Annotated in this window: 19 protein-coding genes (2 of these 19 only partly in view); 12 read left to right on the plus strand and 7 right to left on the minus strand. The window is 63.9% G+C overall.

The annotated features are described in order from the left end of the window. Positions 1-242, minus strand: the 5' end (the start) of a protein-coding gene (locus M1D99_RS17795) for a TauD/TfdA family dioxygenase (RefSeq protein WP_434570769.1). Its footprint begins 820 nt before the window's first position; 242 of the gene's 1,062 nt are visible here — the first part of the coding sequence; its start codon is at positions 240-242; the stop codon falls past the left edge of the window. Between the two features lie 1,108 nt (positions 243-1,350). On the opposite strand from M1D99_RS17795, the gene syrB1 reads away from it, so the two are divergent. The 3 genes from syrB1 to syrC are packed head-to-tail and all read left to right on the plus strand — an operon-like array spanning position 1,351 to position 5,426. Beyond that, positions 1,351-3,198 carry a syringomycin E biosynthesis L-threonine--[L-threonyl-carrier protein] ligase SyrB1 gene (gene syrB1, locus M1D99_RS17800; RefSeq protein ID WP_434570771.1) on the plus strand — a complete coding sequence of 616 codons (1,848 nt, stop codon included), beginning with the start codon at positions 1,351-1,353 and terminating at the stop codon, positions 3,196-3,198. A 17-nt stretch (positions 3,199-3,215) separates the two neighbouring features. Next, positions 3,216-4,151 (plus strand): syringomycin E biosynthesis L-threonyl-[L-threonyl-carrier protein] 4-chlorinase SyrB2, encoded by a 936-nt coding sequence (gene syrB2 / locus M1D99_RS17805; RefSeq protein ID WP_186710746.1) that lies wholly within the window; start codon positions 3,216-3,218, stop codon positions 4,149-4,151. 60 nt (positions 4,152-4,211) lie between these two features. Beyond that, entirely contained in the window at positions 4,212-5,426 is a 1,215-nt protein-coding gene (gene syrC, locus M1D99_RS17810) for a syringomycin E biosynthesis aminoacyltransferase SyrC (RefSeq protein WP_434570773.1), read from the plus strand. A 1,306-nt stretch (positions 5,427-6,732) separates the two neighbouring features. Here syrC and M1D99_RS17815 read toward each other — a convergent pair. The 3 genes from M1D99_RS17815 to M1D99_RS17825 all read right to left on the minus strand — a co-directional run bounded on the left by M1D99_RS17815 (position 6,733) and on the right by M1D99_RS17825 (position 9,872). Beyond that, the gene (locus M1D99_RS17815) at positions 6,733-7,344 is read right to left on the minus strand and encodes an aspartyl/asparaginyl beta-hydroxylase domain-containing protein (protein WP_072412270.1); all 612 of its coding nucleotides are present in this window, start codon (positions 7,342-7,344) and stop codon (positions 6,733-6,735) included. A 156-nt stretch (positions 7,345-7,500) separates the two neighbouring features. Further along, positions 7,501-8,871 carry an MFS transporter gene (locus tag M1D99_RS17820; RefSeq protein WP_458130530.1) on the minus strand — a complete coding sequence of 457 codons (1,371 nt, stop codon included), beginning with the start codon at positions 8,869-8,871 and terminating at the stop codon, positions 7,501-7,503. After that, positions 8,868-9,872, minus strand: coding sequence for a cupin-like domain-containing protein (locus M1D99_RS17825; protein WP_434570777.1), 1,005 nt, complete (start codon positions 9,870-9,872; stop codon positions 8,868-8,870). The genes M1D99_RS17820 and M1D99_RS17825 overlap by 4 nt, the downstream gene beginning before the upstream one ends. Positions 9,873-10,236: 364 nt before the next feature. Here M1D99_RS17825 and M1D99_RS17830 point away from each other — a divergent pair, with 364 nt between their 5' ends. The 8 genes from M1D99_RS17830 (at position 10,237) to M1D99_RS17865 (ending at position 53,600) form a co-directional block, all read left to right on the plus strand. After that, entirely contained in the window at positions 10,237-26,349 is a 16,113-nt protein-coding gene (locus M1D99_RS17830; protein WP_458130531.1) for an amino acid adenylation domain-containing protein, read from the plus strand. Between the two features lie 4 nt (positions 26,350-26,353). Further along, complete coding sequence (locus tag M1D99_RS17835; protein ID WP_458130532.1) at positions 26,354-39,937, plus strand: amino acid adenylation domain-containing protein; 13,584 nt, start codon at positions 26,354-26,356, stop codon at positions 39,935-39,937. Positions 39,938-40,384: 447 nt separating this feature from the next. Then, positions 40,385-41,650: a glycosyltransferase gene (locus M1D99_RS17840; protein WP_434570783.1), complete on the plus strand. Its 1,266-nt coding sequence runs from the start codon at positions 40,385-40,387 to the stop codon at positions 41,648-41,650. A gap of 280 nt (positions 41,651-41,930) precedes the next feature. Beyond that, positions 41,931-49,220 carry an amino acid adenylation domain-containing protein gene (locus M1D99_RS17845; RefSeq protein WP_458130533.1) on the plus strand — a complete coding sequence of 2,430 codons (7,290 nt, stop codon included), beginning with the start codon at positions 41,931-41,933 and terminating at the stop codon, positions 49,218-49,220. Positions 49,221-49,306: 86 nt separating this feature from the next. Then, on the plus strand, positions 49,307-50,467 hold the full coding sequence (locus M1D99_RS17850; RefSeq protein ID WP_458130534.1) for an FAD-dependent monooxygenase: 1,161 nt from the start codon (positions 49,307-49,309) through the stop codon (positions 50,465-50,467). A 587-nt stretch (positions 50,468-51,054) separates the two neighbouring features. Then, positions 51,055-51,879 carry a helix-turn-helix transcriptional regulator gene (locus tag M1D99_RS17855; protein WP_458130535.1) on the plus strand — a complete coding sequence of 275 codons (825 nt, stop codon included), beginning with the start codon at positions 51,055-51,057 and terminating at the stop codon, positions 51,877-51,879. 83 nt (positions 51,880-51,962) lie between these two features. Then, a complete protein-coding gene (adeC, locus tag M1D99_RS17860) occupies positions 51,963-53,387 on the plus strand; it encodes an AdeC/AdeK/OprM family multidrug efflux complex outer membrane factor (protein WP_458130536.1) in 1,425 nt (474 codons plus the stop codon). A gap of 6 nt (positions 53,388-53,393) precedes the next feature. Continuing rightward, a complete protein-coding gene (locus M1D99_RS17865) occupies positions 53,394-53,600 on the plus strand; it encodes a YodC family protein (protein ID WP_186710299.1) in 207 nt (68 codons plus the stop codon). 204 nt (positions 53,601-53,804) lie between these two features. On the opposite strand, the gene hemN is transcribed toward M1D99_RS17865, so the two are convergent. The 3 genes from hemN to M1D99_RS17880 all read right to left on the minus strand — a co-directional run bounded on the left by hemN (position 53,805) and on the right by M1D99_RS17880 (position 57,103). Beyond that, positions 53,805-55,193 carry an oxygen-independent coproporphyrinogen III oxidase gene (gene hemN / locus M1D99_RS17870; RefSeq protein WP_186710297.1) on the minus strand — a complete coding sequence of 463 codons (1,389 nt, stop codon included), beginning with the start codon at positions 55,191-55,193 and terminating at the stop codon, positions 53,805-53,807. After that, positions 55,190-56,563 carry a coproporphyrinogen III oxidase gene (locus tag M1D99_RS17875; RefSeq protein ID WP_458130537.1) on the minus strand — a complete coding sequence of 458 codons (1,374 nt, stop codon included), beginning with the start codon at positions 56,561-56,563 and terminating at the stop codon, positions 55,190-55,192. The genes hemN and M1D99_RS17875 overlap by 4 nt, the downstream gene beginning before the upstream one ends. A gap of 96 nt (positions 56,564-56,659) precedes the next feature. After that, positions 56,660-57,103, minus strand: a complete 444-nt coding sequence (locus tag M1D99_RS17880) for a CopD family copper resistance protein (protein ID WP_186710294.1) — start codon at positions 57,101-57,103, stop codon at positions 56,660-56,662. A gap of 417 nt (positions 57,104-57,520) precedes the next feature. Between M1D99_RS17880 and M1D99_RS17885 the strand changes: the two genes are divergently transcribed. Continuing rightward, positions 57,521-57,671, plus strand: the 5' portion of a protein-coding gene (locus M1D99_RS17885; protein ID WP_458130538.1) for a putative Ig domain-containing protein. It continues 5,462 nt past the right edge of the window; the window shows 151 of its 5,613 coding nt (coding positions 1-151); its start codon is at positions 57,521-57,523; its stop codon lies beyond the right edge, outside the window.

Below are 57,671 nucleotides of genomic sequence, written 5' to 3' on the forward strand. Positions count from 1 at the left end.
AAACCGCGAAACAGCACCGCACCATGGCGACACAGCAACGCCTCGATGGCTTCGCGATGGGTGCTGGCCCACAGCGAAGGATTCAACGCCGGTTCAACCGGCTCGATCACCACCGGCAAACTCAAACCGTCGGCGAGCAATGACAGCCTGATCGATTCGCCAGTTCCAGGACCTGGCCAGGCAAGCGAATCCGCGATCCCGTCAGCGGGCATGACGGGCGAAGCGTCAGTTTGAAGACTCATCAATAACTCCTGAACCACGGATCGTCGGATCCACGTCGCAGGGCCGGACCAATGCGACCCACCATCGGGCAAGGATAAAAACATTGATCGGGGGGGATGTCTGGCACCGCAAACCGGGACAGAGGTTGCAACAGCTTCGTTCAGCCAGCGTGGTTAACGGGGCGTCACCAGATCAAGATCAAAAGCCAAAGCGAGGCGGCCTGATAGCCGACCTGGCTCTCCCGGTCGTACATCCATCAGATCTGTGGGAGCAAAGCTTGCTCGCGATAGCGGTGGTTCAGTCAATGTTGGTGTCGGATGTGCCGGCCTCTTCGCGAGCAGGCTCGCTCCCACAGGTGATCTTGGGGGTTCATGGGTCTTGTGTTCACCGCAGACCCATTGTGGGAGCGAGCCTGCTCGCGAAAGCGGCGGGTCAGTTTGCAGTGATGCTGGATGGGCCGACCTCATCGCGAGCAGGCTCGCTCCCACAGGAGATCTTGGGGGTTCATGGGTCTTGTGTTCACCGCAGATCCATTGTGGGAGCGGGCTTGCTCGCGAAGGCGGTGGGTCAGTTTGCAGTGATGTTGGATGGGCCGGCCTCTTCGCGAGCAAGCCCGCTCCCACAGGTGATCTTGGGGGTTCATGGGTCTTGTGTTCACCGCAGACCCATTGTGGGAGCGAGCCTGCTCGCGAAAGCGGCGGGCCAGTTTGCAGTGATGCTGGATGGGCCGGCCTCTTCGCGAGCAGGCTCGCTCCCACAGGTGACCTTGGGTGCTCATGAGTCTTGTGTTCACCGCAGACCCATTGTGGGAGCGAGCCTGCTCGCGATAGCGGTAGCACAGCTACTTGGATGCTGAGTGCATATCCTGCTGTTGCTCTGCCTTTGACTTTGATCTGTGGCGCCCCGTACCCACCACCGGCCATTGCACCGACACACGTCGACCCAAACCAGCCTCGCTTGTCCCCATTTCCCGCGACAGACGCCGACACAAAGTCGGTGCTGAAATGCGCGGGCTGCGAAATGCACAGGTACCGCAAACGATGCCGTGGGTCGCAGTGACGTCTCGAGCACCTCGGTTTGCGCAACACGCAAACACGTTGTGCCTGGCATTTAACAGGAGCGTTAGTCATGCCGATTAAGAACACTGGCGGATCGGTCAACCCCGCGCCAGCCCCCCTCACGCACGGTGCATTCCTGCATGAAACATTCGTCGCCCGGGCCCGTGAATTCCCTGAGCGAACCGCGGTGTCCGACGCCTCTCGCTCATTGAGCTACGCGCAACTCGACACTGTCTCGTCGCAACTGGCGGCCCGGCTTCGCCAGGAAGGCGTCCGGGACGGCATGCTGGTGGGGATGTGCCTGCCACGTGGCGTCGACCTGGTCATCAGCCTGCTGGGCATTCTCAAGGCCGGCGGCGCCTACGTCCCGGTCGACCCGCAATACCCGGGCAAGCGGGTCGAACACATCGTGCGCGACAGCGGCCTGGGCCTGATGATCGGGGAACTCGCCGACCTGCCGCAAAGCGCGTCCGTGCGCGTCCTGTCCCTGGCCGAGCTGCTGGCCGGCCCGGCCCTGCAACCGCTGCCCGCCGACGACCAGCGCAACCCCGACGAGGCCGCGGCCTACGTCATCTACACCTCCGGCTCCACCGGTGAGCCCAAGGGCGTATTGGTGGCGCACGGTAACGTCAGTCGCCTGCTGGAAAGCACCCAACGCTCGTTCGCCTTCACCGAAAACGACGTCTGGTCAATGTTCCACTCCATCGGTTTCGACTTTTCGGTATGGGAAATCTGGGGCGCCCTCGCCCACGGTGGCCACGTTGCCGTGGTGCCCTACGATGTGTCGCGCTCGCCAAGTGGCACGCGTCAATGGCTGGCCGACCAGGGCGTCACCGTGCTGAGCCAGACGCCATCGGCGTTCCGTGGCCTGGATGAAGCGGACCGTTCTGCCAGTGCGCCATTGGCCCTGCGTTATGTGGTGTTCGGCGGCGAGGCGCTGCCCGCCACGGTGCTGCGACCGTGGGTCGAACGCCATGGCGACCAGACGCCAGCCTTGATCAACATGTACGGCATCACCGAAGCCACCGTCCACACCACCTTCAAACGGGTGCTCGGCCAGGACCTGGAAAGCGCCGCGATGGTGTCCATCGGTGCACCGTTGGATGGCTGGCGCCTGCACCTGCTCGACGCCGATCAACAACCGGTGCCTCACGGCAATGCCGGTGAGCTGTACATTGAAGGTGCCGGTGTAGCGCTGGGCTACCTGAATCGTCCCGCCCTGAATGCAGCGCGCTTCGTCCGGTTGCCGGGTACCTCAAGCCCTGCCTATCGCACGGGCGACCTGCTGGTGCTGGGCGACGATGGCGAATACCGCTACGCCGGTCGTTGCGACGAACAACTTAAAATCCGCGGATTCCGCATCGAGCCGGGCGAAGTCGAAGCGTGCCTGCAAGCCAGCGCCGCCGTAGCCGCTGCCCATGTGGCCGGTCACGATTACGGCGATGGCGACTGGCGCCTGGTGACCTATGTGGTACCGACCCATGGCGTGACGGCCTGGACCGAACAGGTCCGCAGCGAAGTGGCCGCACAGGTGGCCGCGAGCCTGCCGGACTACATGCGCCCTTCGGCCTACATCCCACTGGCGGCATTGCCGGTCACCGACCACGGCAAGATCGACAAGAGCCGCCTGCCCTCGCCCGACTCGATCCCATCGACCGAGCTCCACGCCAGCGAGCCGAACCTCACTGAACAAGAGCAGTTCGTGCTCAAGGTCTGGTCGGACGACATCGGCCTGAAGAACATCGGCCTGAACGATGACTTCTTCGATTTCGGCGGCACCTCCCTGGCCCTGATCCGCTCGTTGAGCACGCTCAAGGCCCATTACCGGGTCAACCTCGACCCAGGTGTGCTGGCCGATGGCGCCACCGCCAAAGTGTTGGCCGGCTGTATCCAGCGTTCCCTTGTTCAAGCCCATTGATCGAAAAGGAAAAGCCCATGAGCAAAAAATTCGCCTTGACCCCGGAAGAACGAGCGGCGTTTGAAAAGAACGGTTTCATCGGACCATTCGACGCCTATTCGCCAGAAGAAATGAAAGAGACCTGGAAGCGCACCCGCCTGCGTTTGCTCGACCGCAGTGCCGCGGCCTACCAGGATCTGGATGCGATCTCCGGCGGCACCAATATTGCCAATTACGATCGCCACCTGGACGACGAATTCCTCGCCAGCCACATCTGCCGTCCGCAAATCTGCGACCGCGTCGAGAGCATCCTCGGCCCGGACGTACTGTGCTGGCGCACCGAGTTTTTCCCGAAATACCCTGGCGACGAAGGCACCGACTGGCACCAGGCCGACACTTTCGCCAACGCCTCGGGCAAGCCGCAAATCCTTTGGCCGGAAAACGAAGACTTCGGCGGCACCATCACCGTCTGGACCGCCTTCACCGACGCCAACATCGCCAATGGTTGCCTGCAATTCATCCCCGGCACCCAGAACAGCATGAACTACGACGAAACCAAGCGCATGGCCTACGACCCCGATGCCAACAACAGCTCGGTGGTCAAGGACGGCGTGCGGCGCGGTTTCTTCGGCTATGACTATCGCCAGCTGCAGATCGACGAGAACTGGAAGCCCGACGAAGCCTCCGCCGTGCCCATGCAGATGAAGGCCGGCCAATTCATCATTTTCTGGTCGACGCTGATGCACGCCTCCTACCCCCACAGCGGTGAATCCCAGGACATGCGCATGGGCTTCGCCTCGCGTTATGTGCCGTCGTTCGTGAAGATCTACCCCGACTCCGACCACATCGAGGAATACGGTGGACGGATCAGCCTTGAAAAATACGGCGCGGTGCAAGTCATCGGCGACACGACACCTGAATACAATCGCCTTGTCACCCACACTACCCGAGGCAAGAAATTCGAAGCCGTCTGACCTTTTCACTGCCACATGACAGTTGGCATGCGCAACGTGCCTGACAGGAGTCCCCAATCCATGACTATTTCCACCGACGCAGCGACGCGCCTGTGTGAGACCGTGAGGATGCTTAGGCACCTTGCCATCCATTTGCCCGATCCGATCTGCCTGAGCTTTCTGGCCCAGGGCAGTGACGTGGCGCCCGACCAGGCTTGCTCCAGCGTGAGAGCCACGGAACGGGCGGTTAGCACCGCGTTCGCCAGGATCGGCGTCAAAGCCGTGCAGTACGTGCATGACGGCGAGGCGCAACTGTCGTCTTTCGAGATGTTCATCAGCAAGAAAATCTGCCAGGCCCTCGAGTTTGCCTATGATCACTTCGACGACGTCGACAGTGCCAAGGACTTCGGGCGCCTGGTCAGACACTTCGATTTCAGCGGTGCCGTGCCCGAGGTCGAGACACTGCACCTGATTACTCGCGACAACGTGGCGCTGTCGGTGCATGCCAGCACCGAGCGAGACCGCCCGGCCATCGTCCTGGCCCTGCCCTGCGGCATGCCATTCGATCTGTGCCGCGACTGGTTCAATGCACTGAGCGAAAGATTTTTCGTGGTCACCTGGGAAACCCGCGGGCTGTTCGGTTCATGCACTTCGTTCGACCAGTTGTCCGTGGACACTGACGCCCAGGTGGGCGATCTGATCAATGTGATGAACCACTATGGCCTGGACAGCGCGCACCTGATGGGCGTTTGCGGTGGCGCGGTGATCGCCCTCAGCGCGGCGGCCACCCACACCGATCGGGTCAATTCCCTGAGCCTGTGGCACGGCGATTACAACCTGGGGGACGACAGCCTGCGCACCGCCCACCAGCAGAACTTCGAATGGCTGATGGAATCGGCCGCCGTGGACCGCAACGAAGCCAGTGACTTGCAGGCGTTATTCCTGGACCAGGCCACCCTGGCGACCATTCCGGACTCCATTGCCCACGCGGCGCTTTATCCCTACGTGAACGAAGAGCTGTTCTACCGCTATGCGCGACTCAACGATGCGTTGAACAAGACTGAGTTGAAGTCGCGACTGGAACAGATCACGGTGCCTACCCTGGTCGTCGCTGGCGACTGCGATGAAACCACTCACCTGGGTGGCTCCAAGCACATTGCCGAGTCCATCAGCGACGCCTTGCTGCATGTGGAGCGCAATGGCAGTCATCTGGCGTTCTTCGAGTCGACCCAGGTTTCGAAGCAGACGGCTTTTCGTTTTCTGGAGTCGACGGTGGGCTCGGCTCATCTGGCGTGAGGCGAGTCCTGTGGGATTGGTGGCTTCTCGCATTTCGGTCTGTGTGTAATCCATTGCTGCGGTATTGGTAGGCCTGTGGGAGTGAGCTTGCTCGCGATGGCGGAATGTCAGTCAATGAAGAGGTTGGATGTGCCGGCCCCTTCGCGAGCAAGCCCGCTCCCACAGGGGGACTGGGTGCGCATGAGTTATGTGGCTGCTGCTGAAGATCCAGTGTGGGAGCGGGCTTGCTCGCGAAGGCGGAATGTCAGTCAATGAAGAGGTTGGATATGCCGGCCCCTTCGCGAGCAAGCCCGCTCCCACAGGGGGCTGGATGCGCATGAGTTATGTGGCTGCTGCTGAAGATCCAGTGTGGGAGCGGGCTTGCTCGCGAAGGCGGAATGTCAGTCAATGAAGAGGTTGGATATGCCGGCCCCTTCGCGAGCAAGCCCGCTCCCACAGGGGGGCTGGATGCGCATGAGTTATGTGGCTGCTGCTGAAGATCCAGTGTGGGAGCGGGCTTGCTCGCGAAGGCGGAATGTCAGTCAATGAAGAGGTTGGATGTGCAGGCCCCTTCGCGAGCAGGCTCGCTCCCACAGGGGGCTGGATGCGCATGAGTTATGTGGCTGCTGCTGAAGATCCAGTGTGGGAGCGGGCTTGCTCGCGAAGGCGAATGTCAGTCAATGAAGGGGTTGGATATGCCGGCCCCTTCGCGAGCAAGCCCGCTCCCACAGGGGGCTGGATGCGCATGAGTTATGTGGCTGCTGCTGAAGATCCAGTGTGGGAGCGGGCTTGCTCGCGAAGGCGGAATGTCAGTCAATGAAGAGGTTGGATATGCCGGCCCCTTCGCGAGCAAGCCCGCTCCCACAGGGGGGCTGGATGCGCATGAGTTATGTGGCTGCTGCTGAAGATCCAGTGTGGGAGCGGGCTTGCTCGCGAAGGCGGAATGTCAGTCAATGAAGAGGTTGGATATGCCGGCCCCTTCGCGAGCAAGCCCGCTCCCACAGGGGACTGGATGCGCATGAGTTATGTGGCTGCTGCTGAAGATCCAGTGTGGGAGCGGGCTTGCTCGCGAAGGCGGAGTGTCAGTCAATGAAGAGGTTGGATGTGCCGGCCCCTTCGCGAGCAAGCCCGCTCCCACAGGGGACTGGGTGTACATGAATTTTTGTGCCTACCGAAAATCCAGCGTGGGAGCAAAGCTTGCTCGCGATAGCCGTGGCTCGGTCAATGAAGATGTTGGATATGCCGGCCTCTTCGCGAGCAGGCTCGCTCCCACAGGCCTATGGATAACCATCAATCCCGTGGGCACCGCAAGCGAGCTCGGTCCGTATCAAGCCACCATATGTTTCTCACGATGAAACTCAAGATACAACACCGTCCGGTGAGCCCTGGACGCATTCACCGCAAAGTGGTCCAGCGACCCATCAAAGATCACCAGGTTGCCATTGGTGCTTTGGTTAAAGCTCCCGTTGACGTTGAGGTAGGCATAGTTCTGCGTAGTAGGCGCATCGATGGTCAATTGCATATGCAGCAGCCCCTCCTCCCAAGTGCCGGTATGAGAGTGAGTACCGAGGAACACGTTGGGCTCCATGCGCAACAAGGCGCAGAGCTTGATGCCAGGAATCTTGCTCAGCAGCTCGATAGTCCCGGGCATGGCGTCGCGGGCGTAGGGGATCGGGGTGTCGTAGGCCACCAGGCCGTACTGGGTCCACTCCGGCATGATATCCATGTCGTCACCCCACCCCCAGAGCCAGCCGTACTCTCCTCCCGCCGCCATGTGTGCATCGATCTCCTCGACGATTTCGGCGATCTGCTTGCCCACGCGGTTGATCGTCAGGGTCGGCGCATTGAGGGCCAGAAATTCCTCGCGGATCACTTCCCAGTTGTCGGCCAGGTTCTTCAGTTGCGGAAAACGGCTGGGATCATAAAACGACGGGCGCATAGGTACTCCTTTTATTGAGGTTGTCGATTCCGCTGGCAATGCCAGATTGTCCTGTCCGCCGGATGCCTTGGGGCGTAGCAGGAGAGCCTGCCAAGGGTGACCCACCGGGCGCGGCCTGTCTGTCACGGGAATCAGGTACACCGGGGCCGACTGGCATTACAGGGGCTCGGCCTGGGGGTTCTCGATCATTCGCGCGACAGTCGTCGGCACTGGCGGTTCGTCCAGTCGACGCATCGGTCCGTAGAGCAAGACGCTCAACGGCAGCAGCGCGAACAACACGCCGGCCACCACGAACAGCAGCCCCACGCCCCGCCCCGGGCCCACGCCCAGCCAGCGTCCGATCGAGTCGGCGTAAAGACCACCGGGTACCAACGCCGGCTGAAACCAGTGGTCCACCAGGAAACCGCCGACGATCACCGCCAGGCTGGTGGTGGCGATGGTCAACATGCTGATCAAGGCAAACACACTGGCACGGCTGTCGGCGGGAATCCTGCGCATCCACAGCGAGTTCACGCTGGCGTCGGCGATGCTCGCCATGGTGATCGCGACAAAGGCCAGCGCGCAGTAGGCGAAAACCTGCGAGACCAGCCCCAAGGCGACGACACAGGCCGCCAGCAACAGATCGGCCACCGCCACCAACGCCATCAACCGGCGTGGGTTGCCCATGGAGATCAGCAGCCCCGCGCCAGCCAGTCCACCCAGGGCCGCCCAGGTGTAGGCCATCCCCAAGGCCTGGCTGCCCAGGGTCGACAGCAGCAACGGCGTCATCATCAGCGTGGCCAGTGACAACAGCGCCGTGCGCATCATGGTGTAGACCAGCAACCCGGCCATCAGCCGCTCGGCGACAAAGAACTTCAGCGCGGCGGCGACATTCCCCAGCGCCCCGCCGAACACCGTGCCTTTGGGCGCGCTGTCCTGGCGCCCCGGCGCGCCTCGCACATGGGAGAACGCCTTGATCACCAGCAAGGTGCCGGAGCAGAAGGTCATCAGGTCCACCGCCAGGATCGTCACCAGCCCGGCACTGGCCATGATCGCCCCCGCCAGCAGCGGTGCCACCAGGGCCGAAGCGTTCTTGCTGATGCTGATCAACCCCGAGGCCCGGGTGAACTTGTCAGGGGCGACAATCGTACTGACAGCCGCTTGATAGGCGGGCTTGCGAAAGGCGCCAACAATCGACGCCAGGCAATTGAAAACGTACAAGTGCAGCGGCTCCAGCCGTTCGAACCAGAGCAGCGCCATGACCCCCAGGAGCAGCACCGCCAGGGTCACGTCGCAACAGACAATGATCACCCGATGGCTGATCCGGTCGGCCAGCCCACCTGCCAAGGGCAAGAACAACACGGCCGGCAGTGTTGCCGCCAGTACCACGTTGGCGAACGCCACCGCCGAGCCGGTATGGTTGTACACCCAGACGCCCAGGGCGAATTCCATCAGCGCCGTGCCCACCACCGCCAGCGACTCGCCGCACCAGAGGAAATAGAAACCGCGCCCCAAATCGAAACCCCGGCGGCCGCTCCCTACGCTCATGGGCGCACATCGCGAGGCGTGACGGCACCGATGAATTTGTCCAACAGCCGATAGGCCAGGGAATAGAGCACCGCGCCAAATACCAACGGCGCAAAACGGGAGAATAGATAAGTGCGCAACACCCGCCTGGCGATGGGCGAGCTGATGTTGCCGCTGACATGCAAAGGCGTCGGGAACGTCGCCGCGACGGTCGCGCCGAATTCATCATCCAGCGATTGCACCGCGTGCCACCAGTAGACCGGGATGTACAACGCATCCCCCGGCTCCACCACCGTGCGCAGCGCCCGCAAGGCTAGCGTCCCCGGGAAGCGCCCGGTGTCGATGTCGTACAGGTAGCCCGCTTGCTCGATCACCGGGCGCAAGGCTCGCCAACTGGCTTCGTCTGGCGGTAACAGCAACACTTCCTTGGCGCCGACGACCTGGGCCATGAAGGTTTCGTCGACGACATGGAAGTGCCAATCGGTATAGGAATTGCGGTACAGGAAGCTGCGATGGGGCGGATAGTGCCGGGACTTGCCCAACTGCGGCATGAACGGCAATCCACCAACATCTTCCTTCATCTGTTCGATGGCCGAGCCTTCGGAGAACCGGCAACTGTCGGCCACCAACGGCGAATCACCCACGCTCAGGTCGTCGAGAAACTGGTGGAACGGCACCTCCCGGTAGACCGTCTTGGCGTATTCGGTCAACTCGGCCTTGACCTGTGGATTGGACCAGCCGATGACCTCGGAAACAATCTGCGAGCGCACCACCACCGCACTGTTGCGCGAATGCGCCTTGAGGTAGTCCAGGCGCTGCCATTTATGGAAAGCCGGCCAATGCCGTACCGCATTCTTGACCAGGCAGGGACGGTTGCGATTGACGTAGCGGCGAGTGAATTCCTCTTTGGAAATCGCCAGCGCATCGATCACTTCGACGGCGCCCGCCTGCGGGTGATTGGGGAAGCGGGACAAGCTCCAGAACTTCGTCGCTGGGTGATCCGATTCGGCGGTTAATGGCATTTTCGACCCTCGCAAGCACACACTCAGGGCCGTTGGTATAACAGACTCGCACGACCACGCCCAAGCACCGCAAAGCCCCACTCCGCGCTGTTGTCCCTGCTTCCCATGACAGACATCCCAAGGCGGATGCTCTAGTTTTTTCTCACTTTGTGAAGGGATATCAGGCGCAGCCGAACGGCAGGACGGGGACTCTCGAAGGCTCGCAACGCAGCCCTCGCCACGCCGTCACCTCCAACGCTTTGCGCCGCCTGCGATGTCCTTCTCCACGGCTATTGATTCCGCCGACTGGCAGTCGTCCAGGTCTCCACCACTGCCATTCGAACGGAGAAAAACCTCAATCGATTCTGCAAGCAGGTGCTCCGAAATGGATTCGTCGACCGATATGTTGCCTACCCAAGACTCCGCGTCCCACGAGCTGGCCTCCGTCCAGCAGGGTATCTGGCTGGATCAGCTCGCACACCCGGACCTGCCCTACTACAACATCGGCATGTCCCTGGAGATCAAGGGCGAGATCGACATTGCACTGTTCGAGAAAGCCATCGAGCTGGTCGCCAACCGTCACGACACCCTGCGCCTGAGCTTCAGCCATGAAGGCGGCACCGGCCGCCAACGCGTCCTGCCCGAGGTCAAGGTGAACCTGGAGGTGGTGGAGTTCTCCGAGGCCGACGCCGACGCCGGCCTGGCCATGGACTATCTGCGCAACGCCTTTCGCCAACCCTTTGAATCGTTGACGGGCCAGCTCTGGGACGCGCGTATGGTCCGTTGCGGTCCGAACCGCCATTACTGGCTCGCCCGCTATCATCACCTGGTCACTGACGGCATTGGCGTGGCCCTGATCGGCCATGCCGTGGGTTCAGCCTACAACGCGCTGCTGGCCGGCAACGATGAAGTCGCCCAAGGACATTCCTACCTGTCGTTCCTGGAAGACGACCGGGCTTACCTCGCCTCGTCCCGCTATGAGCGCGACCGCCAGTTCTGGCAGGACACCTACGCCCAGATGCCGCCATCGCTGCTGCAGCGCCGGGCCGATTTCAAGACAGGCCAGGCCAATGAATTGGCGCCCAGCGCCCAGGTCCAGGCGATGTTGCCGCGGGCGCTGTACAACGCCTTGACCCAATTTGCCAGCGAACGCAGCCTCTCGGTCGCTCATGTGCTGATCAGCGTGGTCGCCACTTATTTCTGCCGCACGGTCGGCGTCGATGAAATCGTCATCGGCATGCCCGTGCATAACCGGACCACGGCCCGGGCGAAAGAAACCGCAGGCATGTTTTCCTCGGTCAGCCCCATCCGCCTGCCCGTCGACTTCGACGCCTCGCTGCTGGACCTGATGCACGCCGCTGGCGGGCAATTGCGCCGCTGCTACCGTCACCAGCGTTTCCCCATCGCCGAACTCAATCGCACCTTGCGCCTGGCCCAGACCGGGCGTCGACAACTGTTCGACGTGTCACTGTCGTTCGAAAGCCTGGACGGCGACGATCAGTTCGGCGGCACCTCGTCCACGGTCATCACCATGGACAACGGCTACGAACAGACGCCCATGGCGATCTTCGTGCGCGACTACCATCCGTTCGAAGACGTCCATCTGGATTTCAACTTCAACACCGCCTACTTCAACCTGGAAGAGGCCCGGTACCTGCAACAACGCATCGTCTCGATGCTCGAGGCGGTGCTGGAGCAACATGACACCCCCGTGGGGCATTACCCGCTCATGAGCGAGGCTGAGCGGCAACGCCTACAGGTCGAATTCAACGCCACGGCCCGGGAATATCCACGGGACGTGTTGATCCACCAGTTGTTCGAACAGCAAGCCCAGCAGCGTCCCCACGCCTGCGCCGTACGCGGCGATGCCGGGCCGTTGCTCAGCTATGAACAACTCAACCGCCAGGCCAATCGGCTGGCCCATCGCCTGATCGCCCTGGGCGTGAAACCGGACGACCGAGTCGCCGTGAGCCTGCGGCGTGGACCGGAAATGGTCATTGCCCTGCTGGGGACGCTCAAGGCCGGGGCCGCCTACGTGCCCATCGATCCGGACCTTCCGCGCGCCCGTCAGGCGTTCATGCTCGACGACAGCAGCCCCCGGGCCGTGCTGACCAGCCAGGCGCTGCAAGACCAGTTGCCAGCGTTGGATGCGCCGCTGCTGGTCCTCGATAACCCCGCACAATTGGCCGCTCAACCCGAACACAACCCGGACCCGCAGGCCCTCGGCCTGGCCCCCACTCACCTGGCCTACGTGCTCTACACCTCCGGCTCCACCGGTACCCCCAAAGGGGTGATGAATGAACACCTCGGCGTGGTCAACCGCCTGTTATGGGCTCGGGACGAATACCGTGTCGATGCCAACGACCGGGTGCTGCAAAAGACCCCGTTCGGTTTCGACGTGTCGGTCTGGGAGTTTTTCCTGCCGCTGCTGGCCGGCGCCGAGCTGGTCATGGCGCGCCCAGGCGGCCATCAGGAGCCGGACTACCTGGCCCGGCTGATGCGCCAGGCCGGCATCACGCTGCTGCACTTTGTGCCGTCGATGCTCGACCTGTTCCTTGAACACCACGACGGACAGGCCTTCCCTGAACTGCGGCGCGTGCTGTGCAGCGGCGAAGCCCTGCCCCGCAGCCTGCAACGGCGTTTCGAACAGCAGTTACAAGCGGTCGAACTGCATAACCTCTACGGCCCGACCGAGGCGGCCATCGACGTGACGGCCTGGCAGTGCCGCGCCAGTGACCCCGGCGAAAGCGTGCCCATCGGCCGGCCGATCGCCAACATTCAAATGCACGTGCTCGATGGCCGTGGCGCACCACAACCCTTGGGTGTCTCGGGAGAAATCCACATCGGTGGCATCGGCGTGGCCAGGGGTTACCTGAACCAACCGCAATTGAGCGCCGAACGCTTTATCGCCGACCCGTTCAGCACTGAGCCGAACGCACGCCTGTACAAGACCGGCGACCTTGGCCGCTGGCTCGCCAACGGTGCCCTGGAGTATCTGGGCCGCAATGACTTCCAGGTGAAGATCCGTGGCTTGCGCATCGAGATCGGCGAAGTCGAAGCGGCCCTGGCGTTGTGCCCGGGTGTTCGCGAGGTGGTGGTCATTGCCCGGGAAGACTTTCCAGGGCAACCGGACAGCAAGCGTCTGGTCGCCTATGTCTGCGGCGAACCGATCCCGGCCGAACAACTGCGTAGCACCCTGCTCAAGCACCTGCCCGAATACATGGTGCCCAACGCCTTCGTCCACCTTGATGCCCTGCCCCTGACCGCCAATGGCAAACTGGACCGCCGCGCCCTGCCGGCCCCCGGCCTGGAGTCCCTGGCCAGCAAAACCTACGAAACGCCCCTGGGCGACACCGAAATCGCCCTCGCCGAGATCTGGAAAGACCTGCTGCAATTGGATCAGGTCGGTCGTCATGACGGCTTCCTCGAACTCGGCGGCCACTCTCTGCTGACCGTGCAGTTGCAGGCCCGTCTGCATCAGGACCTCGGTGTCGAGATCGACCTGCGTACCCTCTTCGCCCAGGCCTCGTTGAGCGAACTGGCCCAGCGCGTCGATCAGGCCGGCCAGTCCCAGGTCCAGCCCATCGAAGTTGTGTCCCGCGACCAGGCGTTGCCGCTGTCCCTGGCCCAGCAACGCCTGTGGTTTCTCGATCAACTGGACCACGCCGCCAGCGTCGCCTATCACATGCCCGCCGCGCTGCACCTGCGCGGCAACCTGGATCGCAAGGCCCTGCAACGGGCCCTGGATCGCATCGTCGCCCGTCACGAAAGCCTGCGCACCACCTTCGAACGCCGTGACGGCGAAGTCCGCCAGCGCTTCGCCGCCGCCGACATCGGCTTTGCCTTGCAGGAGCACAACCTGCAAACCCTGGACGCCGATGCCCGCCAAGCGGCCGTGACGCAACTGACCCAGGCCGAAGCCCGGGACGCCTTCGACCTCAGCCAAGGCCCGCTGATTCGCGGCCGCCTGCTGTGCCTGGCCGAAGACGAACACATCCTGCTGGTGACCCAGCACCACATCGTCTCCGACGGTTGGTCGGTGGCGGTATTGATCGGTGAGTTCAACGCCCTCTACGCCGCGTTCAGCCAGCAGCTCGACGACCCGCTGCCACCCCTGGCCTTGCAATACGCCGACTACGCCAACTGGCAACAGCAGCACTTGCAAGGTGAACGCTTGCACGCCCAGGTCGATTTCTGGAAAGCACACCTGGACGGCGCCCCGGCGCTGCTGGAACTGCCCAGCGACCACCCACGGCCGCAAGTGCAAAGCTACCAAGGCGCCGCGTTGGCCCTGCAACTGCCCGCGCCGCTCAGCGCCCGCTTGCGCCGCTTCAGCCAGCAACAAGGCCTGACCCCGTTCATGACCTTGCTCGGTGCCTGGTCGATCCTGCTCTCACGCCTGAGCAACCAGCCGCAGGTGGTGGTCGGCACGCCGGTGGCCAACCGTCCACGGCGGGAAACCGAGGCCTTGATCGGCTTCTTCGTCAACACCCTGGCCCTGCGCATCGACGTCCAGGCCCACAGCCGCGTCGAGCAGTTGCTGGCGCACATCAAGGCCTCCACCCTCGACGCCTACAGCCATCAGGACCTGCCGTTCGAGCAAGTGGTCGAAGCCCTGCAACCGGAACGCAGCCTCGGCCACAGCCCGTTGTTCCAAGCCATGCTGGTGCTGGGTAACACGCCACGGGACCAGGCCCTGGAACTGCCGGGCCTGAGTTTGACACCGCTGCCCCAGCCCACCGGCACCACCCAGTTTGACGTGAGCCTGTCCCTCAACGACGACGGCGAGCACATCAGCGGCCAGTTCGAATACGCCACCGACTTGTTCGATGAAAGCACCATCGCCCGTTGGGGCCAGCATTTGCTGCACCTGCTCGATGCCATGCTCGACGATGCCACGCAGCCGCTGGCGACCTTGCCGTTGCTGGACAACCTGCAACGTCGCCAATTGCTCGGCGTTTTCAACCAGACCCACGCCCCCTTCCCCGAAGGCCGGCTGGTGCATGAATGGTTCGAGGAGCATGCACAAGCCCAGCCTCAGGCCCTCGCGGTCCAGGCGCAGGGCTCCTCGCTCAGCTATGCCGAACTCAATGCCCGGGCCAACCGCATCGCTCACCGCTTGATCGCCGCCGGCCTGCGCCCGGATGAACGCGTGGCGCTGCTGGTGGAACGCAGCCCCGAGATGATCATCGGCATCCTGGCCATCCTCAAGGCCGGTGGTGCCTACGTGCCGCTGGACCCGAACTATCCGCAGGATCGCTTGCAGCACATGCTCAGTGACAGCTCGCCTCGGGTACTGCTCAGCCAAGGCCGGCTGGCGGAACAATTGCCACCGCTGGGAATCGCGCAACTGTCGCTGGACGACTCGGCCGAAGGCGACGACCACAACCCAAGGGTCGAAGGCTTGACCTCCCGGCACCTGGCCTACGTCATGTACACCTCCGGCTCCACGGGCAAACCGAAAGGGGTGATGCTCGAGCACCGTTCGGTGTGCAACCAGATCGGTGCCCTGCAAGAACGCTATGGCCTCAACCCTCGCGATCGCGTCCTGCAATTCGCCACCATGACGTTCGACATGTCGGTGGAAGAAATTTTTGGTGCACTGCTGTCCGGCGCTACCCTGGTGCTGCGCAGCGATGCCTGGATCGCCGGCACCGCAGCCTTCGCCACATTGTGCGAACAGCATGGGATCACCGTCGCGAACCTGCCGACAGTGTTCTGGCAACAGCTCAGCCGTGATCGACATGTGCCGCTGCCGACCTCGTTGCGCCAGTTCATGATCGGTGGCGAAGCGGTGGGCAAGCAGGCCGTGAGCCAATGGTTCGCCCGTGCCGGCCATCGCCCGGCGCTGTTCAATGCCTACGGCCCGACCGAGGCCACCGTGAACGCCTCGATCCGCCTGATGGAAAGCGACCACGACGATTTCCGCTCCATCGGCAAACCAGTGCGCAACACCCAGTTGCATGTGCTCGATGCCAGCGGCAACCTCGTCCCGCTCGGCGTTGCTGGCGAGATTCACATAGGTGGCGTCGGTGTCGCTCGCGGTTACCTCAATCGCCAGGCATTGACGGCCGAGCGTTTCATCGCCGACCCGTTCAGCACCGACCCGGACGCCCGCCTGTACAAGACCGGCGACCTCGGCCGCTGGCTACCTGACGGTACCCTGCAGTACCTGGGCCGCAATGACGACCAGGTGAAGATCCGCGGTTTCCGCGTGGAACTGGGTGAGATCGAAGCGCTCCTCGCCGGCTGCGCCGGTGTGCGTGAAGCGGTGGTGGTGGCCCAGGAGAGCCAACCGGGTCAATCGGACAGCAAGCGCTTGATCGCGTACCTGTGCGGTGAACCGGTGCCGGTGGAGCAGTTGCGCAGCGCATTGCTGGCGGCCCTGCCCGACTACATGGTGCCCAGCGCCTTCGTCCAACTCGAAGCCCTGCCGTTGACGCCCAACGGCAAGCTCGACCGCCGCGCCCTGCCCGCACCGGGCCAGGAAGCGTTCGCCAGCCGAGCCTACGAGGCCCCACGGGGCGAGGTCGAACAAATCGTCGCGACAGTCTGGCAAGACCTGCTGGGCATCGAGAAAGTCGGTCGGCATGACCGTTTCTTCGAACTCGGCGGACATTCGCTGCTGGCCGTGAGCTTGATCGATCGCTTGCGCCAACAGGGCCTGAGCGCCACGGTGCGCACCGTGTTCACCGCCCCCAGCCTGCGGGAGATGGCCCAGGCCTTGAATCGCAGCGATGAGCCCTTGTTCCTGGCCCCGGCCAACCGCATCCCGGCCGATTGCACGGCGCTGACACCGGACATGCTGCCCCTGGTGGAACTGACCCCGGCGCAACTGGAACGGATCGTCAGCGCCGTACCTGGCGGCGCCGCCAACGTACAGGACATCTACCCCCTGGCCCCGTTGCAACAGGGCATCCTGTTCCATCATTTGCTCGGGCACGAAGGCGACGCCTACCTGGTGCGCTCGATGATCGAGTTCGACAACCGCCAGCGCCTCGATGCCTTCACCGCAGCCTTGCAACAGGTGATCGACCGCCACGACATCCTGCGCAGTGCCGTCCATTGGGTCGGCCAGCCACAAGCGGTCCAGGTGGTGCAGCGCCAGGCCGCGCTGCCGATCCAACCCCTCACCCTGGCGGCCGATGAGGACCCGCGCGCGCAACTGGAGCGCTTGAGCGATCCACGCCACCTGCGCCTGGATCTGCAACAGGCCCCGTTGATGCGCGCCTGCATCGCCCAGGATCCGCATTCCGAACGCTGGTGGCTGGCCCTGCTGGACCACCACATGATCAGCGACCACGTGTCCCTGGGCATCGTCCTCGAAGAAATCCAGCAACTGATGCAGGGCCAGGGCGCCCAGCTGCCGGCGCCGATGCCTTATCGGGAGTTTGTCGCCCAGGTGCTCGCCACGCCGCCCCAGGCCCATGAGGCCTATTTCACCCGGCGCCTGGCCAGTGTCGAGGAACCCACCGCACCGTTCGGTGTGCTGGACGTCCAGGGCGATGGCGCCCAGGTGGTCGAAACCAGCGTGCGTCTGGACCGCGACTTGAACCTGCGGATCCGCGCTCAAGCGCGCCTGGCCGGCGTGACACCGGCGGTGCTGTTTCATATCGCCTGGGCCCAGGTGCTCGGGCGCTGCACCGGCCGCGACGACGTGGTGTTCGGCACGGTGGTCGCCGGCCGTCTGCAAGGCTCGCTGGGCGCCGACCGGGCCCTTGGTGTATTCATCAACACCTTGCCGGTGCGGGTACGACTGGCCGGGTTTGGCGTCAGTGCGCTGGTGGACGAAACCTACCGCGACCTCAGCGAACTGCTCGCCCACGAACAGGCCTCCCTGGCCCTGGCCCAACGTTGCAGCGGTGTCGGCACGGGCCTGCCGCTGTTCACCACGCTGCTCAATTATCGCCATCAGACCGACGGTGGCTCGCTGGCCAACGAAGACCAGGTCTTGGCCTGGGACGGCGTGCGCTTCCTGAGCAACGAAGCCCGCACCAACTACCCGATCGAAGTGGCCGTGGCGGATGAAGGCGACGATTTCTCCGTGACCGCCCAATCCATCACCGGCATCGACCCGCAACGTATCGCCGCGTACCTGGCACAGGCCGTCACCACATTGGTCGACGCCCTTGAAAAAACTCCGGAACGCCTCGTCAGCCAACTGGACGTGCTGCCCGCCAGCGAGCGGCAATTGCTGCTGACGGACTTCAACCGCACCGCCAGTGATTTCGGCGCCGCGCAACCGATCCATCACCTGTTCGAAACCCAGGTCCAGGCCAACCCCAACGCCGTGGCCCTGGTCTGCGAAGAACAGCAACTGACCTACCGCCAGCTCAATCGCCGCGCCAATCACCTGGCCCGGCAGTTGCTCGCCCTCGGCGTCGAGCCCGACCAGCGCGTGGCGGTCTGTGCCGAGCGCAGCCTGGACATGATCGTCGGCCTGCTCGGTGTGCTCAAGGCTGGCGCCGCCTACGTGCCTATCGATCCGGCCCATCCCGCCGAGCGCATGGCCTTCATGCTCAACGACAGCCAACCACGGGCCTTGCTGAGCCAGTCGGCCTTGTCCTTGCCGTCCGGCGATCTGCCCCTGTTGTTGCTCGATACCCGCGAATCGCTGCAAGCGGCGGATGACGCTGATTGCGATGCGAATCCGCAGGTAGCGGGCCTGACCGCCGAACACCTGGCCTATGTAATCTACACCTCCGGTTCCACCGGCCAGTCCAAGGGCGTGATGGTCGAGCACCGCTCGGTGTTCAACTTCTGGCACGTGCTCGGCCGCACCACCCACCAGCACTGCCCGTCCCCGGCCACCGTGGCGCTGAATGCCGGGTTCTTCTTCGACATGTCGATCAAGGGCATCTCGCAGCTGTTCTCCGGCCACCGGCTGGTGGTCATCCCGCAGCTGATCCGTGCCAGCGGCCATGAACTACTGGACTTCCTCGAGCAGCACCAGGTGCACGCCTTCGACTCCACGCCGTCGCAACTGGACACCCTGCTCGCCGCTGGCCTGCTGGAACGCAGCAGCTACCAACCGGTGAGCGTGCTGCTCGGCGGCGAGGCGATCAATGCCGCGACCTGGACGAAGTTGCGCGACTGCCCGAGCATCCGTTTCTACAACATGTACGGCCCGACCGAATGCACGGTGGACGCCACCATCGACCTGATCCGCGACCTCGGCGAACGCCCGAGCATTGGCCGGCCGATTGCCAACGTCCAGGTGCATGTGCTCGATGCCCTTGGTGAACCGACACCGTTGGGTGTGGCCGGTGAACTGCACATCGGCGGCGCCGGCGTGGCCCGGGGTTACCTGAACCGGCCCGAGCTGAGCGCCGAGCGTTTCGTCGCCGACCCGTTCAGCACCGCGCCGAACGCGCGGCTGTACAAGACCGGCGACCTCGGTCGCTGGTTGGCCGACGGCACGTTGGAATACCTGGGGCGCAATGATTTCCAGGTGAAAATCCGTGGCTTCCGCATCGAGTTGGGGGAGATCGAGAACGTCTTGCTCGGCTGTGCCGGTGTCACCGATGCCGTGGTGATCGCTCGCGAGGACAATCGCCTGGTGGCGTACCTGTGCGGTGAGCCGGCCAATGCCGAACAACTGCGCAGCACCCTGCTCAAGCACCTGCCCGAATACATGGTGCCCAGCGCCTTCGTCCACCTCGATGCCTTGCCCCTGACCGCCAACGGCAAGCTCGATCGCCGCGCCTTGCCGGCCCCCGGCCTGGAATCCCTGGCCAGCAAATCCTACGAAGCGCCCCTGGGCGACACCGAAATCGCCCTCGCCGGTATCTGGAAAGACCTGCTGCAACTGGATCAGGTCGGCCGCCACGACGGCTTCCTCGAACTCGGCGGCCACTCCCTGCTGACCGTGCAGTTGCAGGCCCGCTTGCACCAGGACCTCGGTGTCGAGATCGACCTGCGTACCCTCTTCGCCCAGGCCTCGTTGAGCGAACTGGCCCAACGCGTGGATCAGGCCGGCCAATCCCAGGTCCAGCCCATCGAAGTCGTGTCCCGCGACCAGGCGTTGCCGCTGTCCTTGGCCCAGCAACGCCTGTGGTTCCTCGATCAACTGGATCACGCCGCCAGCGTCGCCTACCACATGCCCGCCGCGCTGCACCTGCGCGGCAACCTGGATCGCAAGGCCCTGCAACAGGCCCTGGACCGTATCGTCGCCCGTCACGAAAGCCTGCGCACCACCTTCGAACGCCGTGACGGCGAAGTCCGCCAGCGCTTCGCCGCCGCCGACATCGGCTTTGCCTTGCAGGAACACAACCTGCAAACCCTGGACGCCGACGCCCGCCAAGCCGCCGTAGCGCAACTGGCCGAAACCGAAGCCCGGGACGCCTTCGATCTCAGCCAAGGCCCGCTGATTCGCGGCCGCCTGCTGTGCCTGGCCGAAGACGAACACATCCTGCTGGTGACCCAGCACCACATCGTCTCCGACGGTTGGTCGGTGGCGGTGTTGATCGGTGAGTTCAACGCCCTCTACGCCGCGTTCAGCCAGCAGCTCGACGACCCGCTGCCGCCCCTGGCCCTGCAATACGCCGACTACGCCAGCTGGCAACAGCAGCACCTGCAAGGCGAACGCTTGCACGCCCAGGTCGATTTCTGGAAAGCACACCTGGACGGCGCCCCGGCGTTGCTGGAACTGCCCAGCGACCACCCACGGCCGCAAGTGCAAAGCTACCAAGGCGCCGCGCTGGCCCTGCAACTGCCCGCGCCACTCAGCGCCCGCTTGCGCCGCTTCAGCCAGCAACAAGGCCTGACCCCGTTCATGACCTTGCTCGGTGCCTGGTCGATCCTGCTCTCACGCCTGAGCAACCAGCCGCAGGTGGTGGTCGGCACGCCGGTGGCCAACCGTCCACGGCGGGAAACCGAGGCCTTGATCGGCTTCTTCGTCAACACCCTGGCCCTGCGCATCGACGTCCAGGCCCACAGCCGCGTCGAGCAGTTGCTGGCGCACATCAAGGCCTCCACCCTCGACGCCTACAGCCATCAGGACCTGCCGTTCGAGCAAGTGGTCGAAGCCCTGCAACCGGAACGCAGCCTCGGCCACAGCCCGCTGTTCCAAGCCATGTTGGTGCTGGGTAACACGCCACGGGACCAAGCCCTGGAACTGCCGGGCCTGAGTTTGACACCGCTGCCCCAGCCCACCGGCACCACCCAGTTCGACGTGAGCCTGTCCCTCAACGACGACGGCGAGCACATCAGCGGCCAGTTCGAATACGCCACCGACCTGTTCGATGAAAGCACCATCGCCCGATGGGGCCAGCATTTGCTGCACCTGCTCGATGCCATGCTCGACGATGCCACGCAGCCGCTGGCGACCTTACCGTTGCTGGATAACGCGCAGCGCCGGCAACTGCTGGAAACCTTCAACCCGGCTAGTGTTGCCTTGGACGAAAGCCCGAGTCGCTTCCCTCACGCCGTGTTCGAGGCCCAGGCGAGCCTGACCCCGGATGCCGTGGCGCTGGTCTGCGCCGGCGAGTCCTTGAGCTACGCCGACCTCAACGCCCAGGCCAACCGCGTCGCCCACCGCTTGATCGCACTGGGTGTGCAGCCCGACGACACCGTCGGCCTGTGCGCGCGCCGCAGCCCGCATATGCTGATCGGCCTGTTGGGCATCCTCAAAGCCGGCGCGGCCTATGTGCCGCTCGACCCACAGTACCCAGCCCAACGCCTGGCCCACATGCTGGCCGACAGCAAGCCGCGGGCCCTGGTCCACCCATCCGGCCTGGACGAACTGCCGGTGCCCCAAGGCCTGGCGACGCTGGAACTGGGCAGCGCGGCGTTGGCCCAAGCCCCGACTCACAACCCTCAAGTGAAAGGGCTGAATTTCAGTCACCTGGCTTACGTGATCTACACCTCCGGCTCCACCGGCTTGCCCAAAGGCGTGATGGTCGAACATCGCGGCTTGCGCAACCTGCTGGACTGGTACCTCGAAGACTTGGCCTTCCATGCCGGCGACGCGGTGCTGCTGGCGTCCTCCTACAACTTCGACCTGACCCAGAAGAACATCCTCGCGCCGCTGATGGTCGGGGCCACGCTGCACCTGGCCGCCGAACCCTTCAACCCCGGCGCCATCGTCGCCCAGGTCGCCGAGGCCGGGATCAGCCACCTCAACATGTCGCCCAGCGCCTTCCACGCCTTGGTGGACGCCGATCAACAGCAAGGCCTCGCCTGCCTGAAACGGGTAGTGCTGGGGGGCGAGCCGATCCAGGTCGCCATGCTGGAAAAACTCCCCCAGCCACGGCCGACGGTGATCAACAGCTACGGACCGACCGAATGCAGTGACGTGGTCGCCTGGTACACCGCCGACAGCGACCTGGCGACCTACCGGCACCAATCGATCCCGATTGGCCGGCCGATTCGCAACCTGCAATTGCATGTGCTGGACGCCCACGGGCAATTGCTGCCAGTGGGTGTACCCGGCGAAATCCACATCGGCGGTGTCGGTGTGGCTCGGGGTTACCTCAACCTGCCGCAGCTCAGCAGTGAGCGCTTCATCGCCGACCCGTTCTATGGCAAGGCCGACGCGCGTTTGTACAAGACCGGTGACATCGGTCGCTGGTTGCCGGACGGCACGTTGCAGTACCTGGGACGCAATGATGACCAAGTGAAGATCCGTGGCCTGCGGGTCGAGTTGGGGGAAATCGAAGCTGCCCTCGCCGCATTGGCGGGTGTGCGCGAAGCCGCAGTCGTCGCCCGCGATCATCAATCTGGCCAGCGCCTGGTGGCCTACTTGTGTGGCGAACCGGCCGCCGCCGGGCAACTGCGTGACGAACTGCTCAAGCGCCTGCCCCAACACATGGTGCCCAGCGCCTTCGTCGTGCTGGACGCCTTGCCGCTCACGCCCAATGGCAAGCTCGACCGCCGTGCCCTGCCCGAACCGGACCAGGACGCCTACGCCAGCCGGGCCTATGAGGCGCCCGAGGGCCGCGTTGAATTGATCATTGCCGGGATCTGGCAAGCCCTGCTGGGCGTCGAGCGCATCGGTCGCCATGACGGCTTTTTCGAACTGGGCGGGCATTCGCTGATGGCCGTGAGCCTGATCGAACGCCTGCGCGAACAAGGCTTGAACGCGGACGTCCGCGCAATCTTCAGCACCGCGTCCCTGGCCGAGCTGGCCCAGGCCTTGACGCATGCGCCAAGCCCGGCGTTCCAGGCACCAGCCAACCGCATTCCCCCTGACTGCACAGCCCTGACCCCGGACATGCTGCCGTTGGTGGTCCTGACCCCGGATCACCTCGAACGTATCGTCGACGCCATCCCTGGCGGTGCCGCGAACATCCAGGACATCTACCCCCTGGCACCGCTGCAACAGGGCATCCTGTTCCATCATCTGCTCGGGCACGAAGGCGACGCCTACCTGGTGCGCTCGATGCTCGAGTTCGATGACCGCCAGCGCCTCGATGCCTTCACCAACGCCTTGCAACAGGTGATCGATCGCCACGACATTCTGCGCACCTGCGTGCATTGGGACGGCTTGCCTCAACCGGTGCAGGTGGTACAGCGCCAGGCACGCTTGCCGGTGCACAGCGTTTCCCTCGACAGCCACCAGGACCCGCTCAGCCAGCTCGAAGCCCTGACCGACCCACGGCAACTGCGCCTGGACTTGCGCCAGGCGCCGCTGATGCGTGCCTGCATTGCCCAGGATCCGCATTCCGAACGCTGGCTGCTGGCGCTGCTCAACCATCACATGGCCAGCGACCACGTGACCCTGGAGATTGTCCTGGAAGAAATCCACGCGATCCTCCATGACCAAGGCGAGGGCCTGGCGGCGCCACAACCCTATCGCGACTTCATTGCCCAGGCCCAGGCCATCCCGGCCGACATCCATGAAGCCTATTTCAGCCGCCGCTTGGCGGAGGTGGATGCACCCACCGCGCCCTTCGATCTGTTGGAGGTACAAGGCGACGGCCGCCACATCGAAGAAGCCAGCGTGACGTTGAGCGTCGAGCTCAACCTGCGCCTGCGGGCACAGGCCCGGGAGCGCGGCATCACCCCGGCGACGCTGTTCCATGTCGCCTGGGCGCAGGTACTGGCCCGCTGCACCGGACGCGACGACGTGGTGTTCGGGACCGTGGTCGCCGGTCGCCTGCAAGGCTCGGCCGGTGCCGAGCGGGCGTTAGGTGTATTCATCAACACCCTGCCGGTGCGCGTGCCATTGACCGTCGGCGCCCACGAACAGGTGCTGGCCACTCACCGCGACCTGGTCGAGCTGCTGGCCCACGAACAAGCCTCCCTGGCCCTGGCGCAACGTTGCAGCGGCGTGCCCAGCGCCTTGCCGCTGTTCACCACGTTGCTCAACTACAGACACCAGCGCGACGACAGCCAGTTGCAATGGCCGGGCATGCGCATCCTCGACAGTGCCGAGCGGACCAATTACCCGCTGACCTTGTCCGTCAATGACTACGGCGATGCCCTCGGCCTGACCGTGCAAAGCGTGCGGGCGGTGGACCCGCAGCGTATCTGCGCGCTGATGCAACGGGCCCTGGAGCAACTGACCCAGGCCCTAATGTACACGCCACGGATCCCGCTCGTGCAACTGGACGTGCTGCCGGCCCAGGAGCGCACCCTGCTGCTGGACACCTTTAACCAGACCGAGGTGGATTACCCGACTGGCCTGTGCATTCAGCAACTGTTCGAAGAGCAGGTCCGCCGCACGCCGGATACCTGCGCGTTGCTCGACAGCCGCCAATCCCTCAGTTATGCCGAGCTCAACGCCCAGGCCAACGGCCTGGCCCAGCAGTTGATCGCCGCTGGCGTCCTGCCGGGGGATCTGGTGGCCATCTGCGTCGAACGCGGCGTGGCGATGATCACGGGCCTGCTGGGGATTCTCAAGGCCGGTGGCGCCTACGTGCCGCTGGACCCGACCTACCCCGCCGAGCGCCTGGCCGCGATCATCGAGGACGCCAGGCCGCGCCTGTTGCTGGCCGACCCGGTCGGTCGCGCGGCCGTGGGCACCTTGCAGGAAGGCACTCGCTACCTGGCCATCGAGCGGGCACTGGCAACGTCATCGAGCAACCGTGATCCGCAACCCGACAGCGTCGGCCTGACGCCAGAGCACCTGGCCTATGTGATTTACACCTCGGGCTCCACCGGCAAGCCCAAGGGCGTGATGATCGAACACCGCAACCTGGTGAGCTCGACTCTGGCCCGAGGCACGGTGTACGGACCGGCGACCGGCAAGCGCTTCCTGCTGTTGTCGTCGATTGCCTTCGACAGCTCCGTGGCCGGGGTCTTCGGTACGCTGGTCAGTGGCGGCACCTTGTGCATCGCGGATGCCGACACTGCTCGCGATCCCGACGCCATCGCCCGTTTCATTGGCGAACAGGGCGTCACCTCGCTGCTGTGCGTACCGTCCCTGGGCCGCCTGGTGCTGGCAAGCCTTGGCAGCGGCAACGGCCATGGCAGCCTGCAAGAAATGATCGTAGCCGGCGAAGCCTGCCCCGCGCATTTGGTGCAGGCCTGTACCGCGCTGGAACCAGCGATCGCCTTGTACAACGAATACGGCCCCACCGAAGCCACCGTCTGGACCACGGTGCATCGCTGCACCGCCGAGGACCTGGGCACGGTGCCCATCGGGCGAGCGATTCCCAACAGTCGCTTGTATGTGCTCGACGAACAGCGCCAACCGGTGCCGCTCGGCGTGCCGGGCGAGCTCTACGTGGGCGGCGCCGGGGTTGCCCGTGGCTACCTGGACCGGGCGGCACTGAACGCCGAACACTTCCTCAGCGACCCGTTCGCCCCGGGCGACGAACCGCGGATGTACCGCACCGGCGACTTGGTGCGCCTGCGCGCCAACGGGGTGGTCGAGTTCCTCGGGCGTAACGACCAGCAGGTCAAGATCCGTGGTTTCCGTATCGAACCCGGTGAAATCGAGGCCCTGATGCTGACCCTGCCAGGGGTGCGCGAGGCGGCGGTCATCGCCCGCGAAGACACACCGGGGGCCACGCGCCTGGTGGCTTACCTGAGCGTCGAACCGCACCTGGCCGGCCGCAATGCCAGCAGCACGCTACGACCCTACCTGACCTCGCAATTGCCGGACTACATGGTCCCGGCGGCGTTCGTAGTCGTCGAGCATCTGCCACTGAGCCCCAACGGCAAGCTGGAACGCCGCGCCCTGCCCGCGCCCGGCAACGACGATTTCGCCCGCCGTCAGTACGAAGCGCCCAACGGCGAAACCGAGACGCTGCTGGCACAGATCTGGACCGATCTGCTGGGCCTGGAACGGATCGGCCGGCACGACGACTTCTTCGAACTCGGCGGTCACTCGCTGCTGGCGGTGCAAGTCACGCTCCGGGCGCGAGAGACCTTCGGCGTCGAAGTCCCCCTCAGGGGGCTGTTCGAACACCCGTCGCTGCTGGCCCTGGCCGACCTGATCAACACCTTGCAACTGGCGCAGTACGAGTCGGATGAATTGCTCGACCTGCAACAAGAAATGGCTTCGCTGTCAGAAAGCGAACTGCTCGCTATCGTCTCCAAGGATGCTTAATAAATTGAACGAACATAACGATAGTCTCGACCAGTTGAAACGTGCCGCACTGCTGCGACTGCTCAAGCAACGCGGCGCGACGCGGGTCATCGAAACCGTTGCCGAGGACCTGCCCCGCGTCGACCGCGACGCTCCGCTGGCGCTGTCGTTCGCCCAGCAGCGGCTGTGGTTTCTCGACCAACTGGACCCGACCGCCAGCGCCGCCTATCACATGCCCGCCTCGCTGTCGCTGCAGGGTGCCCTCGACCAAGACGCCCTCAAGGCTGCCCTCGATCGCCTGGTGGCGCGACACGAAAGCCTGCGCACCACCTTCCGCCGGGAGGGCGAACAGCCGGTGCAAGTCATCGCCCCGGTCGATTGCGGCTTCAGCCTCGTGACCCATGACCTGCGCCACCTGTCCCGGGAGCAGGCCGACACCGAGGCCGCGCACCTGAGCGAAAACGCCGCCACGGCGCCGTTCGATCTGCTGCGCGGGCCGCTGATCCGCGGCACCCTGCTGCGCCTGGCCGACGACGAGCACCGGCTGCTGATCACCCAGCACCACATCATCTCGGACGGCTGGTCCATCGGCATCCTGGTCAAGGAATTTGCGGCCTTGTATCAGGCGTTCAGCGCCGGGCAGCCTGATCCGCTGCCGCCGCTGACCCGGCAATACGCCGACTATGCGGCCTGGCAACGCCAGCACCTGGACGGCGAACGCCTGCCCCAACAGGTGGAGTTCTGGCGAGCGCACCTGGCTGGCGCCCCGGCCCTGCTTTCGCTGCCGACCGACCGGGCCCGCCCGGCGGTGCAGAGCTATCGCGGCGAAACCCTGGGCTTCGACCTGCCGGCATCGCTGTCCGCCGCCATCGCCCAGTTCGCCCAGTCCCGCGCGGCGACCCCGTTCATGACCTTGATGGCCGCCTGGGCGGTCTTGCTGGCGCGCATCAGCGGCCAACAGGACCTGGTGATCGGCACCGTCGCCGCCAACCGCGACCGCCACGACGTACAGGCGCTGATCGGCTTCTTCGTCAACACCCTGGCCCTGCGCGTACGCCTGGACGCCAACCCCACCCTTGACCAGGTATTGCAGCAGGTCAAGGAACTGATGCTGGACTCCTCGACCCGCCAGGACACCCCGTTCGAACTGGTGGTCGAGGCCCTCAAGCCGCCGCGCAGCGCCAGCTACAGCCCCGTCTTCCAGACCATGCTCTACACCAATGCCGGAGGCGCCGGCGGCCAGTTGCAATTGCCCGGGCTGAACCTGGCATTCCTGCCCTCGCGCAAGGACAACACCCAGCACGACCTGTCCTTGCACATCGACGAAGGCGGCCCGAACCTGTCCTGCAGCCTGTCGTATTCCACCGCGTTGTTCGACGCCGCCACCGTCGAACGCCTCGCTGCGCGTTTCGAGCGCCTGTTGCGCTGCTTCACCGAAGCCCCGGACACCCGGATCGGCGCCCTGGAGCTGGACCCGACCCAGGCCTTGCCCGAGGTCAAGGCCCTTGTGCCTGTGCCGGAACGGCTGCCGCTGTCCTTTCACCAGGAGCGGATGTGGTTCGTCGACACCTTCGAAACCGGTTACCTGTACGACGCCAACCCGGTGTACCACAACATTGCGTTGCTGCTGGAACTGACCGGCGAGCTCAATCAACCGGCCCTGCAAACCGCCCTCGACGGCTTGCTGGCCCGCCACGACATCCTGCGCTGCCGAGTGTTGAGCGACGGTAGCCGTGCCTGGCAGCAATTCGACGGCCCGGCCAGCCTGGCGCTCGAACGGATCCAGGGTAACCCTGACGATCTGGCAGCCCAGGCCTTGGCCGAAACGCGCCGCCCATTGACCATGGACGGCGGCAGCCTGGTGCGCGCAACCCTGGTACGGGGGGACGAACACAACGCCATCCTGGCCATTGCCGTGCACCACTTGCTGGCCGACCGCAATTCCATGCAGTTGCTCAAGCGCGACCTGCTGGCCCTCTACGAAGCCGCCTGCGCCGACAGCAGCGCCGAGTTGCCAGCATTGCCATTGAGCTATGGCGACTTTGCCGCCTGGCAACGCAACCTGCCGGCCACCGTGCTGGAAAACCTGCGTGCCTACTGGGCCTATCAACTGCGCGGCAAGCTGCAAGCCCTGGAACTGCCACTGAATCGTCCCCGGGCGGCGGTGCATGTGTTTGCCGAAGCCACCCAAAGCTTCACCCTCGAACCGGCACTGGCAAGGCGTCTCGAAGCGCTGGCCCGAGAGGTCGGCGTCAGCAGCGACAGCCTGGCCCTGAGCGCATTCACCGCGCTGTTGCGCCGCTACGCCGGCCACGATGAACTGGTGATCGGCACCACGGCCGCCTGCCGTGAACCGGCCTTGCGGGATGTCGTCGGGCCGCTGGACAACCTGCTGGTCATGCGCGGCCAGTGCGACAGCAACACGACCTTGCAACAGCTCTGGGAACAGACCGCCAACAACCTGACCCAGGGCCAGCGGCACCGGCACATGCAGTTCGACCAACTGGTGCTGGCCCTCAACCCGGCCAAGGACATGAGCCGTACCGCGCTGTTCGACGTGCTTTTCAATTTCCAGCGCGGCGCCGACCGCAACACGCTGGTGGCGGGCCTGGCAGTCACGACCTTGGATACCAACCTGGGTTACGGCAAGAACGACCTGCACCTGCTGATCACGGCCGATGAGTCACATTGGGCCGGGCACTTGGTGTACAACGCGGAGTTCTTCGACGCGGCGTTCATCCAGCAACTGATGCGCCATTACGTGCGCCTGCTGGAAGCCTTCGTCGAGGATTCGCAGCAGCGTGTCGATGAAGTCCCGCTGCTGGATGCCGCCGAACGCCAACGGCAGATCCTCGACTTCAACGACAGCGAAGCGGCCTGGCCCGACACCCTGACCTTGCATCAGATTTTCGAGGAACAGGCGCGCCAATACCCGGACCGCATCGCCGTCAACCTGGGCGAGGAGCGGTTGAGCTATCGACAGCTCAACGAACAGGCCAACCGCCTCGCCCGTCGCCTGCGGGCCGCCGGCGTGCAGCCCCAGGAGCTGGTGGCCATCGCCCTGGAGCGCTCGGTGCAGATGATCGTCGCCACCCTGGCGGTGCTCAAGGCCGGTGGTGCCTACGTGCCTATCGACCCGAGTTCGCCCCAGGAGCGCATCGCCTATGTGCTGCGCGACAGCGGCGCAGGCAAGGCCATCGCCCGCCAGGACATGGGCCTGGCGCTGCGGGAACTCGGCATTGAAGTCTTCGATGTCGCCACGGACAGCACCGTCAGCGCGGCCAACCTGCCGAACGCCAGCGCGGCGGACCACCTCTGCTATGTGATCTACACCTCGGGTTCCACCGGAGAACCCAAGGGTGCCCTGCTCGAACACCGCAACGTCGTGCGCCTGCTGCACAACAATCGGCTGGACTTCCAGTTCAGCGCCGACGATGTCTGGTCGTTGTTCCACTCCAACGCCTTCGATTTCTCGGTCTGGGAAATCTTCGGCGCCCTGCTCTACGGGGCGCGCCTGAGCCTGGTGCCCGAGGCCCTGCGCCGCGATCCGGTGGAACTGCTGGGTTTCCTTGAAAGCGAGCAAGTGACGGTGCTGAACCAGACGCCGTCGGCGTTCCTGCAACTCAGCGCCGCCGCCCTCTCGACGCCACAGGTGCGCCTGGAACGCTTGCGCTATGTGATCTTCGGTGGCGAGAGCCTGGAACCGGGCAAGCTCGACGCCTTCCACCGTGCCTTCGGGCATGTGGCACTGGTGAACATGTACGGCATCACCGAAACCTGTGTGCACGTGACTTACAAGGCCATTGGCGCGGCGGACATTGCCGCCGGCATCTCGAATGTCGGGCGGCCGATCCCGACCACCGTGGCCTACGTGCTCGATGCCCATCAACGGCTGCTGCCGGTGGGCGTGGCGGGTGAAATCTGTGTCGGCGGGCTGGGGGTGGGTCGTGGTTACCTGAACCGTCCGGCCTTGAGCGCCGAACGTTTCATTGCCGACCCGTTCCGGCCCGGCGAACGCCTGTATCGCTCCGGGGACCTGGGCAAGCTGTTGGACAATGGCGAAATCGTTCACCTGGGCCGAATCGACGCCCAGGTGAAGATTCGCGGTTTCCGCATCGAATTGGGTGAGATCGAAGCCAAGCTGCTGGCCTGTGACGGTGTGCGGGAAGCGCGGGTATTGGCCCGTGAAGATGCGAGCCAGGGCAAGCGCCTGATCGCCTACTTGATCCCTGAAACGGGTTCGGTGCTGCAAGTTGCGGCATTGCGCAAGCAGTTGGGCGCCACACTGCCTGATTACATGATCCCCAGTGCCTTCGTCAGCCTGCAGGCCTACCCGCTCACCGCCAACGGCAAGCTGGACCAGGACGCACTGCCGGCACCGAGCCTGGACGCCATGTCCGAGCGCGGTTATGCCGCGCCGCAAGGGGCCGCCGAGACGGCCCTGGCACAGATCTTCCAAGAATTGCTGGGCCTCGAACGCGTAGGACGCAGCGACAGTTTCTTTGAATTGGGCGGCCACTCGCTGCTGGCCGCGCAACTGGTTTCCCGGGTCCGCCAGCAGTTGGGCGGCGAACTGATGCTGCGCGAACTGTTCAGCCATCCCACCGTGGAGGAATTGGCAAGGGTCGTGGGCGGACTGCACAGCCCCGGCACCGAGACCATCGGCCAGGCAGACCGCAACGAGCCTCTGGTGCTGTCGTTTGCCCAGCAACGCTTGTGGTTCCTCGACCAGCTCGACGCTGGCGCGGGCAGCGCGTATCACATGCCCGCCGCCCTGCTGCTGCGCGGCGAACTCGATAAAGCCGCGCTCAAGTCGGCCCTGGATCGCCTGGTGGCACGTCACGAGAGCCTGCGCACCACCTTCGAACGCCGTGGCGAGCATCCGGTGCAAATCATCGCCGCGCCAAACTGCGGCTTTGCCCTCGGCGAACAGGACTTGCGCACGCTGCCTTATGAGCAGGCCAGCCTCAGCGCGGCCCGTATCGGCAACAGCGAAGCCCTGGCGCCGTTCGACCTGGCCCGGGGCCCGCTGATTCGCGGCCGCCTGCTGCGCCTGGCCGACGATGAGCACATCCTGCTGATCACCCAACACCACATCATCTCCGACGGCTGGTCGGTCGGTGTCCTGGTCAAGGAGCTGGCCGCTCTCTACCAGGCCTTCAGCCAAGACCAGGCCGACCCGTTGCCCGCCCTGCCGATCCAATACGCCGACTACGCGGCCTGGCAACACCAGGCCCTGAACGGTGAACGCCTCAACCGCCAGGCGGATTTCTGGCGCGAGCACCTCGGCGGCGCCCCGGCCTTGCTGTCCTTGCCCACCGACCGCCCGCGTCCGGCGATGCAAAGTTATCGCGGCGGCGATGTCCCGGTGGTGATCGCCCCGGCCTTGCGCGAACGCCTGGAACGCTTCTGCCAACAGCACAACGTCACCTTGTTCATGGCGTTGCTCAGCGCCTGGTCGGTGCTCATGGCGCGCCTGGGTAACGAGCGCGACGTGGTCATCGGTGTGCCGACCGCCAACCGCGGGCGCACCGAAACCGAAAACCTCATCGGTTTCTTCGTCAACACCCTGGCCCTGCGGGTGAACCTGACGGAGAACCCGAGCGTGCTAGCGCTGCTCGAACAGATCAAACAAACGACGCTGGCGGCCTACGAAAACCAGGACATTCCCTTCGAACAAGTCATCGAAGCCGTGCAGCCGCCGCGTTCGCTGAGCCACAACCCGCTGTGCCAGGTCGCCCTGTCACTGGACAACACCCCGGGCGGCGGTGAACTGAGCCTGCCCGGGCTGACCCTGATGCCTGTGGCCCAGGCCCATGAAACCGCGCAATTCGACTTGATGCTGACCCTGGGCAACGACGGCGGCACCCTGGCTGGGGTAATCGAATACGCCAGCGACCTGTTCGACCGCTCCACCGTGGAGCGTTTTGCCCAGCATTTCCAAACGCTGCTGGAGGCGCTGGTCGAAGCGGACGAACAACCGGTGCTCAGCCTGCCGTTGCTCAGCCCGGCACAGCGCCAGGCCTCGCCGGCGACGCTGCCGCCCAAGGCAACATGCGCTCCCGGGTGGCTGATCCACCAGCGCTTCGAACAATTGGCCGCCGCTCACCCCCAGGCCATCGCCTTGGTGCTTGGCGAACAGCAACTGAGCTATCAAGACCTCAACCGCCGGGCCAACCGCATCGCCCAGGCGTTGCTCGCCCAGGGCGTACGCCCTGACGACCGAGTCGCGATCCTGGCCCGGCGCGGGGTGGAAATGGTCTGCGCGGTATTGGCCGTGCTCAAGGCCGGCGGTGCGTACGTGCCGCTGGACCCGGCCTACCCCAGCGAACGCCTCGGCTATCTGCTGGCGGACAGCGCGCCGGTGGCCTTGTTGGCGCAATCGGCCTGCCTCGACGCCTTGCCTGAACATCAAGTGCCGGTGGTGGACCTGGTCGATTACGTTGCCGCCGATGATCGAGCCGATGCATCCCTGGACCACAACCCCGATGCCGATACCCTGGGCCTGACGTCGCGGCACCTGGCCTACGTCATCTACACCTCGGGTTCCACCGGACTGCCCAAGGGCGTGCTGGTGGAACACGGCAATGTCGCGCGGCTGTTCGACACCACCGCCGGGCTGTTCGATTTCGGTCGCGACGATGTCTGGACCCTGTTCCATTCCTTTGCCTTCGATTTCTCGGTCTGGGAAATCTGGGGCGCGCTGAGCTACGGCGGCAAGCTGGTGATCGTGCCCAGCGAGGTGGCGCGTTCGCCCGACGATTTCTACGGGCTGATCTGCCAGCAGCAGGTCACGGTCCTGAACCAGACGCCAAGCGCCTTCCGCCAGTTCATCGAAGCCCGCGAGCGCAGCGACCAGGAACATGCCCTGCGGGAGGTGATCTTCGGCGGCGAGGCCTTGGATTTCCGCAGCCTGCGACCCTGGGCCTCGCGCACCGTCCTGTCACGCACCCGTCTAGTGAACATGTACGGCATCACCGAAATCACCGTGCATGCCACGTATTACCCAATCAGCCAAATCGAAATCGACAGCGGCGCGCCCAGCCTGATCGGCCCGCCGCTGCCCGACCTGTGCCTGCGCATCCTCGACGAGTACCAGCAACCGGTGCCGGTGGGCGTCAATGGCGAGATCTACATCGGCGGCGCGGGGGTGGCCCGGCATTACCTGAACCGTGACGCCCTCAATGCCGAGCGGTTCATCAACGATCCCTATGCCGCAACGCCCGGCGCACGCTTGTATCGCACCGGTGACATCGCCCGCTACCGCGCCGACGGCGGTGTCGTCTACGTGGGCCGCAACGATTCGCAGATCAAGATCCGTGGTTTCCGCATCGAACTGGGGGAAATCGAAGCCCAACTGCTGGCCCTGCCACACGTGCGCGAAGCCCTGGTGATCGTGCGCGAGGACTCGCCTGGCGACAAACGCCTGGTGGCGTACCTGATCGCCCATGACGGCGGCGTCCTTGAGTCTTCGGCGCTGCGTAGCCAACTGGCCGACGTGCTGGCCGAACACATGCTGCCCAGCGCCTTCGTGATCCTGGACGCCTGGCCGTTGACCACCAACGGCAAGCTCGACCGCAATGCCTTGCCGGCGCCGGACTTGTCCGCCGCCGCGAGCCAGCACTACGAAGCGCCCCTGGGCGACATCGAACGCACCCTGGCCAACGCCTGGCAGGAACTGCTCGGGGTTGAACGGGTGGGTCGCCAGGATCACTTCTTCGAACTGGGGGGCCACTCGTTCCTGGTCATCAGCCTGATCGAGCGCCTGCGCCAGGCCGACCTGCAATTGGATGTTCGCACGGTGTTTGCCGCGCCGACCCTCAAGGCCATGGCCACGGTCCTGGCCGGTGGCAGCAACGCCCAACGGGTCGTCCCGGCCAACCTGATCCCGGCCGACTGCACGGCCATCGAACCGCAGATGCTGCCGCTGGTGACCCTCACCCAGGGGGAAATCGAGCAGATCGTCGCCGACGTGCCGGGCGGGGCCGCCAACGTGCAGGACATCTACCCGCTGTCGTCGCTGCAGGAAGGCATCCTGTTCCACCACTTGTTGCAGTCCGAAGGCGACGCCTACCTGATGCGCACCGTGGTGACGTTCAGCCGTCGCCAGGTGCTCGACGACTTCCTTGCCGCCGTGCAGGTGGTCATCGACCGTCATGACATCCTGCGCACTGCCCTGCGCTGGCACGGCTTGCCGCAGCCGGTGCAAGTGGTGCATCGCCAGGCGCAACTGCCGATGGTGACCCTGGACTGCGTCCCTGGCGAAGACGCCTTGCAGACCCTGCGCGAGCATACCGATACCCATCACCTGCGACTCGACTTGCAGCGAGCACCGCTGATCGCGGCGTACATCATCTACGACGAGCCCCAGGCCCAATGGTTGCTGGCGTTGCTCGACCATCACCTGGTCAGCGATAACGTCACCTTGCGCCTGATCATGCTGGAAATTCAGGCGATCCTGGCCGGTCAGGCCGACAGCCTGCCGCCCTCCCAGCCTTATCGTAACTTCATCGCCCAGGCCGCCAGCGTGTCCCAGGCCGATCACGAAGCCTATTTCCGTCGCTTGCTGGCCGATGTCGACGCCACCACCGCGCCTTACGGCGTGCTGGATGTACGAGGCAACGGCGCCGGGATCAAGCGCGCCGTGAAACACCTGGGCGACGCGCTCAGCGCCCAGGTGCATCGCATGGCACGCCAGCAAGGCGTGCCCACCTCCGTGCTGTTCCATGCGGCCTGGGGCCTGGTGGTGGCGGCAACCAGCGGACGTGACGACGGGATCTTCGGCACGGTGCTGTCGGGCCGCTCCCAAGGCACCGCCGGTGCCGACCACGCATTGGGAATGTTCATCAACACCCTGCCGATGCGCATTCGCCTGCAGCAAAACACCGTCGGCGACATTGTCCGCGACGCCTACCAGCAACTGAGTGAATTACTGACCCACGAACAGGCGTCCCTGGCCCTGGCCCAGCGTTGCAGTGCGGTGGATGCCTCGTTGCCTTTGTTCACGGTGATCCTCAACTGCCGCCATGGCGACCTGGTGAACGCGTCCGGGGAAAACGTCGAGGACATGGGCGACCACGAAGGCATGCATTTCATCGCCTCCGAAACCCGCACCAACTACCCCATCGAAATTGCCGTGGCGAATGTGGGCGACGGGTTCTCCCTGACCGCCCAATCCATCACCGGCATCGACCCGCAACGTATCGCCGCGTACCTGGCACAGGCCGTGGCCGCGCTGGTCGACGCCCTGGAACAGGCCCCGGAACGCCTCGCCAGCCAATTGGACGTGCTGCCCGCCAGCGAGCGGCAATTGCTGCTGACGGACTTCAACCGCACCACCAGCGATTTCGGCGCCGCGCAACCGATCCATCACCTGTTCGAAGCCCAGGTCCAGGCCAACCCCGACGCCGTGGCCCTGGTCTGCGAAGAGCAGCAACTGACCTACCGCCAGCTCAATCGCCGCGCCAACCACCTGGCCCGGCAGTTGCTCGCCCTCGGTGTCGAGCCCGATCAGCGTGTCGCCGTCTGTGCCGAGCGCAGCCTGGACATGATCGTCGGCCTGCTCGGCGTGCTCAAGGCTGGCGCCGCCTATGTGCCCATCGACCCGGCCCATCCCGCCGAGCGCATGGCCTTCATGCTCAACGACAGCCAGCCACGGGCCTTGCTGACCCAGTCGGCTTTGTCGTTGCCGTCTGGCGATCTACCGCTGTTGTTGCTCGATACCCGCGACTCGCTGCAAGCGGCGGATGACGCTGATTGCGATGCGAATCCGCAGGTAGCCGGCCTCACCGCCGAGCACCTGGCCTATGTGATCTACACCTCCGGTTCCACCGGCCAGTCCAAGGGGGTGATGGTCGAGCACCGTTCGGTGTTCAACTTCTGGCAGGTACTGCGCCGCACCACCCACCAGCATTGCCCGAGCCCAGCCACCGTGGCGCTGAACGCCGGGTTCTTCTTCGACATGTCGATCAAGGGCATCTCGCAGCTGTTCTCCGGCCACCGGCTGGTGATCATCCCGCAGCTGATCCGTGCCAGCGGCCATGAACTACTGGACTTCCTCGAACAGCACCAGGTGCACGCCTTCGACTCCACGCCATCGCAGCTCGATACCCTGCTCGCCGCCGGCCTGCTGGAACGCAGCCGCTACCAACCGGTGAGCGTGCTCCTCGGCGGCGAGGCGATCAATGCCGCGACCTGGACGAAGTTGCGCGACTGCCCGAGCATCCGTTTCTACAACATGTACGGCCCGACCGAATGCACGGTGGACGCCACCATCGACTTGATCCGCGACCTCGGCGAACGCCCGAGCATTGGCCGGCCGATTGCCAACGTCCAAGTGCATGTGCTCGATGCCCGTGGGGAACCGACGCCGTTGGGCGTGGCTGGCGAGCTGCACATTGGCGGCGCCGGCGTGGCCCGGGGTTACCTGAACCGGCCCGAGCTGAGCGCCGAGCGTTTCGTCGCCGACCCGTTCAGCACCGCGCCGAACGCGCGGCTGTACAAGACCGGCGACCTCGGTCGCTGGTTGGCCGACGGCACGTTGGAATACCTGGGGCGCAATGATTTCCAGGTGAAGATCCGTGGCTTCCGCATCGAGTTGGGGGAGATCGAGAACGCCCTGGTGGCCTATCCAGGTATCCGCGAGGCCGTGGTCATCGCCCGGGAGGACAGCCAAGGCGATGGGGACAGCAAGCGGCTGGTCGCCTATGTCTGCGGTGAACCGGTCCCGGCCGAGCAACTGCGTAGCGCGTTGCTGAGCGGCCTGCCGGAGTACATGGTACCCAGCGCCTTCGTCCACCTCGATGCCCTGCCCCTGACCGCCAACGGCAAGCTCGATCGCCGCACCTTGCCGGCCCCCGGCCAGGACTCCCTGGCCAGCAAAACCTACGAGGCGCCCCAGGGCGACACCGAAATCGCCATTGCCGAGATCTGGAAAGGTTTGCTGCACCTGGACCAGGTCGGTCGTCACGACGGTTTCCTTGAACTCGGTGGCCATTCGCTGCTCGCCGTGCAACTGCTGTCGCGGCTGCGGCGCAAGCTGGGCGCACGGCTGACGCTGCGCGAACTGTTCGACGCGCCGACCGTGCGTGGCCTCGCCGCCCTGGTACACGCGGCCTCGCCCACCGAGGCCGTGTCGATTCCCTTGGCCAATCGCGCCGGGCGCCTGCCGTTGTCCTTCTCGCAACAGCGGTTGTGGTTCCTCGATCATTTGGACCACGCGGCGGGCGCGGCCTATCACCTGCCACTGGCCTTGAGCCTGAAGGGAACGCTGGACAAACCGGCGTTGCAAGCGACCCTCGACCGCCTGGTGGCGCGTCACGAAACCTTGCGCACGCGGTTCGAGCTGGTGGACGACGAGCCCTTGCAAAAAATCGCGCCGGCCGACTATGGCTTTCGGTTGGAGCAGCAGGACCTGCGCACCATCGCCCCCGCTGAACGCCAGGCCACCCTTGAGCACCTCGGCCAGGTCAACGCCACGCAACTGTTCGACTTGCACAGCGGACCACTGCTGCGCGGCCACCTGGTGCAATTGGCCGATGACGAACATGTGCTGTTCATCACCTTGCACCACATCGTTTCCGACGGTTGGTCCAACAGCGTGCTGGCCCGTGAGGTCAGCGTGCTCTACAACGCCTTCACCCAAGACCAGAAAGACCCGTTGCCGCCCCTGGCGTTGCAGTACGTGGACTATGCCGCCTGGCAACGACAATCCCTTGAAGGCCCGGCGCTGCAAGCGCAGATCGACTTCTGGCGGCAACACCTGGAAGGCGCACCCGTGCTGCTGAACCTGCCGCTGGACCGTCCGCGCCCGGCGATCCAGCGCTATACCGGCGGCATCATCGAGTGCGGCTTTTCACCCGCCCTCAGCGCCGACCTGCGTACGTTCAGCCAGGCCCGGGGCACCACGTTGTTCATGGTCTTGCTAGCGGGCTGGTCGGTGCTGATGAGTCATCTGAGCGGCCAACACGATGTGGTGGTCGGTACACCGGTGGCCAACCGTCAGCGTCCGGAGCTGGAGGCATTGATCGGTTTCTTCGCCAACACCCTGGCGTTGCGAGTCACCACCGAGCGCGACACCCGCGTCGACGAACTGCTGGGGCGAATCAAGGACCTGACCCTGGCTGCGTACAATCACCAGGACCTGCCTTTCGAGCAGGTGGTGAGCGCCCTGCAACCGACGCGCAGCATGAGCCACAGCCCGTTGTTCCAGGTGATGTTGAGCCTGGACAACACGCCACCGGCGCCGCTGCAACTGCCAGGGCTTGAGGTGCAAACCCTGGCCAGCCCGCACAACACCACGCAGTTCGACCTGTCACTGTCGCTGATCGACAATGGCGAGCGCATCGGTGGCAGCCTGCAATACGCCAACGATCTGTTCGACATCGCCACCGTGCAGAACATCGCCGGACTCTTTGCCAGCGTCTTGGAAAACCTGGTGAGCGATCCACAGCAGTCCATCGGCCAGTTGTTGCAAAACACGCCGCCGCTGGTGCGCTCGGCCAATGCCATCGTCCAACCCGCCACTGTCGAAGACGGCCCTGCGCCGTTGCCTTATGAAGCGCCTCAAGGCGACACCGAGACCGCCATCGCGGCCCTCTGGCAGGACCTGTTCAAACAGGAGCGGATCAGTCGCCATGACGACTTCTTCAGCCTCGGCGGCATTTCGCTGATGGCGGTGCAAATGGCCTCTCGCCTGCGCAAAGTCCTCGGTAAACCGATCGCCGTGCGTGACCTGTTCGTCGAGCCGACCATCGCCGGTTTCGCCAGGACCCTCGACGGCCAATCCCGGCCGGGTGCCCAGCGCAATCTGGTGCCGATCCGCCGTACGGGTTCCCAGCGGCCGTTGTATCTGGTCCATCCCTTGGGCGGCGAAGTGCAATATGCGCGGGACCTGGCGCCAGCGCTCGATCCCCAGGTACCGGTCTATGGCTTGGCAGCCAGTGGCTTGGTGGCGGGCGAGGCACCGCTGTCCGATGTGCCGGCCATGGCAAGGCGTTATCTGACGGCCATCCGTCAGCTCCAGCCACAAGGTCCGTACCGGATCGCCGGCTGGTCGGTCGGTGGCCTGATCGCCTATGAAATGGCCCGTCAACTGCAAGCCGGTGGTGAGGCCGTGGAGTTCCTCGGCATCATCGATGCGTCGGCGCGCCCGGATCCGGTGCCCGAACAATCGATCAGTGAAGCGCAGTTCCTGATGGCCTGGTTGCCCGAGCAGGTCGATCCAGGATTGTTGCAGCAACTGACCGCGCTGGCGGAACACTCGGACATCGACGCCATGCTGGCGCTGTGCACCAGCCACCGCCTGCTACCGGAGGAGTTGCCACACGACATCGACGCCGTCCTGCTGCGCACGCATCTGCAAGTGGCTTATCGGATGCGACTCGCCATCGGCGCCTACGTCAGCCCACCCACCCCGCTCAGGGTGTCGCTGTTCACCGCGAGCGAACAGCAACGCAGCGACCCGACCCTGGGCTGGCGCGCGTTGCTGGCCGACCAGGTGAGCGTGACGCCACTGCCCGGCACCCACAACACACTGGTCAAGGCGCCCCATGTGGCCAAGCTGGGCGAGGCGATGTCCCTGGCCTTGAAAGCAGTCGCCACGTCATAACCGGTTTGGGCTGTCCTGCGAGCGATTCGCTGGGCAGCCCAGAATGTGAGAGACGGCCCACCGCTTTCGCGAGCAAGCCCGCTCCCACAGGGAATTTGGGTGTTGATGGAATTTGGTAATTCACCACAAGCCCCTTGTGGGAGCGAGCCTGCTCGCGAAGGCGGCGGCACAGTCAATGCTGATGCAAGCTGACCCACCGCTTTCGCGAGCAGGCTCGCTCCCACAGGGAATCTGGGGTGTGATGAGTTTTGCATTCACCACAAGGTTTCACCCCCTGATCTGCGGGCTGGAATGTCCCCGTTTTCCGCTACAGACGCTTCCTACCTGCAACCGCTTAAATAACCCCTCAAGCTGAATCGTTTCTGTGGACGGAATCCACAGGCGATGTCCGATCGCCCGCCGGTCAGGACTGTCATCCATCGCACGATCACTCTAAAAGGGAGCCTTATGCATGTGATCATTACGGCCATCGGCTCAGCCGGTGACGTTCACCCATTTATCGGGATCGGCCGTACCCTCGCCGCGCGCGGGCATCGGATAACCTTTTGCGCCAGCGCGGTGTTCGCGCCGGTGATCGAGCGCTGCGGCTTCAAGTTCCTGCCCCTGGGCACCCGCGAGGAATATCGAGCCGTCATGGCTGACCCGGCGCTGTGGCATCCGCGTACGTCACTGCCCACCCTATGGAAAACCGTCGGCGGCACGTTGCGCGAACAGTATCGGCTACTGGAACAGGCGTGCGACGACGACACCGTCATGCTGGGTTCGTTGTGGGCGTTTTCCGCCCGCCTGCTTCAGGAACGGCACGGCATCCCACTGGTCACAGGCCAGGTCACACCGTTCGCCATCTGGTCGCCCCTTGCGCGCCCCGTCCATCCACCGGGAACGAACCTGCCAACCTTCGTACCGTATCCCTTGAGGCGCCTGCTACTGGGGGTCATCGAACATGCCTTCCTCGATCGGCTCATGAAGCCTGAGCTCAACAGCTTCCGCCGCGAATTGGGCTTACCCCCGGTCAAGCGCATCATCAGTCGGTGGATTTCCTCGCCTGACCGGGTGTTGGGATTGTTTGCGGACTGGTTCGCCCCGATCCAACAAGACTGGCCTGCCCAGACGGTACTGACCGGGTTCCCGTTATTCGATGAGTCCGGCTTCGAGGCGCCAGACGCCGAACTGGAGGACTTTTTGAGCGTGGCCCCGCCGGTGGTGTTTACCCCGGGTTCGACGACGGTCAATGCCGCACAGTATTTCTCCGCTGCGGCCCAAGCGCTGAAGTCGATCGACCGCCGCGGCGTGTTCCTGACCAGCCAGGCGGTAGACCCCTCGTTGTCCAGCGACGGCAGGATCCTGGTCAGGCCTTATGTCCCCATGAGCCGCATCCTGCCCCACACAGCGGCCCTGGTGCATCACGGCGGCGTCGGGACCACGGCCTTGGCAATCGCCGCCGGGGTGCCACAGATCGTCACGCCATTTGCCCATGACCATTTCGACAATGCAGCGCGAATGCAGCGCCTGGGGTGCGGCTTGCAAGTCTTCGCACCGGCCTGCGCCGAGTCATTGGCGACGGCCCTGGACACGGTGCTCAACAGTCATGAGGTACGCGCCAGTTGCGACCGCTACAGCCAACTGATGCCTCCTGGCGACAGCGCCCGCGAAGCGGCAGCGCTGCAAGTGGAGGCCGTCGCCCGCAGAGCCGCCACGTATCGCGTCGCGTAATCACGAGTCGATGAGTGGAGGCCGTCGACAGACCTGTGGCGAGGGAGCTTTTGTGGCGAGGGAGCTTGCTCCCGCTGGGCTGCGCAGCAGCCCCAAGGAAGCTGCCCACAATCAACCTGAAACACCGCGATGGTCGTTTTGGGGGCTGCTGCGCAGCCCAGCGGGAGCAAGCTCCCTCGCCACAGGATTAGCACTTTTCTCGAGTGAACAGCATCACGGCCTGACGGCATTTTTTTTCATTCGTTTCATCGGGCCACCGGATCGGCCCACGGAGAGCACCATGCCCCAGACCCTGCCCGCGTCGAACGCAGAGCGCGTACTGTATCCCCTCACCACTCCGCAACTGGACATCTGGCTGGACCAGGTGCTACACGCCGATAGCCCGCTGTACAACATCGGCGGTTATGCCCGTATCAACGGGGCGGTCGACGCCGCGCTGTTGCAGACGGCCTTCAACCAGGTCGTCAACGGCCACGATGCCCTGCGGATCCAACTCGTGCCTGGCTCGGCCGAGCACCCTCTGCCGCGCCAACGCTTCCTTGGGCCGGTAGACGTCCCGCTGGGGCTGCACGACGTTTCGGGCCATGCCAACCCGGAGGCCAGCGCATTGGCCTTGCTGCAGGCCAAGCTGCAGACCCCGTTTTCCTTTGACGATGGGCTGCTGGTGCGCGCGGACCTGGTCAAGGTCCGTGAAGGCCTCCACTACTGCTTCGTCAATTGCCACCACTTGATCATCGATGGCTGGTCCTTCGCCATGATTGGCCGAACACTCAGCCAGGCCTATACCGCCCTGCACGACCAGGCGCAAAACACGACGACGGCACCGACCTATCAAGCCTATGTCGAGCAGCAAGTCGCCAGCAAAGACTCGGTTTCGTTCCAGCGCCAGCGCCAATACTGGCTGGAGAAATACCGCACGTTGCCCGAGCCCCTGCTCGCGCCCCGTCAGCCGGGTCAGTTCGGCCAGCGCCTGGCGCCCAGCCAGAACCATGCCTGGCGATTGCCGCGGGCGCTTTATAACCGCCTCGGCGAAAACGCCAAGGCCACGGGCCAGGCGACGGTCTTCCACGTCATGCTGGGGGTGTTGTACAGCTACTTTGCGCGCACCGAGCAACGGGATGAAATCGTCATCGGCCTGCCCATCCTCAACCGCGCCAATGCCGCCCACAAGGCCACGATGGGCTTGTTCGTCGGCATGAGCCCGGTCCGCCTGAGCCTGGGCACCGACCTGAGTTTCAGCGACCTGGTCGGCAAGATTGCCCTGACGCTCAAGCAGGATTATCGCTACCAGCGCTTTCCGTTGAGCGAGCTCAACCGCGAACTCGGCTTGCAGAACCAGGGCCGGCGCCAGTTGTTCGACGTGGTGGTGTCGTACGAACAGGACCAGGACACCTGGTACGGGCCAGCGCCGGCACAACCGGTCAAGCTCAGCAATGGCTACGAACAGATCCCGCTGGCGATGCACGTGCGCGAGTCCGCGCCGGAAGACGAAGTGTGGATGCACTTCATCTACAACGAGGGGTATTTCGACGCGCCGCAGATCGAAGCCTTGCAGCAACGCTTCATGAACATCCTGGAAAGCGTGGCCGCTGATTTCGACGTGTCGGTCATGGCCCTCGATACGCTGTCGCCCGCCGAGCGACAACTGCTCAAGGAATGGAATCGCACCGGCATCGACTACTCCAAGGATGTGCTGCTCCATCAATTGATCGAAGCCCAGGTCGCCGCTCGCCCCGACGCGATCGCGGTGCGCTTCGCGGACCAGGCGCTGACCTATGACGCGTTGAATCGCCAGGCCAACCGCCTGGCCCATGCCCTGCTGGAAACCGGTGTTGGCCGCGACGATCGCGTGGCCATCTGCATGGAGCGCAGCCTGGAGATGGTGGTCGGCCTGTTGGGCATTCTCAAGGCGGGTGCCGCCTACGTGCCGCTGGACCCAGGTTATCCTGCCGACCGCTTGAGCCATATGCTCAGCGACAGCGCGCCCTGTGCGCTGATCACCAGCCAAGGCCTATTGGCCAGCCTGCCCGCCGTGACGGTGCCGGTGTTGTGCCTGGATGCCGAGCCTGAAGCACTGTCCCGACAACCGACGCACAACCCGGACGCCGCCGCGCTCGGGCTGACGCCTCGGCACCTGGCCTATGTCATCTACACCTCCGGCTCCACCGGTTTGCCCAAGGGCGTGATGAACCAGCATGACGGGGTGGTCAATCGCTTGCTCTGGGCCCGCGATGCCTATGGCGTCGATGAACACAGCCGGATCCTGCAAAAGACCCCGTTCAGTTTCGATGTGTCGGTCTGGGAGTTTTTCCTGCCATTGCTCAGCGGTGCGCAACTGATCGTCGCCGCCCCCGACGGGCACAAGGACCCGCGCTACTTGATGGACATCATGGCGAGCGCCGGCATCACACTGCTGCATTTTGTCCCATCGATGTTGCAGGTTTTTCTCGATCAGGTGGAGCCCCGGCGCCTATCCGCGCTCCAGAAAGTCCTGTGCAGCGGCGAGGCCTTGCCCCATGCCTTGCAGAAGCGCTTTTTCGAATATTTGCCGAGGGTGCAGTTGCACAATCTCTATGGCCCCACCGAAGCGGCCATCGACGTGACCGCATGGCATTGCCGGCACGATGCGCACGACGGCATCGTACCGATCGGCCGCCCCATCGCGAATATCCAGATGCATGTCCTTGATGGGAACCTGCAACAGCTGCCGCCGGGGGTGGCCGGCGAGTTGCACATCGGTGGCATCGGCGTCGCCCGGGGCTACCTGAACCGTCCCGAACTGACGGCCGAACGGTTCATCCACGACCCCTTCCGCAGCGAGCCCCAGGCCCGGCTGTACAAGACCGGTGACCTCGGGCGTTGGTTGCCCGATGGCAGCCTCGAATACTTGGGACGCAACGATTTCCAGGTGAAAATTCGCGGCCTGCGCATCGAACTGGGCGAGATCGAAGCCCACCTGCTCGCGTGCGAAGGGGTCAAGGATGTGGTCGTGATCGCCCGCCAGGAGACCGGTGATGCGTACCTCAACGCCTATTGGGTGAGCGAGCCCGGATGCTCGCCATCCCCGCAAGCGCTGCAGGAAACCTTGCGCCAACGGGTCCCCGACTACATGGTGCCCAGGCATCTGATGGCGCTCGAGCAGTTCCCGCTGAGTGTCAACGGCAAGCTGGACCGCAAGGCCCTCCCCGAGCCTTCCGCCACCCAGGGCTGCGATACGACAGCGCCACGCACCGCCTTGGAGCAGCTGCTCGCCGAGCTATGGCGGGACAACCTCAAGCGCTCGACGCTGGGCATCCATGACAACTACTTCATGCTCGGTGGCGACTCCCTGAAAGTCATTCACTTGCAAATCAACGCCCGTGAACGAGGCATTGCGTTGACCCTGGCGCAGGTTTACCAGTCCCCGACCATCGCCCAGTTGGCCGAGGTCCTGCAGGCTGGGCAAACATCAGCCAGCGGGCTCGAACCCTTGACCCACGTGAAGCCTTTCGCCCAGGTCCCGGCAGCGATCCGCCTGGCCAGTGAAGGCGTGTTCGATGACGTGTTTGCCGCTTCGCAGTTGCAAGTCGGGATGATTTATCACTCGATGATGCACCCGGACTCGGCGATCTATCACGACATCTTCCGCTACCGCTTGCGCCTGCCTTGGGATGCGCCGGCCTGGGAACGGGCCTGCGCCGCCTTGATCCGCCGTCATCCGGCCTTGCGCATGTCGTTCGATATCGGTCACGCCGAGGTGCCCATGGCCCGGGTGCACGCGACGGTCGAGCCTCCCGTGCAGGTCATCGACGTACGCCCGCTGAGTCCCGATGCCCGGGCCCAGGCCATTGCCGCCTACGTGGAGGAACGCAAGCGCTGCCGCGAAGACTGGCATCGGGCACCGCTGTATCAATTCTGTGTGTTCGTCGCGCAGGACGAGATCGATCTGGTCTTCAGCTTCCACCATGCGATTCTCGACGGTTGGAGCGTCGCCACCTTGATGCGCGACCTGATCACGCTCTACACCGCGGTGCCTGGCGCCGACGCACTGCCTGCCCTGACCACCACGCCGGCAGACTTCGTGGTCCTGGAGCAAGAGGCCACGGCAACGCAGCCCCACCGCCGGTTCTGGCGCGAATACTTGCATGAGGCCCCCGCCGCCGCCATGACCAGCTGGATTCATGCCGTGGCGCCAGACTCGACGCCGCACCGCTCGGCCTACCGTGAGTTGCCCGCCGCGGACCTGGCCCGCCTCGAAGCGTTCTGCCAGGCCCACGACCTGCCCTTGCGCGCGGTCCTGCTGACGGCCCACGGTTTCGCCCAGGCGATCATGTCCAATCAAAAGGAAGTGCTGTGTGGCGTGATCAGCCATGGCCGGCCGGAATTCGAAGATGCCGCCTCGGTCCTGGGCCTGTTCCTCAATACCCTGCCGGTACGTTTCAGCAGCCAGGGACCGAGCTGGCTGGCGTTGATCCGGGCAACGATTGCCCAGGAACGACAGGTATTCCCCCACCGGCGCTACCCGTTCGCGTTGATCCATCGCGAGACCGACGTCGCCTTGAACGTGGTGTTCAACTACGTCGACTTCTATGTGCTCAAGGACCTGCTGGCCCAAGGCGAAGAGATCCTCACCGATTGGGAAACGACGGAAGCGAGCAACTACGACCTGCTGACCACCCTGGGTCGCCATCCGGCCAACGGTTCGCTGATGTTGAAGATGGACTACCGCACCGCCCGTGTCGCCACGAGCCAGGTCGAAGCCTATGCCGATTACCTGCTGCGCACGCTGGAACTGATGATCGCCATCCCTGAGGCCAAACCAACCATTGCAGCCTGGCTGCCGCCCATCGAACGAACCACGCCCAGGGCCACGACGGCCTTGCCCCACGACAACCTGTCGAGCCTCTTGCTGGACAGTTTCGCCCGGCATGGCGAGCAGACTGCCGTGAGCCTTGGCCAGGCCCGCCTGTCCTATCGTCAATTGCAGGACGCTTGCGCCCAACTGGCGGGCTGGCTGCACCGGCACGGTATCGGCCAGGGTGATCGGGTCGCGATCATGATGCCGCGCTCGCCCGACCTGATCGTCGCCTTGCTCGGTGTCGTGCAGGCCGGCGCCGCGTACGTGCCGATCGACCTGAGCTATCCGGACGAACGCATCCAACTGATTCTCGAAGACTCGCAACCGCGACTGGTGCTGTTCGCCGATGCCTCCGCGAGCCTGGCGATGTCCCTGGCCGGCCAGGCCGATACGCGCCATTGGGACAGCGTGGTCGCCGGCTTCGACGACAACCTGGCCGGCAGTCATCAACGGGTGGCCGCCATTGCCGCAGGCGTCATGGCTGAAGACAACGCCTACGTGCTCTATACCTCCGGCTCGACCGGCCGCCCGAAAGGCGTGGCCATGCCGCACCGGGCCTTGACCAACATGATTCTCTGGCAAAACCGCCAGCAGCCACGGGATGTCGATACGCTGAAGACGCTGCAGTACGCGCCCATTTCGTTCGACGTTTCGTTCCAGGAAATTTTCTCGACCCTGTCCAGCGGGCATGAGCTGGTGATGATTGACGAAGGGCTGCGCTATGACTTCATCCGCTTGCTGAGGTTTATTGACGCGCAACAGGTCAATCGCCTGTTCCTGCCGTACGTCGCCTTCCAGGGCTTGGCCGAGATCGCCCTGCAGCTCGGTATCCACCCGGCATCGCTACGCCAGATCAATGTGGCTGGCGAGCAGCTGAAAATCACCGCCGAAATCCGTGACCTGATCGATCGCCTCGGCGACTGCCATGTCGAGAACCACTATGGCCCGACCGAGGCCCACGTGGTGACGCGCTTGCGACTTGAAGGCGCGACCGCGACCTGGCCGAGCATGCCGCCGATCGGCACGCCCATCGACGGCGTGCGCATGCATGTCCTCGACGGGACCGGCAACCCCTGCCCGGTCGGCGTGGTGGGCGATCTGTTCATCGAAGGGGCCAGCCTTGCCAATGGCTACTGGAATCGCCCCGACCTGACCGACGAACGCTTTATCTATCGCCAGCTCGAAGGCCAGACCCGACGCTTGTATGAAACCGGCGACATCGGTTTCTACCTGCCCGACGGTGATCTGGTGTACCAGGGACGCAGCGACGCCCAGGTCAAGATTCGTGGCTACCGCGTCGAGCTCGGCGAGATCGAAGTGGCCATGCTCGGCTCGGCACGGTTCAGGGCCGACATCGAGCAGGTGGCGGTCATCGACAAGCTGGCAACCGATGGCAGCCGTTACCTGGTGGGGTTCGTCCAGGCCCTGCCGGGCTGCGAGCCGGACCTGGATCAGCTCAAAGCAGAAATGCGCCTGGCACTGCCCGACTACATGGTGCCGAACACACTGGTCAAGATCACGAAGCTGCCCCTCGGGCCCACGGGCAAGATCGACCGGCAGCGTTTGCAGAAGATCGACGTCCAGACCACCTTGCAGCGTCCGTTCATCGGCCCGCGCAATGCCATGGAGGATTTGCTGCAAGCCTACTGGCAGGAAACGTTGGACCTGGACAGCATCAGCATCCACGACAACTTCTTCGAGCTGGGCGGCAATTCGCTCAAGGCGGTACAACTGGTGGCCATGCTCGCCAGGCATCAAGGCCTGGAGCCTTCGCTGTCCGACTTCATCCAGGCGCCGACCATCGCCGAATTCGCCCAGGTGCTGCAACAGACCGCAACCGGACACCCTGGCGCCGGCGCGCTGGTGGACTTCAAGAATGCCACGCGCCGTCCGACGTTGTTCCTCGTCCACCCCATCGGCGGACATGTGCTGTGCTATGCCGCACTGGCGCGGGTGCTCAAGGACCAGGTCCACCTGTATGCCCTGCAAGCGCCGGGTACCTGGGATGCCCGTGAGCCCTTGCAATCGGTACAGGCCCAGGCGGTGTACTACGCGGACGCCATTGAGCAGGTCGCGCCCCAAGGCCCCCTGAACATTGGCGGCTGGTCCTATGGCGGCGTCGTGGCGTATGAACTGGCGAGCGAGTTGCAGCGCCGCGGACGGCGCCTGCATAACGTGTTCCTGCTGGACACCATCGTGCGCGTCAGCCAGGGCGAGGTGCAGATTGAACGCAGCGAGTTCATGAACTGGTTCATGTGGGAACTGCTCAGCGGCGACGGCCAGAAGGAATACGCCTACCAAGCGTTGGACTTCGCCGCCCTGGACGATCCTCAGGCCTTCGCGGCGATCCGGCAACACGGCATCGACCAGGGCATTTTCGACGCGAGCATCACCCTGGCGACGCTCGATCAACTGTTCCGCGTGTTCCATGCCAACTGGCAAGGGCTGCTGGACTATCGCTTCCCGCCACTGGATTTGCCTATCACGCTGTTCGCGGCGGATGTCGAACTGCCCGATGTGCTGCAAGCCCCCCACGAATTGGTGGGCACAGCCTTCCGCGACCCGTACCGCGGCTGGCGTTCGATTGCGCCGCACGTGCAGCGCGTCGCCGTCGAGGGCGACCATCTGACCATGATGCGCGAGCCGCACATCTTGCGAGTGGGTCAATGCATCCAGTCGCGGATGGACCTGGTCCGGGCCAGGAACGCCGAATCCATGGGCGCATTGGCTTGACCATGACCGACGATCACGGGGCCGGATTGACGGCCCCGCATGACTCCATCGCCCGGTCGTCCCGGGCTCGATACAGGTGAAACAACATGACAGCACCCAGAAAAGCCATCGTCGCCGGTGCCGGTATCGGCGGGTTGACCGCCGCCATCGCACTGCAACGAGCGGGCTGGCAGGTCAAGGTCTTCGAAGCGGCGCAGACACTGCGCACAGGGGGCACCGGCTTATCCGTCATGGCCAATGCCATGGCGGCGTTGCACTCGATTGACGCCCATCTCCCGGTGGAACAGGCCGGCCAGGTGATCCGCGACTTCTTCTTCAAGAAACACCAGGGCGAAGCCATCACCCGCATGCCGATCCACGAGATTGGCGAACAGCTGGGGCATCCCAGCGTGAATATCCAGCGCCCGTTGCTGCTACGTGCATTGGCGCAGCAGCTCGCGCCCGACACCTTGACCACCGGGTTGCGCTGCACCGGGTATGAACCTCGCCCCGATGGCGTCACGGTGCGGTTTGAAGACGGCAGCCTTCAGGAAGCGGATCTGTTGATTGGCGCCGATGGCCTGAACTCGGTGATTCGCCAACAGATGCTCGGCGAAACCCCAACCCGCCCATCGGGCTATGTCGCCTGGCTGGCGGTGGCGCCCTTCAGCCATCCGGTCATGACCGAAGGTTACGTGGCGCATTACTGGGGCCGCGGCAAGCGCTTCGGGCTCTGCGATGTCGGCAACGGCCAGGCGTATTGGTGGGGCACCTGCAATCATGAAAACGCGGCGGACGCTGCCTTGAACATCAGCAAGCAAGAAGTGCTCGCGGCCTACGCCGGCTGGGCGCCGGAAGTCGTGGCGGCCATCGAGGCCACCCCTGAGAGCGCGCTATTGAAAATGCACGCCAGGGATCGCCATCCCGTCGAGCAATTCTGCGATGGGCACGTGGTGCTCTTGGGCGATGCGGCTCACCCCATGTTGCCCAGCCTGGGCCAAGGTGCCGCACAGGCGATCGAGGATGCCGTGGTGCTGGCCGATCGACTGGCGCGAACGCCGGACCTGCGCACCGCACTGCTGCACTACCAGGCCCATCGGCACCCTCGGGCCAACGGAATCGTCAATGCCGCGCGCTTCATGAGTGGTATCGAACAAGCCGAGTCGACGCTCGCCTGCTGGGCTCGAGAATGGTATATGCGCCTGACGCCACAGAGCAGCCTGCGTAAAAAGAACATCGACCTCCTCTCGTTCAAGCCCTGCCCATGACCTTGCAAAAACCGGCGCTGAGCAACCTGGGCGGGACGTCGCGAACCCCGCCTTGTTACCGACGGCGCTAAAGCGTCAATGACCGAAAGCGACTCCTACATAGACAAAAAACGACACGCACCGGGATAAAAATCGATAAATGAGAAGTCTTCACCATACTGGGAATCCAGAATCTGGATGCTACTGTCAGATAGATCCTACATTGAGGGCGGGCATCCAAGAACCGAACTGCGAACGCAACCCTTTAATTTAGTTGAATATTTTCCAGGCACCTTGCTGAAAGCCAACCCGGCGGCGTTCGTCGCCAGGGAAAAAACCTTTGACCCAACGTGTTTTTGCCCGGAGGTATCCAAAAACCGACAACCCCTGCCTGACCCCGGAATGTCCCTGTTTTCCCTTACAGACTTTTCCTACATGGAAACGCTTAATAGCTCCACCGGGCTAAACCGTTTAAGTCGATAGGTTCACAAGACCGATTGACCCCCAGTATCAACTCCAGAAGAAGCTTCAGCATTTTGGAAGCAGCCGGATTTTTTCCGTCAACGATCTGATATGCGGAGCTTTTTCGAGTAAGCAGGATAAGGATCATGAATCGACATGCGTATATCGAGGGTGCAGAAAAATCGCACCTCTACGTAGAGCTAGGAAAGCTGATTTCAAGTGTCGGACACGAGAGCTTCTTGACCAACATGCACCAGATGATCGAAACAACGGTGCCTGTCAGTCGGCTCGAATTGAGTGAATGGACAGCCGACGACACCCAGTCGAATGTCCTCGATGTACAACTGTTGGGGTATGCGGGTGCGGAAAAAAACGTGCACATGCAATCCCCCTGCCCCACCACGGCGATACAGCGCAATGATCACCCCTTGGTAAAAAGGGTACTGGAGGTGGATGACGCCCTGCTGATCCATTTGAATGCACGCATGAAGGACGAAAGAGGCAACGACTGCCTCGGCACCTCCCACCAGTGCATTCTGATTTCACGCAAGGCCAACCGTCGCTGTGTGATCTCGTTGCAACGCCCTCAGGTACAGCGCGACTTTTCCCTCCAGGAACTGTCCTTTCTGAAGTACCTTTCCGAAACGCTGCTGCCGCTGGCCGAGCGTCATGCGCACCTCAATCGCCAATGCTTCAAAACCCCTGGCAGCGCCACGAGCCATCCGCTCGATAGCGCCGAACAGACCCAGCTGCAACGTGACTTCAATGATCGATTGAGTCCCTGCGACGTCACCCTTTCCGTGCGGGAAAAAGAGGTCTGCCTGGGCCTGCTGGCCGGAGGCACCGTGCCGGAGATCGCCGAAAAGTTGCAGGTCAAGAACAGCTCCATCGAAACCTACCTCAAGCGTGCCGCCGCCAAGCTGGGCGTGAGCGGGCGGCATGGGCTGGCGAAATGGATGATCGGATCATGACGGCTCGCCGCGCACGGCCGGCCAGAACCCGCCTGCCTGCGCCTGCGGTGCCTGGCCAGGCACCACGATGAGATAACAGGTCAATGCTTAAACTCTTGAGCCCACTGGCAGCCGCAGCATTCATGTTGGGCGGTTGTTCGCTTATCCCGGACTACCAACGTCCCGACGCACCGGTCGCCGGGCAGTATCCGCAGACCTCGGCCTACGCCCCGGCGCTGTCGGGGCCCATGGCGGCCGAACAGGGTTGGCGTGACCTGTTCCAGGACCCGGTGCTGCAACAACTCATCGAAAGCGCGCTGGCCAACAACCGCGACTTGCGGGTCGCGGCGCTGAACGTCGAGGCGTATCAGGCGCAGTATCGGATCCAGCGGGCGGACCTCTTCCCGGCAATCAGTGCCAACGGCACCGGCTCAAGCCAGCGCCTGCCGGCCAGCCTCACCGGAACCGGTGACGCAGCCATCAGTCGTTCGTATTCGGCGACATTGGGGATCAGCGCTTATGAGCTGGACCTGTTCGGGCGCATCCGCAGCCTCAGTGACCAGGCATCGCTGATTTACCTGTCCAGTGAAGAAGCCCGGCGCAGCAGCCAATTGAGCCTGGTGGCCAGCGTCGCCAGCGCCTACCTGACCTGGCGTGCCGATCAGGAACTGCTGGCGTTGACCCAGGACACGCTCCAGTCCTACGAGCAAAGCCTGCGCCTGACCGAACGCAGTAACCAGGTCGGCACCGCATCGGCCTTGAACCTGAGTCAATCGCGAACATCGGTGGAAAGCGCCAGGGCCAGCCTGGCCAAGTTCCAGCGCCAGGTCGCCCAGGACCTCAACAACCTCACGCTGCTGGTGGGCACTTCGGTCGCCGATGACCTGCCCGGCCGCCCACTGGCCTCGGACCTGCTCAGCGAAGTACCGGCGGGCCTGCCTTCGGACTTGCTGCAACGCCGACCGGACATCCTTGGGGCCGAGTACCTGTTGCAATCGGCCAATGCCAACATCGGCGCGGCCCGTGCCGCGTTTTTCCCGAGCATCAGCCTGACCGCCAACGCGGGCAGCTCCAGCAACGAGCTGTCCGGGCTGTTCAAGGGCGGGTCGGGCGGCTGGCTGTTTCAACCGCAGATCAACCTGCCGATTTTCAACGCCGGCAGCCTTCGGGCGAGCCTGGACTACTCGAAAATCCAGAAAGACATCCGCGTGGCGCAATACGAGAAAGCCATCCAGACCGCCTTCCAGGAAGTGTCCGACGGCCTGGCGGCACGCAAGACCTATAAAGACCAATTGATCGCCCAGCGCGACCTGGTGCAAGCCAACCAGGACTACTACCGCCTGGCGGAACGGCGCTATCGCATCGGCGTGGATAGCAGCTTGACGTTCCTTGATGCCCAACGCTCGCTGTTCAGCGCCCGGCAAACCCTGATTGTCGACCGGCTGTCGCAGCTGCTCGCCGAAGTCAACCTGTACAAGGCCCTCGGCGGGGGTTGGGTAGAACGCACAAGCAACGTGACGATGAGGTGACTGCAGATGGGCACATTCGAACCTGGGACACTGGTGCGCTTACGCTCGGGCGGCAAGACGATGGTGGTCAAGCATTCATCGTCCATTTCCCAGATGCCGGATACCTTGCTGCTCCTGTGTGAGTACCGGGCCAAGAATCGCCTGGTGCAGGGCTTCTACGCGACGCGCGACCTGATCCCGGCCTCCAGCAACCCGGATACCGAGCGGTCGTAGGCCCGTAGCGAGGCTCCTTTTTGTGGCAAGACTCCTTTTTGTGGCAAGGGAGCTTTTGTGGCGAGGGAGCTTGCTCCCGCTGGGCTGCGCAGCAGCCCCCGAAACAGCCATCGCGGTGTTTCAGGTTGATTGTGGCTAGCTTCCTTGGGGCTGCTGCGCAGCCCAGCGGGAGCAAGCTCCCTCGCCACAAAAGCAGTTCGGGCTTCAGACCGTGCGCGAATACTGGACCGTCTGGTCCGCCCCCAGGTACGCGTCGAATGCCATGGCGACGTTGCGCATCATCAATTGGCCTTGGGGCAACAACACCAGCTCGTCGTCACGGATGTCCAGCAACCCGTCGCGCACCAGCTCCTGGAGCCGGTCCAGGGCATCGGCGAAGTATTCGCCGAATCGGATGCCGTGTTCGCGGTCGATCCGACCGAAGTCGATGCGCCCATGGCACATCAGTTCGCTGATGACCTCGCGCCGCAGCCGGTCATCGTCGCTCAGCCGATAGCCGCGCTGCACGGGCAGCAGGCCTTGATCCAACCAGGCGTAATACTGGGAAAGCTCCTTGACGTTCTGGTTGTAGCTGTCACCCACCTTGCCGATCGACGACACGCCCAGGCCAATCAGGTCGCAATCGGCGTGGGTTGAGTAGCCCTGGAAATTGCGCTGCAGGGTCCCCTGGGCGCGAGCGCGCACCAGTTCGTCATCCGGCAAGGCGAAGTGGTCCATGCCGATGTAGACATAGCCCGCTTCGGTCAAGCGATTGATAGTCAGCTCCAGCAGTTCCAGCTTGCGCTCGGGCGGTGGCATGTCTTGCGGGCGGATCATCCGTTGCGCCCGCACCCGTTGCGGCAGGTGGGCGTAGCTGTAGGCCGCGATCCGATCCGGACGCAGGGCGATGATCTTGCTCAAGGTGACGTCGAAACTGGCGATGGTCTGCAACGGCAGGCCATAGATCAGATCGACGCTGACGGACTTGAAGTGCGCCCGGCGCGCGGCCTCCACCAGCTCGACGACCTGGGCTTCGCTTTGCACCCGATTGACCGCGATCTGCACTTGGGCGTCGAAGTCCTGGACGCCGAAGCTCAGGCGATTGAAGCCCAGCTGGCGCAGGCCTTGGATCTGCTCTGCATCGATGGTCCGTGGGTCGACCTCGATGGAAAACTCGTGGGCGTCGCTGTCGTCCATATCGAACGCCTGGTGCAGGCAGTCCATCAGGTCAGCCAGTTGCTCATGGGTCAGGTAAGTCGGCGTGCCGCCACCTAAATGCAGCTGGGTCAATTTGCGCGAGCGGTCGAACAACGCCGCTTGCAAGGCTATTTCACGCTTGAGGTAAGTCAGGTATTCGGCGGCGCGATGGGTCTTGCGGGTGATGATCTTGTTGCATGCGCAGTAATAACAAAGGCTCTGGCAGAACGGAATGTGGATGTACACCGACAACGGCTTTGGCTGTGGCGCCTGGTGGCTGCGCTGGGCGGCCTGGCGGTATTCGTCCATGGCAAAGGCCTGGTGGAACTGCGGGGCCGTCGGATAAGACGTGTAGCGCGGTCCCGGGCGGTCGTATTTCTCCACCAGGGCACGATTGAAACCGGAGGCAGTTTTCATGAGGGGGTCAACTTTTCAAAAGCGTGTGGGCTTGCGTCATCCGGTGCCGGGTCGAACAGGTTGCAGATCGCGTCCACATTCAATCGCCCGGCGGGCAGGATGCCGATGAATCGGCTCGACAGTTCGATCAATCCCTGGTCATGCAACGCTTCCAGCAACGGCCAGGCGGACGCGAAGTGCTCGCGAAACACCAGGCCGAAGCGCGCCTCGATGGCTTGTATATCCAACTCCAGGTCACAGGACAGCTGTTCGGTCACGCTCGCCCTGACCTGGTCCTGCGCCTCACAACGCCAGCCACGACACACCGGCAATTGCCCGGCGTCCAGTTGCTGGCAATAGAGAAGCAGGTCGTCGGTGTTCTGTACGTACAGGTGCTCGATCTGCGTGATGGCCGACAAGCCGAAGCCCACGTGGTCACAGCAACCGTGACGGGTAAAACCCTGGCAATTGCGGTGCAAGCGTCCATGTTCCTGAGCCACTGCCAGGTCATCGTCGGCCCTGACGAACTGGCCCAGGCCGATGTAGTGATAACCGGCACCGATCAACTGTTCGCAACAGATGCGCCGCATGGCGTCCTTGTCGGCGGGGCTGCAAAAGGTTCCGGCCAGCCCGGCGTTCTTCGAGCGATAACGATAAGGCGCGCGGGCGTAGTCGAAAACGTGCAACCGGTCCGGCTCCAGTTCGATCAGCGTCGCCAGTTTCAGGGCGAAACTGTCCGGTGTCTGCCAGGCGTGGCCGTAGCCCAAGTCGATGTTGATGGAGCGAAAACCAAACGTGCGTGCCGCATCGATCAATGAATGGATCGGCGCCGGGTTCTGGTAGCAATCGACCGATAGATCGCTGTCCACGCCAATGTCGGGCACGCCGATGCTGACATGGGTGAAACCCTGGTCACGGATCAGGCCCATGGTCGACCAGTCGGTGTGATGCAGGTCCACCTCGATACTGTGGTCAGCACCGTCGAACTCGCAGAAGTCGAAGCGTTTGCGCAGGTCACTCATCAGCTTCTGCAGATGCGCGATCACCGGTGTGCCGCCCGTCAGGCAAAACTGCTCGACGCGCCGCCCGGCCCCCAGGTGGCAACCGACCAAGCCCATTTCATAGGCCAGGCGTTGCAGATAGCCCTCGATCTTGCCGCATCGGCAGTCGCTGGCCAGGGGCGAACACGACGCCAGCCGCAAGCGCGAAGGCAGGTGCACCGCCAGGGACAGGGGCCGTCGTTTCTGGCGGCTGGTACGTAATCCTCGAAGCAGGTCGAGGGAGCCGATACCGGCATGGAACCTGCGCGTGCCGACCGGACAATCGAAATCAGCCACCACCGGGGCACGTCCCGAGGGTCGCTCACCGAGGGTATGGAACGGGTCGAACATGACAATCTCCGAGTGGCGGTGCGGGGCCAGTTTGCACGCCTGCGCGCCGGGCCACCTTGACCTGTATCAAGCGCCCTGGCAGCCCGCCGCCAACGCTTACCAGGTGACGTAGAACATGGCCTTGGCCAGCAGCACGATCGCGACCATGTGCAGGAACACGCTGACATGGATGATGTGCACGTAGCGGGCGTTCATGCGCCCGCTGCGGAACAGCCACATCGCCCAGAGGAAATGCCCCAGCACGCTGCCCGCCAACAGGATCTTCAGGCCCAGCAGCACACCGAAGGACGATTGCAACGGCGACGACAACGCCGGCCAGTATCGCAACCAGACCATGCCGCCGCCCGCGCCGAACAACACCAGCAGTACCCACGGCATCAACTGCCGGGCGCGTTGGCTGATGCCTTGCTCCAGCAGCACCATGACCTTGGCGGGCAGTTGCTTGCGGATGCTCTCCAGGAACAGGACTTCGAAGAACACCGTGCCGATGAACACCAGTGCGGCAAACAGGTGCAAGGTCAAAAGCAGCGGATAACTCATGGAAGTCCTCGACGCCCTCTTCAGCGGGGCGATGGTTTATTCGAGGTTATCCCGTGGTCCTGGAAGAGGGGTTGATGCCAATCAAGGAAATTCCCATCAGTCACCACAGAACCTGTGGGGGAGAACCTGTGGGAGCGGGCTTGCTCGCGAAAGCGGTGTGTCAGTCACGATGATGTCGACTGATTCGCCGCCTTCGCGAGCAAGCCCGCTCCCACAGGGGGTATCGTTCGGCCTTGAAGCGTCAACGGAACGTTGTTTTTACCCATCCCGGCAATACCGCTGATCAGTTACTCCAGCTTTTTGACACTTTCCCCGATATGCGGTCACAACTTTTGCGTTCCGTTGGGTCATAACACCGAGGTCGTCGATGGAATGTTGGCGTCTACCGAGGTTTAAGCCTGATACGGAGATAAGCTCATGATTTTCAACGTACAAAATTTTGGCGCCAAAGGAGATGGCATCACCGACGACACGGCAGCCATCCAAAGTGCGATTGATGCGGCGGCCGCGGCCGGCGGTGGGCAGGTGTACATGCCCACCGGCACCTACATCGTTTCGGGGGGCGAGG

Source organism: Pseudomonas sp. R3-41 (assembly GCF_054161485.1).

What these genes read in the sequence shown, in the direction of transcription:
- M1D99_RS17830 (WP_458130531.1), top strand. Translation starts at nt 10,237, where the DNA reads ATGGATTCGTCGACCGATATGTTGCCTACCCAAGACTCCGCGTCCCAC.
- M1D99_RS17850 (WP_458130534.1), top strand. Translation starts at nt 49,307, where the DNA reads ATGACAGCACCCAGAAAAGCCATCGTCGCCGGTGCCGGTATCGGCGGG.
- hemN (WP_186710297.1), bottom strand. Translation starts at nt 55,193, where the DNA reads ATGAAAACTGCCTCCGGTTTCAATCGTGCCCTGGTGGAGAAATACGAC.
- syrB1 (WP_434570771.1), top strand. Translation starts at nt 1,351, where the DNA reads ATGCCGATTAAGAACACTGGCGGATCGGTCAACCCCGCGCCAGCCCCC.
- M1D99_RS17825 (WP_434570777.1), bottom strand. Translation starts at nt 9,872, where the DNA reads ATGCCATTAACCGCCGAATCGGATCACCCAGCGACGAAGTTCTGGAGC.
- adeC (WP_458130536.1), top strand. Translation starts at nt 51,963, where the DNA reads ATGCTTAAACTCTTGAGCCCACTGGCAGCCGCAGCATTCATGTTGGGC.
- M1D99_RS17820 (WP_458130530.1), bottom strand. Translation starts at nt 8,871, where the DNA reads ATGAGCGTAGGGAGCGGCCGCCGGGGTTTCGATTTGGGGCGCGGTTTC.
- M1D99_RS17855 (WP_458130535.1), top strand. Translation starts at nt 51,055, where the DNA reads ATGAATCGACATGCGTATATCGAGGGTGCAGAAAAATCGCACCTCTAC.
- M1D99_RS17875 (WP_458130537.1), bottom strand. Translation starts at nt 56,563, where the DNA reads ATGTTCGACCCGTTCCATACCCTCGGTGAGCGACCCTCGGGACGTGCC.
- M1D99_RS17880 (WP_186710294.1), bottom strand. Translation starts at nt 57,103, where the DNA reads ATGAGTTATCCGCTGCTTTTGACCTTGCACCTGTTTGCCGCACTGGTG.
- M1D99_RS17865 (WP_186710299.1), top strand. Translation starts at nt 53,394, where the DNA reads ATGGGCACATTCGAACCTGGGACACTGGTGCGCTTACGCTCGGGCGGC.
- syrB2 (WP_186710746.1), top strand. Translation starts at nt 3,216, where the DNA reads ATGAGCAAAAAATTCGCCTTGACCCCGGAAGAACGAGCGGCGTTTGAA.
- M1D99_RS17845 (WP_458130533.1), top strand. Translation starts at nt 41,931, where the DNA reads ATGCCCCAGACCCTGCCCGCGTCGAACGCAGAGCGCGTACTGTATCCC.
- syrC (WP_434570773.1), top strand. Translation starts at nt 4,212, where the DNA reads ATGACTATTTCCACCGACGCAGCGACGCGCCTGTGTGAGACCGTGAGG.
- M1D99_RS17840 (WP_434570783.1), top strand. Translation starts at nt 40,385, where the DNA reads ATGCATGTGATCATTACGGCCATCGGCTCAGCCGGTGACGTTCACCCA.
- M1D99_RS17815 (WP_072412270.1), bottom strand. Translation starts at nt 7,344, where the DNA reads ATGCGCCCGTCGTTTTATGATCCCAGCCGTTTTCCGCAACTGAAGAAC.